48 protein-coding genes and 1 pseudogene (1 of these 49 running past the window's edge) are annotated in these 57671 nt (G+C 70.4%); 21 read left to right on the top strand and 28 right to left on the bottom strand.

Going from position 1 to position 57671, the window contains the following annotated elements; translation table 11 throughout:
* Nucleotides 1-29: 29 nt before the first annotated feature.
* On the bottom strand, nt 30-947 hold the full coding sequence (locus AB0B29_RS22845; RefSeq protein ID WP_362242659.1) for a heme o synthase: 918 nt from the start codon (nt 945-947) through the stop codon (nt 30-32).
* Between the two features lie 383 nt (nt 948-1330).
* Between AB0B29_RS22845 and tkt the strand changes: the two genes are divergently transcribed.
* From tkt to pgl, 5 genes are read left to right on the top strand one after another with little or no spacing between them, the layout of a single operon-like run.
* The gene (gene tkt / locus AB0B29_RS22840; RefSeq protein ID WP_362242656.1) at nt 1331-3418 is read left to right on the top strand and encodes a transketolase; all 2088 of its coding nucleotides are present in this window, start codon (nt 1331-1333) and stop codon (nt 3416-3418) included.
* 34 nt (nt 3419-3452) lie between these two features.
* Nucleotides 3453-4571 carry a transaldolase gene (tal, locus tag AB0B29_RS22835; protein WP_351642352.1) on the top strand — a complete coding sequence of 373 codons (1119 nt, stop codon included), beginning with the start codon at nt 3453-3455 and terminating at the stop codon, nt 4569-4571.
* A gap of 4 nt (nt 4572-4575) precedes the next feature.
* Nucleotides 4576-6099: a glucose-6-phosphate dehydrogenase gene (gene zwf / locus AB0B29_RS22830; protein WP_362242653.1), complete on the top strand. Its 1524-nt coding sequence runs from the start codon at nt 4576-4578 to the stop codon at nt 6097-6099.
* Nucleotides 6096-7229 carry a glucose-6-phosphate dehydrogenase assembly protein OpcA gene (opcA, locus tag AB0B29_RS22825; RefSeq protein ID WP_362242650.1) on the top strand — a complete coding sequence of 378 codons (1134 nt, stop codon included), beginning with the start codon at nt 6096-6098 and terminating at the stop codon, nt 7227-7229. The genes zwf and opcA overlap by 4 nt, the downstream gene beginning before the upstream one ends.
* Complete coding sequence (gene pgl / locus AB0B29_RS22820; protein ID WP_362242648.1) at nt 7226-8011, top strand: 6-phosphogluconolactonase; 786 nt, start codon at nt 7226-7228, stop codon at nt 8009-8011. Before opcA ends, pgl begins: the two co-directional genes overlap by 4 nt.
* A gap of 168 nt (nt 8012-8179) precedes the next feature.
* Here the strand turns inward: pgl and AB0B29_RS22815 are convergent, their stop codons facing one another.
* The 5 genes from AB0B29_RS22815 to AB0B29_RS22795 form a co-directional block, all read right to left on the bottom strand.
* The gene (locus tag AB0B29_RS22815; RefSeq protein ID WP_362242645.1) at nt 8180-9019 is read right to left on the bottom strand and encodes a carbohydrate ABC transporter permease; all 840 of its coding nucleotides are present in this window, start codon (nt 9017-9019) and stop codon (nt 8180-8182) included.
* The gene (locus AB0B29_RS22810) at nt 9016-10377 is read right to left on the bottom strand and encodes a carbohydrate ABC transporter permease (protein WP_362242642.1); all 1362 of its coding nucleotides are present in this window, start codon (nt 10375-10377) and stop codon (nt 9016-9018) included. Before AB0B29_RS22810 ends, AB0B29_RS22815 begins: the two co-directional genes overlap by 4 nt.
* A gap of 6 nt (nt 10378-10383) precedes the next feature.
* The gene (locus AB0B29_RS22805; RefSeq protein ID WP_362242639.1) at nt 10384-11709 is read right to left on the bottom strand and encodes an ABC transporter substrate-binding protein; all 1326 of its coding nucleotides are present in this window, start codon (nt 11707-11709) and stop codon (nt 10384-10386) included.
* A 53-nt stretch (nt 11710-11762) separates the two neighbouring features.
* Nucleotides 11763-13418, bottom strand: coding sequence for a glycoside hydrolase family 13 protein (locus tag AB0B29_RS22800; RefSeq protein ID WP_362242636.1), 1656 nt, complete (start codon nt 13416-13418; stop codon nt 11763-11765).
* A 163-nt stretch (nt 13419-13581) separates the two neighbouring features.
* Nucleotides 13582-14853 (bottom strand): ABC transporter substrate-binding protein, encoded by a 1272-nt coding sequence (locus tag AB0B29_RS22795; RefSeq protein WP_362242634.1) that lies wholly within the window; start codon nt 14851-14853, stop codon nt 13582-13584.
* Nucleotides 14854-14974: 121 nt separating this feature from the next.
* On the opposite strand from AB0B29_RS22795, the gene AB0B29_RS22790 reads away from it, so the two are divergent.
* Genes AB0B29_RS22790 through AB0B29_RS22780 form a run of 3 tightly spaced genes read left to right on the top strand, consistent with a single transcriptional unit; the run spans nt 14975 to nt 18567 of the window.
* Nucleotides 14975-15490, top strand: a complete 516-nt coding sequence (locus AB0B29_RS22790; RefSeq protein WP_184845017.1) for a PadR family transcriptional regulator — start codon at nt 14975-14977, stop codon at nt 15488-15490.
* A complete protein-coding gene (locus tag AB0B29_RS22785) occupies nt 15487-16245 on the top strand; it encodes an ABC transporter ATP-binding protein (protein WP_362242630.1) in 759 nt (252 codons plus the stop codon). Before AB0B29_RS22790 ends, AB0B29_RS22785 begins: the two co-directional genes overlap by 4 nt.
* Nucleotides 16246-16284: 39 nt before the next feature.
* Nucleotides 16285-18567, top strand: a complete 2283-nt coding sequence (locus AB0B29_RS22780) for an ABC transporter permease (protein WP_362242627.1) — start codon at nt 16285-16287, stop codon at nt 18565-18567.
* Between the two features lie 28 nt (nt 18568-18595).
* Here AB0B29_RS22780 and AB0B29_RS22775 read toward each other — a convergent pair whose 3' ends face one another.
* The 13 genes from AB0B29_RS22775 to uvrC all read right to left on the bottom strand — a co-directional run bounded on the left by AB0B29_RS22775 (nt 18596) and on the right by uvrC (nt 35424).
* Nucleotides 18596-19282 (bottom strand): hypothetical protein, encoded by a 687-nt coding sequence (locus tag AB0B29_RS22775; protein ID WP_436845872.1) that lies wholly within the window; start codon nt 19280-19282, stop codon nt 18596-18598.
* A 325-nt stretch (nt 19283-19607) separates the two neighbouring features.
* Nucleotides 19608-21260: a glucose-6-phosphate isomerase gene (pgi, locus tag AB0B29_RS22770; protein WP_362242624.1), complete on the bottom strand. Its 1653-nt coding sequence runs from the start codon at nt 21258-21260 to the stop codon at nt 19608-19610.
* Nucleotides 21261-21329: 69 nt separating this feature from the next.
* Nucleotides 21330-22601: an MFS transporter gene (locus tag AB0B29_RS22765; RefSeq protein WP_362242621.1), complete on the bottom strand. Its 1272-nt coding sequence runs from the start codon at nt 22599-22601 to the stop codon at nt 21330-21332.
* Nucleotides 22602-22724: 123 nt separating this feature from the next.
* A complete protein-coding gene (locus AB0B29_RS22760; protein WP_003957010.1) occupies nt 22725-23060 on the bottom strand; it encodes an RNA polymerase-binding protein RbpA in 336 nt (111 codons plus the stop codon).
* 208 nt (nt 23061-23268) lie between these two features.
* Nucleotides 23269-23505: a preprotein translocase subunit SecG gene (gene secG / locus AB0B29_RS22755; protein WP_094052663.1), complete on the bottom strand. Its 237-nt coding sequence runs from the start codon at nt 23503-23505 to the stop codon at nt 23269-23271.
* Nucleotides 23506-23756: 251 nt separating this feature from the next.
* Nucleotides 23757-24533 carry a triose-phosphate isomerase gene (gene tpiA, locus AB0B29_RS22750; RefSeq protein WP_362242619.1) on the bottom strand — a complete coding sequence of 259 codons (777 nt, stop codon included), beginning with the start codon at nt 24531-24533 and terminating at the stop codon, nt 23757-23759.
* 5 nt (nt 24534-24538) lie between these two features.
* On the bottom strand, nt 24539-25750 hold the full coding sequence (locus AB0B29_RS22745; protein ID WP_362242616.1) for a phosphoglycerate kinase: 1212 nt from the start codon (nt 25748-25750) through the stop codon (nt 24539-24541).
* Between the two features lie 143 nt (nt 25751-25893).
* Nucleotides 25894-26901, bottom strand: a complete 1008-nt coding sequence (gene gap, locus AB0B29_RS22740) for a type I glyceraldehyde-3-phosphate dehydrogenase (RefSeq protein WP_362242613.1) — start codon at nt 26899-26901, stop codon at nt 25894-25896.
* 227 nt (nt 26902-27128) lie between these two features.
* Nucleotides 27129-30083 carry a M14 family metallopeptidase gene (locus AB0B29_RS22735; protein ID WP_362242611.1) on the bottom strand — a complete coding sequence of 985 codons (2955 nt, stop codon included), beginning with the start codon at nt 30081-30083 and terminating at the stop codon, nt 27129-27131.
* Nucleotides 30084-30234: 151 nt separating this feature from the next.
* Nucleotides 30235-31224: a DNA-binding protein WhiA gene (gene whiA / locus AB0B29_RS22730; RefSeq protein ID WP_033310739.1), complete on the bottom strand. Its 990-nt coding sequence runs from the start codon at nt 31222-31224 to the stop codon at nt 30235-30237.
* Complete coding sequence (locus AB0B29_RS22725; RefSeq protein ID WP_362242608.1) at nt 31215-32309, bottom strand: gluconeogenesis factor YvcK family protein; 1095 nt, start codon at nt 32307-32309, stop codon at nt 31215-31217. The genes whiA and AB0B29_RS22725 overlap by 10 nt, the downstream gene beginning before the upstream one ends.
* Complete coding sequence (gene rapZ, locus AB0B29_RS22720; protein ID WP_053671198.1) at nt 32306-33265, bottom strand: RNase adapter RapZ; 960 nt, start codon at nt 33263-33265, stop codon at nt 32306-32308. Before rapZ ends, AB0B29_RS22725 begins: the two co-directional genes overlap by 4 nt.
* Nucleotides 33262-35424 (bottom strand): excinuclease ABC subunit UvrC, encoded by a 2163-nt coding sequence (gene uvrC, locus AB0B29_RS22715; RefSeq protein WP_362242604.1) that lies wholly within the window; start codon nt 35422-35424, stop codon nt 33262-33264. The genes rapZ and uvrC overlap by 4 nt, the downstream gene beginning before the upstream one ends.
* Before the next feature lie 260 nt (nt 35425-35684).
* Here uvrC and AB0B29_RS22710 point away from each other — a divergent pair, with 260 nt between their 5' ends.
* From AB0B29_RS22710 to AB0B29_RS22695, 4 genes are all read left to right on the top strand, one after another.
* Nucleotides 35685-35837, top strand: a complete 153-nt coding sequence (locus tag AB0B29_RS22710; protein WP_362242601.1) for a hypothetical protein — start codon at nt 35685-35687, stop codon at nt 35835-35837.
* 251 nt (nt 35838-36088) lie between these two features.
* Nucleotides 36089-37036: a hypothetical protein gene (locus AB0B29_RS22705; protein ID WP_362242598.1), complete on the top strand. Its 948-nt coding sequence runs from the start codon at nt 36089-36091 to the stop codon at nt 37034-37036.
* Between the two features lie 203 nt (nt 37037-37239).
* The gene (locus tag AB0B29_RS22700) at nt 37240-38283 is read left to right on the top strand and encodes a LacI family DNA-binding transcriptional regulator (RefSeq protein WP_362242596.1); all 1044 of its coding nucleotides are present in this window, start codon (nt 37240-37242) and stop codon (nt 38281-38283) included.
* Entirely contained in the window at nt 38280-39185 is a 906-nt protein-coding gene (locus AB0B29_RS22695; RefSeq protein ID WP_362242593.1) for a carbohydrate kinase family protein, read from the top strand. Before AB0B29_RS22700 ends, AB0B29_RS22695 begins: the two co-directional genes overlap by 4 nt.
* Nucleotides 39186-39457: 272 nt before the next feature.
* Here AB0B29_RS22695 and AB0B29_RS22690 read toward each other — a convergent pair whose 3' ends face one another.
* On the bottom strand, nt 39458-39829 hold the full coding sequence (locus AB0B29_RS22690) for a hypothetical protein (protein WP_362242590.1): 372 nt from the start codon (nt 39827-39829) through the stop codon (nt 39458-39460).
* Between the two features lie 362 nt (nt 39830-40191).
* Complete coding sequence (uvrA, locus tag AB0B29_RS22685; RefSeq protein WP_362242586.1) at nt 40192-43221, bottom strand: excinuclease ABC subunit UvrA; 3030 nt, start codon at nt 43219-43221, stop codon at nt 40192-40194.
* 222 nt (nt 43222-43443) lie between these two features.
* On the opposite strand from uvrA, the gene AB0B29_RS22680 reads away from it, so the two are divergent.
* Both AB0B29_RS22680 and AB0B29_RS22675 read left to right on the top strand, forming a co-directional pair.
* On the top strand, nt 43444-44136 hold the full coding sequence (locus tag AB0B29_RS22680; protein ID WP_362242583.1) for a maleylpyruvate isomerase family mycothiol-dependent enzyme: 693 nt from the start codon (nt 43444-43446) through the stop codon (nt 44134-44136).
* Between the two features lie 10 nt (nt 44137-44146).
* Complete coding sequence (locus tag AB0B29_RS22675) at nt 44147-44800, top strand: MBL fold metallo-hydrolase (protein WP_362242580.1); 654 nt, start codon at nt 44147-44149, stop codon at nt 44798-44800.
* 62 nt (nt 44801-44862) lie between these two features.
* Here AB0B29_RS22675 and AB0B29_RS22670 read toward each other — a convergent pair whose 3' ends face one another.
* The 3 genes from AB0B29_RS22670 to AB0B29_RS22660 all read right to left on the bottom strand — a co-directional run bounded on the left by AB0B29_RS22670 (nt 44863) and on the right by AB0B29_RS22660 (nt 47894).
* Nucleotides 44863-46494: an MFS transporter gene (locus AB0B29_RS22670; protein ID WP_362242577.1), complete on the bottom strand. Its 1632-nt coding sequence runs from the start codon at nt 46492-46494 to the stop codon at nt 44863-44865.
* Nucleotides 46495-46588: 94 nt separating this feature from the next.
* Nucleotides 46589-47611, bottom strand: a complete 1023-nt coding sequence (locus tag AB0B29_RS22665; RefSeq protein ID WP_362242575.1) for an NAD(P)/FAD-dependent oxidoreductase — start codon at nt 47609-47611, stop codon at nt 46589-46591.
* Between the two features lie 67 nt (nt 47612-47678).
* Nucleotides 47679-47894, bottom strand: coding sequence for a hypothetical protein (locus AB0B29_RS22660; RefSeq protein ID WP_362242572.1), 216 nt, complete (start codon nt 47892-47894; stop codon nt 47679-47681).
* Nucleotides 47895-48030: 136 nt separating this feature from the next.
* On the opposite strand from AB0B29_RS22660, the gene AB0B29_RS22655 reads away from it, so the two are divergent.
* From AB0B29_RS22655 to AB0B29_RS22635, 5 genes and pseudogenes are all read left to right on the top strand, one after another.
* Nucleotides 48031-48654 (top strand): TetR/AcrR family transcriptional regulator, encoded by a 624-nt coding sequence (locus AB0B29_RS22655; protein WP_362242569.1) that lies wholly within the window; start codon nt 48031-48033, stop codon nt 48652-48654.
* A gap of 123 nt (nt 48655-48777) precedes the next feature.
* A pseudogene (locus AB0B29_RS22650) lies at nt 48778-48963 on the top strand (MBL fold metallo-hydrolase); the annotation flags it as partial.
* 426 nt (nt 48964-49389) lie between these two features.
* Entirely contained in the window at nt 49390-50262 is an 873-nt protein-coding gene (locus AB0B29_RS22645; protein WP_362242566.1) for an ABC transporter substrate-binding protein, read from the top strand.
* Nucleotides 50259-51155, top strand: coding sequence for an amino acid ABC transporter permease (locus AB0B29_RS22640; protein WP_362242564.1), 897 nt, complete (start codon nt 50259-50261; stop codon nt 51153-51155). The genes AB0B29_RS22645 and AB0B29_RS22640 overlap by 4 nt, the downstream gene beginning before the upstream one ends.
* Complete coding sequence (locus tag AB0B29_RS22635) at nt 51152-51904, top strand: amino acid ABC transporter ATP-binding protein (RefSeq protein ID WP_362242561.1); 753 nt, start codon at nt 51152-51154, stop codon at nt 51902-51904. The genes AB0B29_RS22640 and AB0B29_RS22635 overlap by 4 nt, the downstream gene beginning before the upstream one ends.
* Nucleotides 51905-51959: 55 nt before the next feature.
* On the opposite strand, the gene aroQ is transcribed toward AB0B29_RS22635, so the two are convergent.
* Nucleotides 51960-52433 carry a type II 3-dehydroquinate dehydratase gene (gene aroQ, locus AB0B29_RS22630; RefSeq protein ID WP_362242559.1) on the bottom strand — a complete coding sequence of 158 codons (474 nt, stop codon included), beginning with the start codon at nt 52431-52433 and terminating at the stop codon, nt 51960-51962.
* A gap of 179 nt (nt 52434-52612) precedes the next feature.
* Here aroQ and AB0B29_RS22625 point away from each other — a divergent pair, with 179 nt between their 5' ends.
* Together AB0B29_RS22625 and AB0B29_RS22620 are read left to right on the top strand one after the other, a co-directional pair.
* Nucleotides 52613-53659, top strand: coding sequence for a S66 family peptidase (locus AB0B29_RS22625; RefSeq protein ID WP_362243080.1), 1047 nt, complete (start codon nt 52613-52615; stop codon nt 53657-53659).
* A gap of 94 nt (nt 53660-53753) precedes the next feature.
* Nucleotides 53754-55028, top strand: a complete 1275-nt coding sequence (locus AB0B29_RS22620) for an MFS transporter (RefSeq protein WP_362242556.1) — start codon at nt 53754-53756, stop codon at nt 55026-55028.
* Nucleotides 55029-55079: 51 nt separating this feature from the next.
* On the opposite strand, the gene AB0B29_RS22615 is transcribed toward AB0B29_RS22620, so the two are convergent.
* The 3 genes from AB0B29_RS22615 to AB0B29_RS22605 form a co-directional block, all read right to left on the bottom strand.
* On the bottom strand, nt 55080-56180 hold the full coding sequence (locus AB0B29_RS22615; protein ID WP_362242553.1) for a calcium:proton antiporter: 1101 nt from the start codon (nt 56178-56180) through the stop codon (nt 55080-55082).
* A 93-nt stretch (nt 56181-56273) separates the two neighbouring features.
* A complete protein-coding gene (locus tag AB0B29_RS22610; protein WP_362242551.1) occupies nt 56274-56576 on the bottom strand; it encodes a hypothetical protein in 303 nt (100 codons plus the stop codon).
* A gap of 129 nt (nt 56577-56705) precedes the next feature.
* Nucleotides 56706-57671, bottom strand: the 3' portion of a protein-coding gene (locus AB0B29_RS22605) for a TerC family protein (RefSeq protein ID WP_362242549.1). It continues 36 nt past the right edge of the window; 966 of the gene's 1002 nt are visible here — the last part of the coding sequence; its start codon lies beyond the right edge, outside the window — the gene reads right to left on this strand; its stop codon occupies nt 56706-56708.

The raw sequence follows: 57671 nt of genomic DNA, 5'->3' as shown, positions 1-57671 counted from the left end.
GGCAGGGCTCTGTGACGTACGTCCGGGTGTCAGCGCAGGAACGGGTCGACCGCGACCGCCACGAAGAGCAGCGACACGTAGGTGATCGACCAGTGGAACAGGCGCATCTCCTTCAGCTTCGCGCCCGTCACTTCCGCCTTCGCGCGGTTCTGCAGGCCGTGCGCCTCCCAGAGCCAGAAACCGCCCGCCAGCAGGGCCACCGAGGTGTAGAACCAGCCGGTGTAACCGAGCGGGGTGAGCAGCAGCGAGACGCCGACCATGACCCAGCTGTAGATCACGATCTGCTTGGCGACCACCTTGTTGGAGGCGACCACCGGCAGCATGGGCACGCCCACGCGCGCGTAGTCCTCCTTGACCTTCATGGACAGCGGCCAGTAGTGCGGCGGCGTCCAGAAGAACATGACCATGAAGAGGATGACCGGCGCCCACGACATCGAGTTCGTGACCGAGGACCAGCCGATCAGCACCGGAAGGCAGCCGGCGATGCCGCCCCACACGATGTTCTGCGAGGTACGGCGCTTGAGGATCATCGTGTAGACGACGACGTAGAAGAGGAGCGCGCCGAGGGCGAGCCAGGCGCTGAGCCAGTTCACCGTGAGGCCGAACAGCAGCGTCGAGGCGACGGCCAGCGTGATGCCGAAGGCCAGGCACTCGCGCGGGCTGACCATGCCGGTGACCAGCGGACGCTGCGAGGTGCGGTCCATCAGCGCGTCGATGTCGCGGTCGATATACATGTTGAGCGCGTTGGCGCCGCCCGCGGACATGTAGCCGCCGAGGCACGTCAGCAGCACCAGTGTCAGGTCGGGCACGCCCTGCTGCGCCAGGAACATCACCGGCACCGTCGTGATCAGCAGCAGCTCGATGATCCGCGGCTTGGTGAGAGCCACGAATGCCATGACACGGGCCCCGAGCGGCCGGTGGGCCGGGCTCCGGTCGGTCCCGGTCATCCCCGCTGGACGGGATTCAACGGCCGTCACGCACACCCCTACAGAGACATCCCAGCAAGCCTCACCGCTGTGAAGTCCCGGTAAAGGCTCGCGCGTACCACGCCACTTTAGACGTTGCCCAGACTCGGACATTCGCGGGGGTCGGCTCGTGTTGGCGGGCACCTTCGGAAGGGCGCTTCGAAGCTCGATTGAGCACCCGGATGAGCGGCTCCGTATTCACCTGTCGAATGCGGTACGGCCCAGTCAGGAAGCGGATCGGGATCCGTCCCGGCACTCTGGAGTGACTCGAAAAAACGCACGTCCCGCGGGGGTAGGCTCGACTGCGGCCGGTGGGCGCCCCGATACACCGGCATCCGACATGTGGAGAGGAGCCCTGACCCAGGGTGAGCACCAAGCCGACCACCACAGACCTCGAGTGGACCGAGTTGGACCAGCGGTCCGTCGACACCGCGCGTGTCCTGGCCGCCGATGCCGTACAGAAGGTCGGTAACGGCCATCCGGGTACGGCGATGAGCCTGGCGCCTGCCGCCTACACCCTCTTCCAGAAGGTGATGCGGCACGACCCGGCGGACGCCGACTGGGTCGGACGGGACCGCTTCGTGCTGTCCGCCGGCCACTCGTCCCTGACCCTCTACACCCAGCTGTACCTGGCCGGCTTCGGCCTGGAGCTGGACGACCTGAAGTCCTTCCGGACCTGGGGCTCGAAGACCCCGGGCCACCCCGAGTACGGGCACACGACCGGTGTGGAGACGACGACCGGTCCGCTCGGCCAGGGCGTCGCCAACGCGGTGGGCATGGCGATGGCCGCCCGCTACGAGCGCGGTCTGTTCGACCCGGAGGCCGCCGAGGGCGAGTCGCCGTTCGACCACTTCGTCTACTGCATCGCCGGTGACGGCTGCCTCCAGGAGGGCATCTCCGCCGAGGCCTCCTCCCTCGCGGGCCACCAGAAGCTCGGCAACCTGATCCTGCTGTGGGACGACAACCACATCTCGATCGAGGGCGACACCGAGACGGCCGTGTCCGAGGACACGGTGAAGCGGTACGAGGCCTACGGCTGGCACGTGCAGCGAGTGGCGCCGAAGCCGGACGGCGACCTGGACCCGAACGCGCTCTACGACGCGATCGAGGCGGCCAAGGCGGTCACCGACCGGCCGTCGTTCATCGCGATGCGCTCGATCATCGCCTGGCCCGCCCCGAACGCGCAGAACACCGAAGCCGCGCACGGCTCGGCGCTCGGCGACGACGAGGTCGCGGCGACCAAGCGCGTCCTGGGCTTCGACCCGGAGCAGACCTTCGAGGTCTCCGACGAGGTCATCACGCACACCCGCAAGGCGCTGGAGCGTGGGCAGGCGGCCCGCGCGGTGTGGGAGAAGGCGTACCAGCAGTGGCGGGACAACAACCCCGACCGTGCCGCGGAGTACGACCGCGTCGCCAAGGGTGAGCTGCCCAAGGGCTGGGAGGAGAAGATCCCGGTCTTCGAGGTCGGCAAGGGCGTGGCCACGCGTGCCGCCTCCGGCAAGGTGCTCCAGGCCCTCGGCGCGGTCATCCCCGAGCTGTGGGGCGGCTCGGCGGACCTGGCGGGCTCCAACAACACCACGATCGACAAGACCAGCTCCTTCCTCCCGGCGGGCAACCCGCTGCCGGAGGCGGACCCGTACGGCCGCACGATCCACTTCGGTATCCGCGAGCACGCGATGGCCGCCGAGATGAACGGCATCGCGCTGCACGGCAACACCCGGATCTACGGCGGCACGTTCCTGGTGTTCTCCGACTACATGCGCAACGCGGTGCGGCTGTCGGCGCTGATGCACCTGCCGGTGACGTACGTGTGGACGCACGACTCCATCGGCCTGGGCGAGGACGGCCCGACGCACCAGCCGGTCGAGCACCTGGCCGCGCTGCGGGCGATCCCGGGTCTGAACCTCGTGCGCCCGGCCGACGCCAACGAGACCGCCATCGCCTGGCGCGAGATCCTGAAGCGCTGGACGAAGGAGTTCGGCAAGGGGCAGCCGCACGGCCTGGCGCTGACGCGTCAGGGCGTTCCGACGTACGAGCCCAACGAGGACGCGGCCAAGGGCGGTTACGTCCTGTTCGAGGCCGACGGCGGCGAGCCCGAGGTCATCCTGATCGCCACCGGCTCGGAGGTGCACGTCGCCGTCGAGGCGCGTGAGCAGCTCCAGAGCGCCGGCGTGCCCACGCGCGTCGTGTCCATGCCGTCGGTGGAGTGGTTCGAGCAGCAGGACCAGGGGTACCGGGACAGCGTCCTGCCGCCGTCCGTCCGGGCCCGTGTCGCGGTGGAGGCCGGCATCGGTCTCACCTGGCACAAGTACGTGGGGGACGCCGGCCGCATCGTTTCCCTGGAGCACTTCGGTGCTTCGGCCGACGGCAAGGTCCTTTTCCGCGAGTTCGGCTTCACTCCCGAGAACGTGGCCGCCGCCGCGCGGGAATCGATCGCCGCAGCTCAGCGCTGACGCTTATACACGACACGTAGGAGATGGAATTTCCATGACAGACGCACTGAAGCGCCTCTCCGAGGAAGGCGTGGCGATCTGGCTGGACGACCTGTCGCGCAAGCGGATCACGTCCGGCAACCTCGCCGAGCTGATCGACCAGCAGCACGTCGTGGGCGTCACCACCAACCCCTCGATCTTCCAAAAGGCGATCTCGCAGGGCGATGGCTACGACACGCAGCTGACCGACCTCGCCGCCCGCAAGGTCACGGTCGAAGAGGCCATCCGCATGATCACGACGGCGGACGTCCGTGACGCCGCCGACATCCTGCGCCCGGTCTTCGACGCCACCGGCGGCCAGGACGGCCGGGTCTCGATCGAGGTCGACCCGCGCCTGGCGCACAACACCCGGGCGACGGTCGCCGAGGCCAAGCAGCTCGCCTGGCTGGTGGACCGGCCCAACACCCTCATCAAGATCCCGGCGACCGAGGCGGGCATCCCGGCCATCGCCGAGACCATCGGCCTGGGCATCAGCGTCAACGTCACGCTGATCTTCTCCCTGGAGCGCTACCGCCTGGTCATGGACGCGTTCCTGGAGGGCCTGGAGAAGGCCAAGGAACGCGGCCTGGACCTGTCGCAGATCCACTCCGTGGCCTCGTTCTTCGTGTCCCGCGTGGACACCGAGATCGACAAGCGGATCGACGCGCTGGGCACCGACGAGGCCAAGGCCGCGCGCGGCAAGGCCGGCGTGGCCAACGCCCGGCTGGCCTACCAGGCGTACGAGGAGGTCTTCTCCTCGGACCGCTGGAGCGCGCTGGAGAAGGCGGGCGCCAACAAGCAGCGTCCGCTGTGGGCGTCCACCGGCGTGAAGGACAAGGCCTACAAGCCGACCCTCTACGTCGACGAGCTGGTCGCGCCCAACACGGTGAACACCATGCCGGAGGCGACCCTGTTCGCCACCGAGGAGCAGGGTGAGATCCGCGGCAACGCCGTCGCCGGCACGTACGAGCAGGCCCGCGCCGACCTCGACGCGGTCGAGAAGCTCGGGATCAAGTACGACGACGTGGTGCGGCTGCTCGAGGAGGAGGGCGTCGAGAAGTTCGAGGCGTCCTGGACCGACCTGCTGAAGTCGACCGAGGCCGAGCTCAAGCGCCTCGCCCCCTCGGAGGGCTGAACAGGTGTCGAGCAGCAACCCGCTGCGTGACCCCGCGGACCGACGGCTCCCGCGCATCGCGGGGCCGTCGGGCCTGGTCATCTTCGGCGTCACGGGCGACCTGTCCCGCAAGAAGCTCATGCCCGCCGTGTACGACCTCGCCAACCGCGGTCTGCTGCCGCCGGGCTTTTCACTGGTGGGCTTCGCCCGCCGCGAGTGGGCGCACGAGGACTTCGCTCAGGAGGTCCACGACGCGGTCAAGGAACACGCCCGCACACCCTTCCGCGAGGAGGTCTGGCAGCAGCTCATCCAGGGCATGCGCTTCGTGCAGGGCACGTTCGACGACGACGACGCGTTCGAGCGGCTGCGCTCCACGATCGAGGAACTCGACAAGGCACAGGGCACGGGCGGCAACTTCGCCTTCTACCTCTCGGTGCCCCCGTCGGCCTTCCCCGTGGTCATCCAGCAGCTGAAGAAGCACCAGCTGGCCGACCAGACGGGCGGTTCCTGGCGGCGCGCGGTCATCGAGAAGCCGTTCGGTCACAACCTCGCCTCGGCCGAGGAGCTCAACAAGGTCGTCCACGAGGTCTTCGCCCCGGACCAGGTCTTCCGCATCGACCACTACCTGGGCAAAGAGACCGTCCAGAACATCCTGGCGCTGCGTTTCGCCAACACGATGTTCGAGCCGATCTGGAACCGGTCCTTCGTGGACCACGTGCAGATCACCATGGCGGAGGACATCGGCATCGGCGGCCGGGCCGGCTACTACGACGGCATCGGCGCCGCCCGTGACGTCATCCAGAACCACCTGCTGCAGCTGATGGCGCTGACCGCGATGGAGGAGCCGGCCTCCTTCGACGCGGACGCGCTGGCCGCGGAGAAGACCAAGGTGCTCGGCGCCGTGCGGCTGCCGCAGGACCTGGGCCGCGACACCGTGCGCGCCCAGTACGCGGCCGGCTGGCAGGGCGGCGCGAAGGTGATCGGCTATCTCGACGAGGACGGCATCGACGCCTCCTCGAAGACCGACACCTACGCCGCGGTCAAGCTGGAGATCGACAACCGCCGCTGGGCGGGCGTCCCGTTCTACCTGCGCACCGGCAAGCGCCTGGGCCGCCGGGTGACGGAGATCGCCGTCGTCTTCCAGCGGGCCCCGCACTCCCCCTTCGACTCCACGGCCACCGAGGAGCTCGGCTCCAACGCGATCGTCATCCGCGTCCAGCCGGACGAGGGCGTCACGGTCCGCTTCGGCTCCAAGGTGCCGGGCACGTCGATGGAGATCCGGGACGTGTCGATGGACTTCGCCTACGGCGAGTCCTTCACCGAGTCCAGCCCGGAGGCGTACGAGCGTCTGATCCTGGACGTGCTGCTCGGTGACTCGAACCTCTTCCCGCGCACCGAGGAGGTCGAGCTGTCCTGGAAGATCCTCGACCCGATCGAGGAGTACTGGGACAAGAACGGCAAGCCCGCCCAGTACCCGGCCGGTACCTGGGGGCCCGTCGAGGCGGACGAAATGCTCGAGCGACACGGACGGAGCTGGCGCCGGCCATGAAGACAGACCTCACGGACACCACGGCCAGCAAGGTCAACAAGGCGCTCGTGCAGGGCCGCCGGGCGATCGGTACTCCGGCGGTCGGCATGGTCCTCACGCTGGTCATCGTGACGGACGAGGAGAACGCCTACGACGCGCTGAAGGCCGCGAGCGACGCCGCGCACGAGCATCCCTCGCGCACGCTCGTCGTCATCAAGCGTGTCTCCCGCTCGCCCCGCGACCGCACGCAGTCCCGCCTGGACGCCGAAGTGCGGGTCGGCGCGGACGCGGGCACCGGCGAGACGGTCGTGCTCCGGCTGTACGGCGAGGTCGCGGACCACGCCCAGTCGGTGGTGCTGCCGCTGCTGCTGCCGGACGCCCCGGTAGTGGTGTGGTGGCCGGTGAACGCGCCGCTGGACCCGGCGAAGGACCCCCTGGGTGCCCTCGCACAGCGCCGCGTCACCGACACGTACGCCTCGGAGCAGCCGGTACGGGATCTGGCGACCCGGTCGGGGACCTACACCCCCGGTGACACGGACCTGTCCTGGACCCGCATCACGCCCTGGCGTTCCATGCTGGCGGCGGCCCTCGACCAGGTGGCCTGCGAGGTGCGGGCCGTCGAGGTGGAGGGCGAGGAGTTCAACCCGAGCTGTGAGCTGCTGGCGATGTGGCTCGCGGACCGGCTGGACGTCCCCGTGAAGCGCTCGCTGTCCAGCGGGCCGGGTCTGACGGCGGTCCGGATGGACACCAACTGCGGCCCGATCAAGCTGGACCGGGCCGACGGCTCGCTGGCGACGCTGTCCATCGAGGGCCAGCCGGACCGGGCCGTCGCGCTCAAGCGCAGGGAGACCGCCGAGCTGATGGCGGAGGAACTGCGTCGGCTGGACCCGGACGACACGTACGCGTCGGCGCTGCGGTACGGGGTGGACCGGCTGAAGTCGTCCTGGTCGGCTCCGGCGCCGCGGGTCTCCGGTGACGCGGTCGCCAAAGGAGAGCGCGGAGAGCCCAAAAGTGACGGGCGCGCACGACTCGCCCTCCCCGCTCCCGCTGAAGCGGCTGCGAAAGCACCCGCTTCACAAGCGACGTCGGAGGAACCGGTGAGGCAGGAACCGCCCGCGCTGGAACCGGTACGGAAGGCGACGACGAAGTGAGTACGGCACCGCAGCTGGTCGTCCACCGCGACAAGGATCTGATGGCGCAGGCCGCGGCGGCACGGCTGATCACCAGGATCGTGGACGCGCAGGCCTCCCGGGGCTCGGCATCCGTGGTCCTGACGGGCGGCCGCAACGGCAACGGCCTGCTGGCCGCGCTGGCCGCGGCGCCCGCCCGGGACGCGATCGACTGGAGCCGGCTCGACCTGTGGTGGGGCGACGAGAGGTTCCTGCCCGAGAGCGACCCCGAGCGCAACGCCACCCAGGCGAGGGAGGCTCTGCTCGACTCGGTGCCTCTGGATCCGAAGCGGGTGCACGCGATGCCCGCGTCGGACGGGCCGCACGGCACCGACGTGGACGCGGCGGCTGCCGCCTACGCGCAGGAGCTGGCAGCGGCGGCGGGCCCGGAGAACCACGGGCCCGTGCCCACGTTCGACGTGCTGATGCTGGGCGTCGGGCCGGACACGCATGTGGCGTCGCTGTTCCCGGAGTTGCCCGCGGTGCGGGAGACGGAGCGTACGGTCGTCGGCGTCCACGGCGCGCCCAAGCCGCCGCCGACCCGCGTGACGCTGACGCTGCCGGCGATCCGGGCGGCGCGGGAGGTGTGGCTCCTGGCCGCGGGTGAGGACAAGGCCCAGGCTGCGGCGATCGCCCTCTCGGGAGCCGGGGAGATCCAGGCACCGGCGGCAGGGGCGTACGGCCGCAGCCGGACGCTGTGGCTGCTGGACGGCGCGGCGGCTTCGCAGTTGCCGCGGTCGTTGTACCCGCCGGCTTCGGCTTAGACACACCAGGGGGCTCCGCCCCCTGGACTCCCCTTCCTTCGCCCACCCGCCACCCGAAGCGGTCGGCCAGACGGCTGAACTCGCGAGTTGCCCCCGGTCAAGGGCAGTTTCGGGTGGCGGGTGGGCATAGGTCGGGGGTCCAGGGGGCGGAGCCCCCTCGTACTGCGGTCACTTCACCGAACCGGCCATCACGCCCTGCACGAAGTGCCGTTGGAAGGCGAAGAACACGACGACCGGGACGACCAGGGACACGAACGCCCCGGGTGCCAGCACATCGATGTTGCTTCCGAACTGGCGTATCTGTGACTGGAGTTCCACGGTCAGCGGCTGTGACGTGCTGTCCGCGAAGAGCAACGCCACCAGCATGTCGTTCCACACCCACAGGAACTGGAAGATGGCCAGGGAGGCGATCGCCGGCCGCCCGACGGGCAGGACCAGCCGCGTGAAGATACGCCACTCGCTGCCCCCGTCCATGCGGGCCGCCTCCAGCATCTCCTTCGGCATCTCGGCGAAGTAGTTGCGCAGCAGGAACACCGCGAACGGCAGGCCGTAGGCCACGTGGAAGAGGACGACGCCGGGGATCGTGCCGAACAGGCCCAGCTGACCGAAGAGTTTCGCGACCGGCAGCAGTCCGATCTGCACGGGGACCACCAGCAGCGCGACCACGACCAGGAAGACCGTCTCCCGCCCGGGGAAGTCCAGCCACGCGAAGGCGTATCCCGCGAGTGCCGCGATCACCACGACGAGCACCGTCGTCGGCACGGATATCAGCACCGTGTTCCAGAACGCCTGCGTGATCCCGGCGTTCCCCAGCAGCGACGAGTAGTTGTCGAAGGACAGCTGTCCGGGGCTGGAGAACACCGTCCACCAGCCGCCCTTGGCCGTGTCCTCGGCGGACCGCAGCGAGGACAGGAACAGTCCGGCCAGCGGCGTCATCCACACCAGGCCGACCACGACGAGGAAGGCCTGGACGAGCCCGTTGCCCAGCCCGCGCCGCACCGCGTTCATCGTTGACTCCTTCGGAAACGGCGGACGTTGAACACCATGGCCGGGACGACCAGCAGCAGGAGCAGGACGCCGAGGGCGCTGCCGAGCCCCTGGTTGTTGCCGCCGCCGAACGACACCAGCCACATCTGCGTCGCGAGCACGGTCGCGTCCTCCTGCACGGGACCGGGCGCGATGATGTAGACGAGGTCGAAGACCTTCATCACGTTGATGACGAGGGTGATGAAGACGACCGACAGGACGGGTGCCAGCAGCGGCACGGTGATCCGCCGGAAGATCTGCCACTCGTTCGCGCCGTCCATCCGCGCCGCCTCCAGGGCGTCCCGCGGCAGGGTCGACAGGCCCGCCCCGATCAGCACCATGGCGAAGCCGGTCCAGATCCACAGGTAGGCGCCGATGATCGCGGGGGTGACCAGCGCCGGCCCGAGCCAGGAGACGCCGTCGTAGGGCTGGGCGAAGTTCGACGACGGCAGCTTCACCTGGTAGGAGCCCGACGCCAGGCCCTCGAAGCGGAAGGAACCGTCGGCGGCCGTGGTGGTCGCGGCGATCGTCTCGCCGTCGCGGACCGCCTCGACCTTCATCTGAGGCAGCCCGCTCTCCCGCCGGTCGACCTTGCCCTGCTCCCCTCCCCCGCCGGGCGTGAAGTCGAGGTAGACGACTCCGCGCAGTTCGTCGGCGGCGGCTTTCCGTCCGGCCGCCGCGTAGGCGGGCTCGGCTCCGCCCGGCAGGTCGTCGGGCTGCACGCCGACCAGGCCCAGTGCCACCGCGTCTCCGGGCGCCACGCTCGTGCTCGTGCGGTACGAGCCGTCCTTGTCCTTCGTCAGGCCCTTGGCGTCGCGTGCCCGGGCCGTCGGATAGGAGGACTCGCCCTTGAAGGCGTCGTGGACGGAGACGACCGCGGCGTTGAGCACGCCCTTGTCGGGGTCCTCGTCGTAGGCGAGCCGGAAGATGATGCCGGCGGCGAGGAAGGAGACGGCCATCGGCATGAAGAGGAGCAGCTTGAAGGCCGTGGCCCAGCGGACCTTCTCCACCAGCACGGCCAGGATCAGTCCGAGGCCGGTGAGCAGGGCCGGGGCGATGACGACCCAGATGGCCGTGTTGCGGACGGCCTTGAGGGTGGCCGGGTCACGGAACATCTCGGCGTAGTTGTCGCCGCCGACGAAGCTCGTCCCCGAGGCGTCGAAGAAGCTGCGGCCGATGCTGAACAGCACGGGGTAGACGACGAGCGCGCCGAGCAGCAGCAGCGCGGGCAGCACGAACAGCAGGGCGATGATCTTCCCGCGTCTGCGCAGTAGCCGGGTGCGGTCGGCGACCGGGCCGGGCGGTGGGGAGCTCGTGTCTTTCACGAGGGTCGCTGTCATGGCGTATCAGTCCTGGTACGCCTTGGCCGCCGCGGCCTCCAGCTTCGCCGCGGTGCCCTTCGGGTCGGACGGGTCGCGCAGGAAGTCCTGCAGCAGCTTCCACTCGCCGGTGCCCTTGGTGCCGCCGAAGGCCGCGGGGGCCTGGTCGGACATGTCGAAGCGGACCGAGTCCCCGGCCTGGACGAGGGACTTGGCGGTGGCGCGGGTGACGTCGTCGCCGTAGGAGGCGAGGTCGACCTTCTTGTTCGGGGAGAGGAAGCCGCCCGCCTCCGCCCACACGGCCGAGGCTTCGGGCGTCGACAGGTACTCCAGGAGGGCCTGGGCGGCCTTCTGGTTCTTGCCGTCCTTGAGGACGACGGCGGCGTCACCGCCGCTGACGACCGGTGCCACGCCGCCGCCGACCGCCGGGAACGGGAAGAAGTTCGCGTCCTCGCCGACCTTCTTGCCGAACTGGTCCTTGGCGACACCGGCGACGAAGTCGCCCTCGTAGACCATGCCGGCCTCGGGCTCGGGGCCGAACACCTTCTCCACCGAGCCGGGGAAGTCGGTGTTCAGGGCGCCCTTCTGGCCGCCGGCGATGAGCTGCTTGTCCTTGAAGAGCTTGCCGAGGGTGGTGAGGGCGTCGACGACGGAAGCGTCGGTCCACTTCAGCTTGTGCGCGGCGAGGGCGTCGTACTTCTCGGGGCCGGCCTGGGAGAGGTAGACGTTCTCGAACCAGTCGGTGAGGGTCCAGCCGTCCTGTCCGGCGACGGAGAACGCGGCGAGCCCGGAGTCGGAGACGGTCTGTCCGGCCTTGAGCATCTCGTCGTAGCTCTTCGGGGGCTTCACGCCGGCCTGTTCGAGGGCGTCGGGGCTGTACCAGACGGTGGACTTGTGGGCGGCCTTGAAGTAGAGGCCGTAGAGGGTGCCGTCGACGCTGCCGTACTTCTTCCACACGGGGGCGTACCCGGCGTCGACGGCCTGCTCGGTCTTCTTCGACAGCGGCTTGAGCCAGCCCTTCTGCGCGAACTGCTTGAGCACGCCGACCTGCGGGACCATCACGACGTCGGGGGCGTTGCCACCCTCGATCTTGCTGCCGACGACGGTGGAGACGTTGTCGCCGGTGGACGTGAACTGCGTCTTGGCGCCGGTCTTCTCGGTGAAGGCGTCGAGCACCTTCTGGAAGTTCTTCTGCTCGGTGCCGGACCAGACGCCGGCCACGGTGACCGACTGGCCGCTGAGCGCCTTGTCGCCGCCACCGGCCGAGACGGGTCCGCCGCCGCAGGCGGTCGCGCCGAGCGCGAGCACGAGTGCGGTGCAGCCGGTGAGCAGGGGGGTACGTCGTCGCATCATCGTTGATGTCCCTTCGGGGAGTTGACTTGTGAAGCGTTCGCTTGCGGGGGCGTTCAGGAACGGATCCACCAGGCGGCCGTCGAGCCGGAGAGCACTCCGGGCGGGCAGGGGCCGCTGGCGAGCAGGGGGGTGCCGGGGACCGGCGCGGGGGTGGGGGCCGTGCCGAAGTTGACGGCGCACACGAGGTCGCCGCGCTCGAAGGCCAGGACGCCGGGCGGGGCGTCCAGCCAGCGCAGCGTGCCCTCTCCCAACTGGGGCAGCTGGGCGCGCAGTTGGAGGCCGTCGCGGTACAGGTGCCAGAAGGAGCGGGTGTCGGCGAGGGCGCGGTCGGTGGCGTACTCGGCGAAGTACTCCGGCTGCGGCAGCCAGGGCTTGGCGCTCTCCACGCCGGGCGTGAAGCCGAACGGTGAGGCCTGGCCCGACCAGGGCAGGGGCACGCGGCAGCCGTCGCGGATGCGGGCGCGACTGCCGGTGCGGCGGAAGATCGGGTCGGTGAGCACGTCGTCGGGCAGGTCGACGACCTCCGGCAGCCCGAGCTCCTCGCCCTGGTAGATGTAGGCGGCGCCGGGCAGGGCCAGCATGAGCAGCGCGGCGGCGCGGGCACGGGCGGCGCCGAGGCCGCTGCCCTCGGTGGCGGGTTCGCCGTAGCGGGTGACGGTGCGGACCTGGTCGTGGTTGTTGAGGACCCAGGTGACGGTCGAACCGGTCCCGGCGATGTCCTGCATGGCCTCCGAGATGACCTTCCGGAAGGCGTCGGCGTCCCAGGAGGCGCTGAGCAGGTCGAAGAAGAAGGCCTGGTGCAGCTCGTCGGAGCGGACGTACTGGGCGTGCTCGCGGGCGGTGGGGACGGACACCTCGCCGACGAGGAGGCGTTCGCGGTCGTCGCGCTCGGTGTACTCCTCGCATATGGAGCGCCAGCGGCGCCACACGTCGTGCACCTCGGGCTGGTTCCAGGCGAGCGGGTTGACCGAGTCGCGGGTGCGGGCGTCGGCCTCCGGGTCGTCGGAGTCGGGCAGCTCGGGGTGCTTGTAGAGGCCGGCGGCGACGTCGATGCGGAAGCCGTCGACTCCCCGGTCGAGCCAGAAACGCAGCACCCGGTCGAACTCGGCGGCGACCTCGGGGTCACGCCAGTTCCAGTCGGGCTGTTCGGGCGTGAACATGTGCAGGTACCACTGGCCGGGCGTGCCGTCCGGCTCGGTCACCCGGCTCCACGCCGGGCCGCCGAACATGGCGTGCCAGTTGTTGGGCGGCTCGGCGCCGTCCGGACCGCGGCCGTCGGCGAAGTGGAAGCGGGCCCGGGCCGGGCTGCCGGCGGGGGCGGCGAGCGCCTCGCGGAACCAGGGGTGCTCGCTGGAGCAGTGGTTCGGGACGATGTCGAGCAGCACCCTGATGCCGAGCCGCCGAGCGGCCCCGACCAGCCGGTCGAACTCCTCGAGGTCGCCGAAGAGCGGGTCGACGTCGCAGTAGTCGGCCACGTCGTAGCCGTGGTCGTGCTGCGGCGAGGGATAGAAGGGGCTCAGCCAGATCCCGTCGACGCCGAGCTTCTTGAGGTACGGCAGTCCGGCCCGGACGCCGGCGAGGTCGCCGATGCCGTCGCCGGTGCTGTCGAGGAAGCTGCGGACGTACACCTGATAGATCACTGCGTCACGCCACCAGTGGTGCCTGTTCAACCCATCGACCTGTCTCTGAGGAGGGCAGCGGTTATGCATGCATGTTAAGTAGGCGTGTCGAGAGGGTGTCAATGAACAGACAGGAGGTATCGAGCCGGTGTGGTGTGCAAATAGGGACATACCCGGGCGAGGCTCAGCGAGTTGAGATGCCCGCGTTACCTAACAGGTAAGTAGGGAGGATCTACAAGGGTCGCGGACAGCGCTAGCCGCGCGAGATGACGGCGAGCTCTCGCGCCAGCCGTCGCACCGCCGCGGCGGGCGTCTGGTGCCCCGCCATCGCGTCGTGCACGACCGCCTGCACCACCAGGCTCACCTGGCCGTAGCGCGGACTCTTGGGGCGCGGCTCGGCCGCGAGGACGCTCGTCCGCAGGGTCGGCAGATAAGGGAATCGACGGATGAGCTCGGGATCCCGGTAGAGATCCGCGCGCACCGGCGGCAGCGCGCCGCGCGTGAGGACCTGCCGCTGGACGCGTTCACTGGTGAGGTACGCGATCAGACGGGCCGCCGAGTCGGCGTGGCGCGCATGCGCGCTGACGGCCAGATTGGAGCCGCCGAGGACGCTGGTCCCCGGCCCGCCGGGTCCGGGCAGGGGCACGGCACCCACCTTGCCGGCGACCTTCGAACCGGGGGCGGAGGCACCGACGTAGGCGTACGGCCAGTTCCGCAGGAAGAGCAGCCGGCCGTCCTGGAAGGCCTGCTTGGACTCCTCCTCCTTGTACGTCAGCGCTTCCTTCGGGATCCAGCCCTCGCGCACCCCGCGTGCCAGGAACCCGATGCCTTCGCGGGCCGCCGCAGAGTCGACGGTGACGCGCTCGCCCTCGTCGCCGAGGATCGAGCCGCCCGCCGAGTAGACGGCCTCGGCCGCGTTCACGGTGAGGCCCTCGTAGGGCAGGAACTGTCCGGCGTAGCCGTCGAGGCCGTGCTCGGGTGCGATGGTCTTCGCGTAGCGCTCCAGCTCCGCCCAGGTGCGCGGCGGTGCGACCCCCTCCTTCGCGAGGACGTCCTTGCGGTACAGCAGCAGACCGGCGTTGGTGACGTACGGGACCGCGTAGAGCTGCCCGTCGTAGGTCGCCGTGTCCACGACCGGCTGGAGGAAGGTCTTCAGGGGGAAGCGGTCCCGGGGCAGCGGCCTGATCCAGCCCGCCGCGGCGAACTCCGGGGTCCAGTTGACGTCGATGTTGAGCACGTCGAACCGGCTGCGGTCGCCGTCGCGCAGGTCGGTGATCATCTGGGCCTGGGTCTCGTCGGCCGAGTCCGGCAGTTCGACGAGGGTCACCCTCTCGCCGGGGTGGGTGCGGTTCCAGCCCTCCAGCAGAGGGCCTAGATAGCCGGTGAGGTCCCCCGCGGTGGCCAGCGTGAGCGGCCCGCGACCGCCCCCGGAGGGCTCGCCCGCCTGCGCTCCCGCGGCGACGTAGCCGGTCAGGACCACGACGAGAACGAGGAGGCCCCTACCCGCGGCATGGATCCACCGCATAGGTTCCTCCCTGTACACCGGCGCTGGGCACCCTCGCCCGGAACAGAGGCCATGTATACCTGTTAGGTATGGGCGATACTAGGGCCTGGAGCACATTGGACCGGACAGGAGGACTGCACGCGTGCGCCTGCCCCTCCTGGCACTCCTCGCCCGCGGACCCGCCCACGGCTACGAGCTCAAGCAGGACCTTGAGCAACTACTGGGCTCCGCGTACCCTCAGCCGAATGTCGGCCAGATCTATGTGACCCTCGGCCGCCTCGAGAAGTCGGGGTTGATCGAGGGCGAGGACGTGACGCAGTCCAGCCGGCCCAATAAAAAGGTCTACCACCTCACCGACGCCGGGCGGGAGGCGCTGCGCGCCTGGTTCGAGGAGCCCGAGGACGAGCCGCGGGTACGGGACGAGTTCTTCATGAAACTGGCGCTCGCTCCGCAGACCGGCCTCGCCGAGCAGATCACCCTGATCAACCAGCAGCGGCGCCAATACCTGAACACCATGCGGCAGCTGTCGAAGCTGGCCGCCGCCGAAAACCGCGACAACCGCATCGCCCATCTGCTGATCGAGGGTGCGATGCTGCACCTGCAGGCCGATCTGGACTGGCTGGAGCGGTGCCAGGAAGAGCTGGAGGAGCTGGAGTGAGCGACGAGCGGCCCGCTCCTGTGCTGCGCGCCGAGAGACTGGTGAAGACCCACCACGGCGAAGGCGCCCCGGCCCACGCCGTGCGCGGGGTCGACCTGTGCGTACGGCAGGGCGAGTTCGTGGCGATCACCGGCCCGTCCGGCGCGGGCAAGTCGACGCTGCTGCACCTGCTCGGCGGACTCCAGCGGCCGGACGCGGGCCGTATCTGGCTCGACGGCGAGTCCACCGACACCTACGGCGAAGCCCGCTGGGCGGTGGAGCGCAGGAAGCGCATCGGCATCGTCTTCCAGTTCTTCAACCTCGTCTCGAACCTGTCCGTCGCCGACAACGTGGAGCTGCCCGCCCTGCTCGCCGGGACCCCGCCGAAACAGGCGCGCACCGAGCGTGAGGCGCTGCTGGCCGAACTGGGCCTGACGGGCAAGGAGCGCAGCATGCCGGGCGAGCTGTCCGGCGGAGAGCAGCAGCGCGTCGCCCTGGCCCGGGCCCTGGTCAACCACCCCCCGCTGCTGCTGGCCGACGAGCCCGCGGGCAGCCTCGACAGCAAGGGCACCCGCGAGGTGATGCGGCTGCTGTCCCGCTTCCACCAGCGCGGTCAGACGATCGTGCTGGTCACCCATGACGCCCGGCTGGCGAGCGCGGCGGACCGGGTCATCAGCTTCTTCGACGGCAGGATCGCCGACGACGCGGCGCTCGACGGCGGCACCACCCCGCCGCGCCGCTCCGGCATATCCGGTGTGCTGGAGCTGAAGGACTGACATGCGGGTGCACGACGATCCCCGGAAGGGCTGACCCGGATGCGAGCCACCCTGCGCTGGGCCCACTCCGATCTGCGCACGCACCGCGGCGAGGCGCTGTTCCTCGTCCTCGCCACCGCCGGCATCGTCGCCTCCCTGCTGCTGGCCACGGCCCTGTTCGGCTACGCGACCAACCCGTGGCAGCGCGTCTTCGCGCAGTCGCACGGCGCACACGTGTGGCTGCACACCGATACGGCGGCCGACACCGGGAAGCTGGCCGATCTGGACGGTGTGGAATCCGTCGTCGGGCCCTATCCCAGCGCCGCCACCACCGTCTCCGCGCGCGGCAGCCGCGCGGCCGTCGAGCTGCGGGGCATGCCGGAAGGATCCTCCGACGGCCGCCCGCCGCTGGTCTCCGGGCACTGGCCGGCCCCGTCGCATCCGAACGGTGTGGTCCTGGAGAGCCGCCTTGCCCGTGCCCTGCTGGCCGGCCCCGGTGACACCCTCGACGTGCCCGGCACCGCCCGCGAGCTGACCGTCGTGGGTATCGCCGACAGCGCCGAGCCGCGCTACCGGCCCGGTGAGCAGCCGGGCCTGGTGTGGGCGCTGCCGTCGGCCGTGCGGGATCCCGGCGGCCAGGTGATCGGGCTGCGGCTGACGGACCCCGGCGACACGTCGTACATCGTCCAGCGCGCGGTGACGGTGCTGGGCTCCGGCACCATCGGCGAGGTCTCCACCTGGCAGCAGGCCCGGGCCGAGGCGCAGGGCGACAACCGGCTGCTCGGTCAGGTGCTGGGCCTGTTCGGGCTGGGTGCGCTGGTCGCGGCCGGACTCGCCGTGCACGGGGCGATCGGCACCCGCATCCGCGGGCACCTGCGCGACCTGTCCGTCCTGAAGGCCATCGGCTTCACCCCCGGCCAGGTGGTCCGCGTCTTCCTGCTCCAGCACCTCGCCTACGCCCTGCTGGGCGCCCTGGCCGCCGCCGCCCTGGCCGAGTCCCTGGGCAGCAGGATCCCGGGGCGGCTCGGGGACGCGGTCGGCGTATGGCAGGGGCTGCCCGGCCACACCGTGGCACTGCTCGTGGTGCCGGGGGGCGCGGTGCTGTTCATCGGCGCCACCACCGGGCTGGCCGCCTGGCGGGCCGGGCGCGTGCCGCCGGTACCGGTGCCGAGATCCGCCACGCCCTCGGGAGGGCGGTTGTCCGGCGTGGCGCGCAGGGCCCTCGGCGTGCGGATTCCGCCCGCGCTGGTGCTCGGATGGCACCGGGCGTTCACCCGCCGCCCCCGGTCCCTGGCCACCGTCGCCCGGCTCACCCTGCCCCTGCTGCTGATCGTCGTGGCGATGAGCGCCTGGACCACCCTCGACCGTTTCCACAGCGAGCCTGAACAGATCGGCCTGCCCACCACGCTCAGCGTCCGCGCCGACGCCGGTATGGGCGAACAGCAGGCCCGCTCCCTCCTGGAGAGCGACCCGGAGGTGGCCGCCGCCTACCCGGGCGTCGAAACGGCCGCCCTGGGTCCGAGCCAGACCGCGACCATCGCGCTGCGCGGCCTCGGCACCCGACAGGACCCCTACCCCTACACCCTCGCCGAGGGCCGTCCGGCCCGCGCCGCCGACGAGGCCGTGGCCGGGCAAGGACTGCTCGACCTGCTGGACGTGCAGGTCGGCGCCTGGGTGCGGATGACCGTCGGTGACCGGCCGCAGATCCTCCACATCGTGGGCCGCAGCATCGAGCCGGAGAACGCCGGCCGGGTCATCTCCACGTCCCTCGACACCCTCCGCGAGAACGACCCGGGGCTCCGCCCGACCCTCTACGAGCTTCGCCTGGAGCCCGGCGCCGACCCGCAGGAGGTCGCCGACCGGCTCTCCGCCGCGGGGCGCGGCCATCTGGACGTGCACCGGGTGGCCAACCCGGCGGACGGACTGTCCCCGCTGCGCGCGGTCGTCGCCTGGCTGATCGCCGTCCTCGCCCTCATCGGGCTCATCGAACTGCTGACCGCGATCGGCGGCACCGTCCGGGAGAGCGAACGGGACCTGCTGGCGCTGAAAGCCATCGGACTGTCCCCACGGCAGATCACGGCGATCACCGTCACGGCCACCGGCCTCACGGCCCTGGCGGCCGTCCTCGCCGCCATCGCCCTCGGCCTGCCCCTCTCCCGGTGGCTGATCGACGCCCAGGGCAGGTCCAGCGGCATCGGCTCCGGGATCGCCCAGGGGCCCTCCCCGATCCTCATGGTGCTGCTCGGCGCGGCGGCGGTGATCTGCGCCGCAGCGCTGGCCGCCCTGCCCGCGGCCCGGGCGGCCCGACGGCGCCTCGCGGACACGCTGAGCGCGGTCGCCTGACGCCGCCCGACGCCGGTACGGCCCGGGGTCAGCCGCCGTAGGGCTGCTGCGGGTGGTAGGGGGGCCGGGGGTGCGGGGCCTGCGGGTGCGGGGCGTACGGGTGCTGTCCGGTCGGCGCGTGGGGATGCCCGTACGGGTTCCCCTGCGGCGGCAGGTGGGGGGAGCCCGCCGGGGCCATCGGCGGGACCGGCCCGGGCACCGGCGGGTGTGTCGCCGGATGGGCGTTCAGCCGGATTCCGTACCGCCGCTTCAGCCGCCGCATCTCCAGCAGCGCGATGGCGGTGACCGTCACCGGCGCACCCAGGATGAAGACGATGCCCAGGGTGAGACCGAGGCCGTGCAGATCACCGGTCACGAGGTCCGGCACGGCAACCAGCCAGCTGGTCACCATGGCGAGCAGCGGCGGCAGGCAGCGGTGCACGGCGGCCGTGCCGAAGAAGTTGCCCGAGACCCGCACGGCTCCGGAGGCCGTGAAGACGAGCAGCCACAGCATCGTCATACCGAACCCGATGATCCCGGCCATGCTCGCGGAGGCGTTCACCGTCCGCACCAGCAACAGCACGGCGGCCACGCAGCCCACGAACAGCACGAGCAGCGCGAGGGAGCTGAGGAGCGGCCTGCGCACCTGCCGCACCGTGCCGCCGCGCCGCCAGACCCACAGCATCACCCCGACCGTCAGCGGGGTGAGGAAGAGCAGGACGACGGAGGCCGTCATCGCAGTTCTCCAGCAGCTCGGTGAAGTCGAAACCGCCCTCGATGAAGGTGTAGACCCCGAGGGACGCGACGGCCCCGGCGATGACACGGAATCTCTTGAGCCGCTCCACCGACGGATCGAGCGGTTCGGGAATCCAGGCGGGGTGGAACACCGCCCGCGCCACGTCCTGAGGCTTGAGCAGGGACCCGGCCGTCAGCGTGCCGCCGGTCCAACTTCCGCGTGTGCGTGCCACTTCGCGCTCCCCCGAGCACTCGCCGTGATGATCGTCGGGGAGTCTACGGGAAGCGGACGGCGCGGCGCCGCCCGCTTTCCCGTGCGGCTGTGGTCACTGCCTGCCGCGCAGTTCCCGGTATGTGGCGACCAGCGCCTGCGTGGAGGCGTCCAGGCCCTCGACCTCCGCGCCCCCGGTCAGCGCGGGCTCGACGCGCTTGGCGAGGACCTTGCCCAGCTCCACGCCCCACTGGTCGAAGGAGTCGATGTTCCAGACGGCGCCCTGCACGAACACCTTGTGCTCGTAGAGGGCGACCAACTGGCCGAGCACGGACGGCGTCAGCTCGGGCGCGAGGATCGTGGTCGTGGGGTGATTGCCCAGGAACGTCTTGTGCGGCACCAGTTCCTCCGGCACCCCCTCGGCCCTCACCTCCTCGGGGGTCTTGCCGAAGGCGAGCGCCTGTGTCTGGGCGAAGAAGTTGGCCATCAGCAGGTCGTGCTGCGCCTTCAGCTGCTCGCTCAGTTCGGCGACGGGCCTCGCGAAACCGATGAAGTCCGCCGGGATCAACTTCGTGCCCTGGTGGATGAGCTGGTAGTAGGCGTGCTGCCCGTTGGTGCCCGGCGTGCCCCACACGACCGGCCCCGTCTGCCACTCGACCTCGCGCCCGTCCCGGCCGACGTACTTGCCGTTGGACTCCATGTCGAGCTGCTGGAGGTAGGCGGTGAACCTGGACAGGTAGTGGCTGTAGGGCAGCACCGCGTGCGACTGGGCGTCGTGGAAGTTGCCGTACCAGATGCCCAGCAGGCCCAGCAGCAGCGGCACGTTGGACTCGGCGGGCGCGGTCCGGAAGTGCTCGTCGACGATGCGGAACCCGTCGAGCATCTCGCGGAAGCGGTCCGGGCCGATGGCGATCATCAGAGCCAGGCCGATCGCCGAGTCGTAGGAGTAGCGGCCGCCGACCCAGTCCCAGAACTCGAACATGTTGGCCGTGTCGATGCCGAACTCGGCGACCTTCTCGGCGTTCGTCGACAGCGCCACGAAGTGCTTGGCGACGGCGGCGTCGTCACCGAGCGCGTCCAGCAGCCAGGAGCGCGCGGACGTGGCGTTGGTGACCGTCTCGATGGTGGTGAACGTCTTGGAGGCGATGACGAACAGCGTCTGTGCCGGGTCCAGGTCCCGTACCGCCTCGTGCAGGTCGGCGCCGTCCACGTTGGAGACGAAACGCACCGTCAGCGAGCGGTCCGTGAAGGCGCGCAGCACCTCGTACGCCATGGCGGGGCCGAGGTCGGAGCCGCCGATGCCGACGTTGACGATGTTCCGGATCCGCCGGCCGGTGTGGCCGGTCCACTCGCCCGACCGCACCCGGTTCGCGAAGTCCGCCATCTTGTCGAGCACCGCGTGCACATCGGGCACCACGTTCTCGCCGTCCACCTCGATCACCGCGTCCCGCGGAGCGCGCAGCGCGGTGTGCAGCACGGCCCGGTCCTCGGTGGTGTTGATCTTCTCGCCGCGGAACATGGCGTCACGCAGCCCGAAGACGTCGGTGGCGGCGGCCAGTTCGCGCAGCAGTCGCAGGGTGTCGTCGGTGACGAGATGCTTGGAGTAGTCGACGTACAGGTCGCCGACCCGGAGGGTGTACCCGGTGCCGCGGCCGGAGTCGGCGGCGAACAGCTCGCGCAAGCCCACGTCGCCGAGCTCCTCGCGGTGCTTGGCCAGTGCCGTCCACTCGGGCGTCTGGTTGAGTCTGGTACGGCCGTCTGCGTTCATCTCGGACTTCAGCCTTCTTTCCTGTCCTGCCTGCGTACCTTGCCCCGCTGCCGGTCCCAACCTAGTTGATCAGCGCGTGACGTCGGCTGTCGTGGCGCCGTCCTCCGGCTCGACCACAGATACGTGCGCCGTGCGCACGGGTATCAGCGCGATGACGGCGAGGACGAAGAAGGCGGCCGTGAGCAGGGGCGGGGTGCCGGGCCCCCAGGCGGCGGCGACGGCCCCGCCCAGCAGTGCACCGAGAGGCACTCCGGCGAAGGCCAGGGTCCGGAAGGCCGAACTGACCCTGCCCAGCAGCCCGGCGGGGCTGCGTTCCTGCATGAGCGTCGTCGTGTTGACGTTCCACACCATGCCGAGGAGCCCCAACAAGGCCAGCGCGCCCACGAGCACGGCGAGGCTGCGCACGGTGCCCATGACGACGAGCAGCGCGGTCTGCACCGAGCCGGCGAGCAGCACCGCCCCCAGCCGGCCGAGCCGCGCCACCAGCCGGCCGTTCACCACTCCCCCGGCCAGGCTGCCCAGGGTGAAGGCGGTGCCCGCCGCCGCGTATCCCGCGGGGCCCGCGCGGAGCCAGTCGGTGACGAGGACGACCAGCATGGCGAGCTGGGTGCCCATGCCGATGTTGCACAGGGCCGTGGCGGTACACAGGGCGCGCAGGGCGCGGTCGCGCCACAGGGTGCGCAGCCCCTCGGCGATCTCCCGGCGCAGTGTGCTGCCCGCGGGTCTCGGCTCGCGGTCGGCCCCGGCGGCCGGCAGGGAGGCGATCAGCGCGGCGGCCACGAGGAAGGTCACGGCGTCGGCCGCGAACGGCACCGCGGTGCCGGCTGCCAGCAGCAGGGGCACGACGGGGCCGCCCAGCAGTCCGCCGGCGATGCGCTGACCGGTCATCAGCCGGGCGTTGGCGCTGCCGAGCGCTTCGCGGTCGACCAGGGCGGGCAACAGCGCCGTGGCAGCGTTGTCGAAGAGGGTCTGCAGCGTGGTGAGCGCGACGGCCAGCGCGATGAGCAGGCCGATCGAGGCGTGGCCGAACGTGACCGCCAGAGCGAAGGCGGCCACCAGCAGTCCGCGCAGGGTCTCCACCGTCCACATGGCCCGACGCTGGTCCACTCGGTCGGCGACGGCCCCGCCGAGCAGGCCGAAGACGATCCAGGGCAGATAGCCGCACGCCGTGACGGACGCGATGAGCATCGGATCGTCGGTCAGGGTGACGGCCAGCAGGGGCAGTGCAGCCGTGCGCAGCGCGTCGCCGAAGCTGGAGAGCACGGCGGCACCCCACAGCCGCCCGAAGCCGCCGCGCCACGCGGGCGCGCGCACTCCCCCACCCACCTCGACCGTCGCCACCGCTCCCCCTCATGGTTCGTCCGATGCACAAACCGTAGAGGGCACCACTGACAATCGGCCGACGGTGACGGCGAGAAGGCAGTTCCGGCCGGGCACCCGTCGGTGCCCGGCCGGTTGCGTCTTCTAGATCTCGCCCCGCAGTTTGGCGAGCGCCTCGGCGAGGATCGCCTCGCCGTCCGCGTCGCTGCGCCGCTCCCGTACGTACGCCAGGTGGGTCTTGTAGGGCTCGGTGCGCGGCGGGTCCGGCGGGTTGTCCCGGTCCTGGCCCGCCGGGAAGCCGCAGCGAGGACAGTCCCAGGTGTCGGGCACCTGCGCGTCGCTGGCGAAGCTCGGCTGGGTCTCGTGTCCGTTGGAGCACCAGAAGGAGATGCGCAGCCGCGGCGCGGACTCGCCGCGCTCGGCCTCGCCCATCGGCCCCGCCCCGACCCGGCTTCCCCGGATCGCGTTGCCACTTGCCACGGTCGTAACTCCCTGCGTGATGGTGCCGCGAAGCGAGTCGGCGTTCCGCTTCGCCGCGAGCGCCTCAGTCTACGTAAGGCCCAACGCGCGTCCAGTGATTGGAGTTACAACCCTCACACCTGGACGCAAGCCCCATGATAGGCCGCGCTCAGCTGCGCGTACCGAACATGGGGCTCTACGTACCAGTTCCGAGCGGATCGCGGCTCGGTCAGTTGTTCACCTTCATCAGGATGCCGAGCACGACGATGCACGCGAACCACAGCAGACCGATCACGACGGTGATCCGGTCGAGGTTGCGCTCGGCGACCGAGGAGCCGCCGACGGAGGACTGCATGCCGCCACCGAACATGTCGGAGAGGCCGCCGCCCTTCCCCTTGTGCATCAGCACCAGCAGCATCAGCAGCAGGCTGAAGACGATCAGGGCGATCGAGAACCCCAAAACCACGGCTGGACCAACTTCCTCGGATTCGGATGGACGACGCGGGGCCCAGCACAGCGCTGGACCCCGCAAGGGTACGACGGATCGCCGCTACCGCATACTCGCGATTGGCCGGGTCGCCTCCGGAGTGCTCCATGCCGGTGTCGAGGGGCCGACCGTGCTCAACCCTTCGGGCCTCCGCGCTCCCCCAAGCTCTCAGCTTCGCTCGAGCAGGGGGGACCCCCATGCCCCCTCGACACCGGCCGCGCTCCTACGGCTCACTGGTCGCGGAAGCGCACGATCTTGACGAACTCGTCGGCGTCCAGCGAGGCGCCGCCGACCAGGGCGCCGTCGATGTCGGCCTGGGCCATGATCTCCGCGACGTTGCCGGCCTTGACCGAGCCGCCGTACTGGATGCGGACCTTGTCGGCCAGGTCCTGGGAGTACAGCTCGGCGATCTTGCCGCGGATCGCCGCGCAGACCTCCTGGGCGTCCTCGGCGCCGCAGACCTTGCCGGTGCCGATGGCCCAGACGGGCTCGTAGGCGATCACGACGGTCGCGGCCTGCTCGGCGGGGAGGTCCTTCAGACCGCCCTCGACCTGGGCGAGGGTGTGGGAGACGTGGTTGCCCGCCTCGCGGACCTCCAGCTCCTCGCCGACGCACAGGATCGGGGTCAGGCCGTGCTTGTAGGCGGCCTTGACCTTGGCGTTCACCAGCTCGTCGGTCTCGGCGTGGTACTGGCGGCGCTCGCTGTGGCCGATGGCGACGTACGTGCACTTCAGCTTGGCCAGCATGGGGCCGGAGATCTCGCCGGTGTAGGCACCGCCGTCGTGCGCCGAGATGTCCTGGGCACCGTACTTGATCTTGAGCTTGTCGCCGTCGACCAGAGTCTGCACGGAGCGCAGGTCGGTGAAGGGCGGCAGGACGGCGACCTCGACGGCCTCGTAGTCCTTGTCGGCCAGGGCGAAGGCGAGCTTCTGGACGTGCGCGATGGCCTCGAGGTGGTTGAGGTTCATCTTCCAGTTGCCCGCCATCAGCGGCGTGCGCGTGCTCATGTAGGTCAGTCCTCCAGTGCGGCGAGGCCGGGGAGCGTCTTGCCCTCGAGGTATTCGAGGGAGGCGCCACCACCGGTCGAGATGTGGCCGAATGCGTTCTCGTCGAAGCCCAGGATGCGCACGGCGGCGGCGGAGTCGCCACCACCGACCACTGTGAAGGCCTTCGAGTCGAGTAGTGCCTGGGCGACGGCCTTGGTGCCCTCGGCGAAATCAGGGTGCTCGAAGACGCCCATGGGGCCGTTCCAGAAGACGGTGGCGGCGTCGGTGATCTTCGAGGCGTACAACGTGCGGGATTCGGGGCCGATGTCCAGGCCCATCTGGCCGGCCGGCATGGCGTCCGCGGCGACCGTGCTGGGCCGGCCCGGGGCCTTGGTCTTGAGGTCCGGGAATTCCGGCGCGACCACGACGTCCACCGGCAGGACCAGCTCGACACCGCTCTTCTCGGCGCGTTCGATGTACTCCCGGACGACCGGGAGCTGGTCCTCCTGGACCAGGGACGAGCCGATCTCGTGGCCCCTGGCCTTGAGGAAGGTGAAGACCATGCCGCCGCCGATGAGCAGGCGGTCGGCCTTGCCGAGCAGCTGGTCGATGACGGCGAGCTTGTCGGACACCTTGGCTCCGCCGAGGACGACGGCGTAGGGCCGCTTGACGTCGTCGGTGAGCTTCTTCAGGACGCCGACCTCGGTGGCGATGAGGTAGCCGGCGTAGTGCGGCAGCCGGGCCGGGAGGTCGAAGACGGAGGCGTGCTTGCGGTGCACCGCGCCGAAGCCGTCGCCGACGTAGAGGTCCGCGAGGGCGGCGAGCTGGTCGGCGAAGGTGCCGCGCTCGGCGTCGTCCTTGCTCGTCTCACCGGCGTTGAAGCGCAGGTTCTCCACGACCGCGACCTGGCCGTCGGCGAGGCCGGCGACGGTGGCTCGGGCGGACTCGCCGACCGTGTCGGTCGCGAAGGCCACGTCCGCGCCGAGGAGCTCACCGATGCGCGCGGCGGCCGGGGCGAGGGAGAAGGCCGGGTCCGGGGCGCCCTTGGGGCGGCCCAGGTGGGAGGCCACGACGACTCGGGCGCCCGCGTCGGCGAGTGCCTTGACCGTGGGCAGCACGGCGCGGATGCGGCCGTCGTCGGTGATGCGTGTGCCGTCCAGCGGCACGTTCAGGTCGGCGCGGACGAAGACCCGCTTGCCCGCCACTCCCTCGGAGAGGAGTTCGTCGATCGTCTTCATGAAGGGGACTCCTGAAAGAGCTCGTGATCGCTCGGAAGCGCTCGTGATCGAACAGCTCTGATCTGTACGTGAGTCAGGGCTCGGACGGCGCGTCCTCGCGCCGCCCGAGCCCTGCTCTCACATGGACGTGCCTGCTGGGTTGATCAGAGCTGGTTGCCGACGAAGACCGTAAGGTCCACGAGGCGGTTGGAGTAGCCCCACTCGTTGTCGTACCAGCCGATGACCTTCACGCTCTTGCCCTCCTGGACCATGGTCAGGGAGGAGTCGAAGGTGCAGGACGCCGGGGCGTTCACGATGTCGGAGGAGACGATCGGGTCCTCGGTGTACTCGAGGATGCCCTTGAGCTCGCCCTCCGCGGCCTTCTGGAAGGCCGCGTTGACCTCTTCCTTGGTGACCTCGCGCCCGAGCTCCAGGACCAGGTCGGTGACCGAGCCGGTCGGGACCGGGACGCGCATCGCGATGCCGTCCAGCTTGCCCTTGAGCTGCGGCAGGACCAGCGCGGTCGCCTTGGCGGCGCCCGTGGTGGTCGGGATGATGTTCTCGGCGGCGGCACGCGCGCGACGCAGGTCCTTGTGCGGGAAGTCCAGGATGCGCTGGTCGTTGGTGTACGCGTGCACCGTCGTCATCAGACCCTTGACGATGCCGAAGTTCTCGTCGAGGACCTTCGCCATCGGCGCCACACAGTTGGTGGTGCAGGACGCGTTGGAGATGACGTGGTGGTTCGCCGGGTCGTACTTGTCCTGGTTGACGCCCATCACGATGGTGACGTCCTCGTCCTTGGCCGGGGCCGAGATGAGGACCTTCTTCGCGCCACCGGCGAGGTGCTTCTCGGCGTCGGCCTTCTTGGTGAAGATGCCGGTCGACTCGATGACGATGTCGACGCCCAGCTCGCCCCACGGGATGTCGGCGGGGTTGCGCTCGGCCAGGACCTTGATGGTCTTGCCGTCGACCGTGATCGTGTCGGCGGTGTGGGTGACCTCCTGCTTGAGGCGGCCCAGGATCGTGTCGTACTTCAGCAGGTGCGCGGTGGTCGCGGTGTCGCCCAGGTCGTTGACAGCCACGATCTCGATGTCAGCACCCTGCTCCAGCAGCGCGCGGAAGTAGTTACGACCGATGCGGCCGAAGCCGTTGATGCCTACGCGGATCGTCACGAACCGATCTCCTCGTTGGTACGCCGGCCATGAAGTGCCGGCGAGCTCTGTTTGGGATGTCCCCGACCGCCTACGACCCTACCTCCCTGAAGGGCTGGTGGTGACATCCAGATGCCTCATACACGGCAGGGCGGCCCGTACCCGCCAGTAGGGGTACGGACCGCCCACCGCCGCGAGCAAGATCACTCGATTTCGCTATCTCACGGGTTCCCTGTTGACCAGGGAACTCACCCGTCGAGGGAAGCGAGTGCCTTCCTCATCAGCGCCGCCCGGTCGGCCGCGGCGGTGACGTGCTCCAGGCCGAAGCCCAACAGCACGGTGTCGTCCGTGGTGACCGCGCCGTACGTCTGGAACAGGGCGCCGGTGCGGGCCCAGTCCTTGAGGACGGCCGGGCTGCCCGCGGGCGGTCCGGCCACCTTCCAGGCGCCGAGTGAGGTCTCGAAGCCCTCGGTCTCCTTCGCCGTGCCGCCGACGACGAGCGAGGCGTCGTCGGCGAGGACGCCGTGACCGCCGCTGCCCGGGTCGGTGACGTAGCTGATGGAGAGCTCGACCGTCTTGCCGGCGTAGGGGCTCAGGTCGAAGTTCACCCGCTGCCAGCCGTTGGAGGCACCGGTGAGGCTGTTCCACGTGCCGGTGGTGCCGGTCGCGCTGCAGCCGTCGTCCGTCACGGTCAGGTAGTGCTTCAGCCAGGGGTGCTCGCCCACGTAGAAGCCGCCCTGGCACTCCGTCGGCACGGTGGCCCGGGTGGCGCCGCCCGCCTCCGGGAGGGTCGTCCAGTCGTCGGCGCCCGCAGTGCGGGCCTCGATGATGGCGTGGTCGTAGCCGGGCTCGGTGTCCCAGAGGAGCTGGGTGCGCAGGGTCGGCTGCTCGGCCGCGGTGGTACCGGTGAGGTCCACGGTGCGGGTGAGGCGCTTGTAGGCGTCGTCGGTGTGGACGGCGGCTGCCATGGAGGAGCCGGCATAGGGGCCGTACGGGCTGACCGTGCCGGCGAACTGCCCGGCGCCCTTGCTCGCGAACTGCGGGAACGTGTCGGTGCGCAGTTCGTCGGAGGTGACGCCGTAGGTGCCGGCCCTGTCCAGCGGGTTGCCGGGGGCGGCGCCCAGCGGGCTGGTGACGCCGCTCAGGTCGCCTGAGCCGGTGAAGCCGGTGGCTCCTGAGGTGGAGGTGCGGGTGTAGGCGCCCAGGTAGTACTGGCTGAAGTCGTTCGACAGCACGCCGCCGCCGAGGTCGACGTTGCCGCCGGCCTGCTCACCGGCCTCGATCAGCCGGCCGCCCTCGTTGAGGTAGGCCCGCAGCTGGAGCTGGGTGGCGTTGCCCGGGACGCTCGCGCCCGTGTAGTGGACGACGGTGTCGAAGTGGCCCAGCACACCCAGTGCGTCCGGCACGCCCTGCTTGGCCACGTCCCAGACGACCGCCTTGCGGCCGCTCGCCTTGAGCGCGTCCACGTAGGTCTGCGCCTGCGTGGCGGCGACGCCCTCCTCGGCGACGACGAGGGTGTTCGCCCGGGGCCGCTCGGCGACGGTGTAGGTGAAGCGCTCGCTGGAGAGCTTCTTGCCGTTCTTCGCCTCGCCGGTGAACCACACCTCGACCTTGTCGCCCGGCTCGCCGTCCTTGACCTTCGCCCGGTACTCGTCGAAGTAGAGGTTGTCCTCACCGCCGTAGGTCTCGCCGCCCTTCCAGGGCTTGAGCGCCATGTCCCAGGTGCGGCCGCCGTTGACGCGGTACTTGAGCTCCTTGTCGCGCACCGACTTCCGTACGACGACGGAGACCTCCTGGTCGGCGCCGCGGGAGTACGACGTGCTGAACGCGGCCGGGGTGAAGTCGGCGGCGCTCAGGCCGACCGACGAGGACGGCCGGTCGGGGTGGGCGGCGGACTCGGCGACGGAGAGCGCGAACGGGACGTTCTTGGCGAACTCCTGCTGGATCAGCTTCTCGTCGTCCGGGAACGTGAAGACCGACTGGCAGTCGGAGGCCTTCCACTCGTCGTTCGGGTCGAGGTCCGAGGCGGTCTGGCAGGTGGACATCTCGGGGGTGAACATCGCCAGGCCGTTGACGTTGGCAGCGTGGCCGTCCGCTTCACCGTTGGTGGTGTACAGCTCGGACGAGATCTGCGGGTGGTAGCCGGGGATCGCGGAGTTCTCGGGTGTTCCGGCGAGCGCCTTGTACAGGACGTCGTCCGGGGTCTGGGTGGCCACCTGCCAGCCGACTCCGTAGAGGAGGAGTTCGGCGGCGGAGTGGTAGTTGATGCCGTACGTGAAGCCGATCCTCTTCTGGAAGGCGTCCAGGGCCTTCGTCTCCGGCTCGGAGTTCGGTCCGGCGCCCCGGTAGGTCTGGCTGGTGGGGTTGGGGGACGAACCCTCGTCGTCGTAGCCCCACTTGTAGGCGAAGTTGCGGTTGAGGTCGACGCCGTCGCCGGTGGTGATGGCACCGTCGCCGTTGACGTCGCGCAGGTTCTTGCGCCACTGGCGGTTGGCGGGGTCCGCGAAGGTGTAGTCGTAGCCGTCGGGGTTGGCCGACAGCAGGAACCACAGTTCGGTGGAGTCGACGATCTTCTTGACGCGCCGGTCCTTCTTGTAGTTGTCCAAGTAGTGGTGCATCAGACGCCGGGTCATCTCCGGCGTGATCCACTCCCGCGCGTGCTGGTTGGACATGTAGAGGACCGAGGGCTTGGAGCCGTCCTTCGTCTTCTTCGCACCCTTGGTGAGTTTCAGCGCGAGGATGTCCTGGCCCTTGATCGTCTTGCCGATGGAGACGACCTTGGTGAGGTCCGGGTTCTCCTGGGCGGTGCGCAGGAGCTCCTCCCGCAGGCCCCCCTTGCCGCTGTACGGGCGGAACACGCCCTGGGCGGCGTCCTCGACCCGGGCCGCGGCCCGGGTGGAGAGTTTGTGCTCGGTGAGGTCGACGCCCTGTTTCTCCAGCTTCTTCGCCTGCTGGTCCGTCAGGTAGACCTCGACGGTCGCGGTGCCCTTCTCGGGCACCCGCTCGCTCAGTTCGTGACCGTCCTGGCCGGCCGCCAGCAGCAGGGGTACCTGCTTCTGGTCGACGTCGGCACGGAAGACCTTGACTTCCTCCGGGTCGGACGGGGTGGAGCTCCCCGGTTGTGCCTGGGCGATGGGTGCGAAGCTCGCTCCGCCGATCAGGAGCGCGCCGACAGCGAGGATCGATCTCGCTCTTCGTCTCATGAACCCCCCTAGCGTGGGTCCGCCACAGCAGCGAACAGATGCCAGGCTCATGACAGAGCATGATCGAGTCAAGGGTGCCTCAGCGACACGCAAAAACCGGTGCCGGTCACCCAAATGGGCGGCGGCACCGGCTTTTTGACGTGGCGTGGGGTCAGCCCACCAGGTTGTCGGCCAGTTCCTCGCTGAGGTTGGCCTCCGTGCCCGGGATACCGAGGTCGGAGGCGCGCTTGTCGGCCATGGCCAGCAGGCGCCGGATCCGGCCGGCCACGGCGTCCTTGGTCAGCGGCGGGTCGGCGAGCGCGCCCAGCTCCTCGAGGGAGGCCTGCTTGTGCTCCATGCGCAGCCGACCGGCGGCGGCGAGGTGCTCGGGCACGTCGTCGGCGAGGATCTCCAGAGCGCGCTGCACCCGCGCACCGGCGGCGACGGCCGCGCGGGCCGAGCGGCGCAGGTTGGCGTCGTCGAAGTTGGCGAGCCGGTTCGCCGTGGCGCGCACCTCGCGGCGCATCCGGCGCTCCTCCCAGGCCAGCACCGACTCGTGCGCGCCGAGGCGGGTGAGCAGCGCGCCGATCGCGTCACCGTCCCGTACGACGACCCGGTCCACGCCGCGCACCTCGCGGGCCTTGGCGGCGATCGACAGCCGGCGGGCGGCGCCGACCAGGGCGAGCGCGGCCTCGGGGCCCGGGCAGGTCACCTCCAGCGAGGACGAGCGGCCCGGCTCGGTGAGCGAGCCGTGCGCCAGGAACGCGCCACGCCAGGCGGCCTCGGCGTCGCAGGTGGCCCCCGAGACCACCTGCGGGGGCAGGCCGCGGATCGGGCGGCCCCGCCCGTCGACCAGGCCGGTCTGGCGGGCGAGCTGGTCACCGCCCGCCACCACCCGCACCACGTAGCGCGAGCCGCGGCGCAGCCCGCCGGGAGCCATCACGATCAGCTCGGAGCCGTGGCCGAAGATCTCCAGGATGTCCCGCTTGAGACGGCGGGCCGCCATGGCCGTGTCCAGCTCCGCCTCGATCACGATCCGACCGCTCACCAGGTGGAGGCCGCCGGCGAACCGCAGAATGGCGGAGACCTCCGCCTTTCTGCAGCAGGTCCGGGTGACGGGGAGCCGGGAGATCTCGTCCTTCACCGCTGCCGTCATCGCCATGGGCCGATCCTTCCATGCATCCGAAAAATACGGTCGTACGCGGCGGCCAACAGCTCCGGGTCGTGCCTCGGGGTCCCGTCGGGTCTGGCCACCGGCGCCAGCTCGACCGCGGCCCCGAACCGCTTGGCGGCATCGGTCAGGGATTCACGGTCGGGCACGGCGGCCTCGTCGGCCAGCACCACGTCCAGGGCGAGTTTAGGGGCGTGTCGTCCCAAAACCTCCAAATGACGCTGCGGGGAGAAGCCCTCGGTTTCTCCGGGCTGCGGCGCGAGGTTCAGGGAGAGTACCCGGCGAGCCTTCGTCTGCGTGAGCGCGTCCAGCAGCTCCGGCACCAGCAGGTGCGGAATGACCGAGGAGAACCAGGAGCCGGGGCCGAGCACGACCCAGTCGGCGTCCAGGACGGCCTCGACCGCCTCGGGCACGGCCGGCGGGTCGTTCGGCACGAGGTGCACGGACTGCACCTCGCCGGGGGTGAGGGCGACGGTCGCCTGGCCACGGACCGTGTCGACCTCCTCCGGGCGCTCCGGGTCGTGGCCCTTGACCAGGGCCTGGAGCTCCAGCGGAACGGCGGACATCGGCAGCACCCGGCCCTGGGCGCCCAGCAGCCGTCCGACCAGGTCGAGGGCCTGGACATGGTCGCCGAGCTGCTCCCACAAGGCGACGATCAGCAGATTTCCGACCGCGTGCTCGTGCAGGTCGCCCTGGGACTGGAAGCGGTGCTGGATGACCCGGGCCCAGGTCTGGCCCCAGTCGTCGTCGCCGCACAACGCGGCCAGCGCCTTGCGCAGGTCCCCGGGCGGCAGCACACCCAGCTCGTCGCGCAGCCGGCCGCTGGAGCCGCCGTCGTCGGCCACGGTGACGACGGCGGTGAGGTCGCCGGTGATCCGGCGCAGCGCGGCGAGCGATGCGGACAGCCCCATGCCGCCGCCGAGGGCGACGACCTTGGGCTGGGCGCCCCGGCGGCGCGGTCTGCCGCCCCGGGCCTCGACGGGCCGACTGCCCTTTGCGCCGCTGGTGCCCTTGTCGCCGTTGCCTTCGGGCACCACCCGGCGCAGTCGGCTCAGCCGGGGAGTACGTCGTGTCATTCGCGTCCCATGTCCCGGTGGACGACCACCGTCTCCACGCCCTCGGCCGCGAGCCGGGCCGCGAGCTTCTCCGACATGGCGACCGAGCGGTGCTTGCCGCCCGTGCAGCCCACGGCGATGGTCACGTAGCGCTTGCCCTCACGGCGGTAGCCGGTGGCGATGAGCTGGAGGAGCTCGGTGTAGCGGTCGAGGAACTCCTTGGCTCCGGGCTGGTTGAAGACGTACCCGGAGACCTCCTCGTTGAGGCCCGTGAAGGGGCGCAGTTCCGGGACCCAGTGCGGGTTCGGCAGGAAGCGGCAGTCGACGACGAGGTCGGCGTCGACCGGGAGGCCGTACTTGTAGCCGAACGACATGACGGTGGCCCGCAGCTCCGGCTCCTCCTCGCCGGCGAACTGGGCGTCCATCTTGGCGCGCAGCTCGTGCACGTTCAGGCTGGAGGTGTCGATGACCAGGTCGGCGTCGCCGCGCAGCTCGCGCAGCAGCTCGCGTTCGGCGGCGATGCCGTCGACGATGCGGCCGTCGCCCTGGAGGGGGTGCGGGCGGCGCACCGACTCGAAGCGGCGGACCAGGGCCTCGTCGGAGGACTCCAGGAAGACGATCCGCCGTGTGACGTTCTTCGCCTCCAGGTCGGCGAGGGACTCGCGGAGGTTGTCGAAGAAGCGGCGGCCGCGGACGTCGACGACGACGGCGATCCTCGCCACGTTGCCCTGGGAGCGGGCGCCGAGCTCCACCATGGTGGGGATCAGCGCGGGCGGCAGGTTGTCGACGACGAACCAGCCGAGGTCCTCCAGGCACTTCGCGGCCGTGGACCGTCCGGCTCCGGACATGCCGGAGATGATCACCAACTCGGGAATGGCCGCGTCCGGGACCTGGGCCTTGTCGTTGGGCGTTCCCGTACTCACCTGTGCTCCGTCTCCGGCTTGCTCGTGTTGCCCGTCGTGCTCGTTCACATTCATGTCTCCTGCCCCCGTCGTTCGTCCGGGGTGCCCGCTGCCACGGGTTCCCCACTGGAACCCATGGTGCCCGGTTCCTCTTCCATGATCTCTCCGGTCGCCGTGTTGACGGCGGGTGCGGCCGGAGCCGAGCGGGCGAGGGCCACGGCGATCGTCTCGGCCGTCTTGCGGCCTATGCCGGGGACCTCGCAGATCTGGTCGATCGTGGCGGATCGCAGTTTCTTCAACGAACCGAAGTACTTCAGAAGTGCCTGCTTGCGTGTGTCCCCGAGACCGGGGACGTCGTCCAGGGGGCTGGAGCGGAAGCGCTTGGACCGCTTGGCGCGCTGGTAGGTGATCGCGAACCTGTGGGCCTCGTCACGGACACGCTGGAGCAGATACAGGCCCTCGCTGGTGCGGGGCAGGACCACCGGGTCGTCGTCGCCGGGCAGCCAGACCTCCTCCAGGCGCTTGGCGAGGCCGCACACGGCGATGTCGTCGATGCCGAGCTCGTCCAGGGCCCGCCGGGCTGCCGCGACCTGCGGGGCGCCGCCGTCGACGACCACGAGCTGGGGCGGGTAGGCGAACTTCTTGGGGCGGCCGTCGTCCTCCGTGGGACCGGTCCCGACGATCTCGCCGTTGCGGTCGATCATGGCCGCGGCGTTGTCGCCGTCGGTCACGGAAGCCGCGGCGGTCTCGCCGTGCGACACGGCAGCCTCGGTGGTCCCGCCGTCCGTCACGGGAACCGCGGTGTTCTCACCGTCGGCCCACTCCCCCGTCTTCTCCTTCTCGGCGAGGTAACGCCGGAAGCGGCGGGTGATCACCTCGTGCATGGAGCGGACGTCGTCCTGCCCGGCGAAGCCCTTGATCTGGAACCGCCGGTACTCGCTCTTGCGGGCCAGCCCGTCCTCGAAGACGACCATGGACGCCACGACGTCGTCTCCCTGGAGGTGGGAGATGTCGTAGCACTCGATCCTGAGCGGGGCGCTGTCCAGGTCGAGGGCGTCGGCGATCTCCTCCAGGGCACGCGAGCGCGTGGTCAGGTCGGAGGCGCGCTTGGTCTTGTGCAGCACGAGCGCCTGCTGGGCGTTGCGCTGCACGGTCTCCATCAGGGCCTTCTTGTCGCCGCGCTGCGGGATGCGCAGGGACACGCCGGAGCCGCGCCGGCCGGTGAGCCACTCCTGGACCGGCTCGACGGGATCGGGCAGGGCGGGGACGAGGACCTCCTTGGGGACCGCGTCGCCCGTCTCCTCGCCGTACAGCTGCTGCAGGGCGTGCTCGACGAGGGCGCCGGTGGTGATCTCCTCCACCTTGTCGGTGACCCAGCCGCGCTGGCCGCGCACGCGTCCGCCGCGCACGTGGAAGATCTGGACGGCCGCCTCCAGCTCGTCCTCGGCGACGGCGATCAGGTCGGCGTCGGTCGCGTCGGCGAGCACGACCGCGTTCTTCTCCATGGCCTTCTTCAGGGCCCCGATGTCGTCGCGCAGCCGGGCGGCCCGCTCGTACTCCATCTCGTCGGCCGCTTCCGCCATCTGCTTCTCCAGCCGGCGGATGTAGGTGTTCGTACGGCCGGTCATGAAGTCGCAGAACTCGTCGGCCAGTTCCCGGTGCTCCTCGGCGGAGACCCGGTCCACGCAGGGGGCCGAGCACTTGCCGATGTAGCCGAGGAGGCAGGGGCGGCCGGTGCGGGCGGCGTTCTTGAACACGCCCGCCGAACAGGTGCGCACGGGGAAGACGCGCAGCAGCAGGTCGACGGTGTCACGGATCGCCCACGCGTGGGCGTACGGCCCGAAGTAGCGCACGCCCTTCTTCTTGTGACCGCGCATCACCTGCACGCGCGGGTACTCCTCGTTCATCGTCACCGCGAGGTAGGGGTAGCTCTTGTCGTCGCGGTACTTGACGTTGAACCGGGGGTCGTACTCCTTGATCCACGAGTACTCCAGCTGGAGCGCCTCGACCTCCGTCGACACCACCGTCCACTCCACGGACGCCGCCGTGGTGACCATGGAGCGGGTGCGCGGGTGCAGGCCCGCCAGGTCCTGGAAGTAGTTCGCCAGTCGCTGGCGCAGGCTTTTCGCCTTTCCGACGTAGATCACCCGGCGGTGCTCGTCACGGAACCTGTAGACCCCCGGCGAGTCGGGGATCTCACCCGGTTTGGGGCGGTAGCTGGAGGGGTCGGCCATGTCTCACACCCTACTGGCGAGCACCGACAGCCGGACGCGGCGGAGGAACATGATCAGGGGCCCGGCGCAGGCAGTTTCCAACGGCATGGGCCGCTCGGGGGTTACGGCCCACCGGGAGCGGGAATGTGGCTCACCCACGGCACAGACGACGCCCGGCGGGCGATGTCCGTGCCGGTGCAGGCACAGGTTGTCGGTGCGGACCGGCCGTTTCCGGTGGAAGCGGGCGGGCCACGGGTCGGAGGGCTGCGCAGATGAAGCGGATGCGGATCGAGAAAACCCGGCGGACGGCCCGTGCCCGCCGGTACGCGGACGAGCCGTTCGCGCTGCCCGACGCCCTGGACCCGCGCGATCCCGACATCGTGCGGGCCAAGCGCCTGGCCCTCAGGGAGCAGGGCGGAAGCGACCGCTCCTGACAGCACACGTCCACCGCGAACGCCCGGGGCGCACGCCCCGGGCGTTCGCATGTCCGGACCGAGCCGGCCGGCAGGACGTGGGTCACTGTCCGGCATCAGGTGTTGTCGGGGCCGGGTCAACACGCTTCAATGCGGGGGAACTCGGGCCCTGAACGACGGCGTACGGATGTGAAGACCTGCCCGGCGCCGGTGGGAGGGCCCCGCGCGAGCGGTCTGACCAGCCGTTGCCGACTCAGAGAAGAGGCCCCTGCATGCCGCACGCCCCACAGCACGCGGACGTCGCCACCGCGGAACTCGACTCGGCCCTGCGGGGAGGCCCCTTCCACGTCGCCCTGCGGGCCGCGATCGCCGCCCGCGGCCTGCCCCTGCAGCGCGTGCAGCACCATTTGTCCCGCCACGGTGTGAAGGTCGGCGTCACGAGCCTGAGTTACTGGCAGCAGGGGGCCCGGCGTCCGCAGCGCCCCGAGTCGCTGCGGGCCGTGCGCGCGCTGGAGGAGATCCTGGAGCTTCCCGAGGAGTCGCTGATCCGGCTGCTCGCCGAGTCCGGGGAGAGCCCGTCGGGGCTGCGGTCCGCCGCCCGCTCCTACCGCTCCCTCGTCGAGGCGTCCGGCGTCCTGGACCAGTTGCTCGCGGAGCTGGACTGCCCGCCGGACGGGGGCCTGCACTCCCTCGGCCACCACGAGCGGCTGCGGATCGGGGCGCGGCGCGAGCTGGCCGAGCGCGAGTCGCACCACATCGTGCGCGCCCACCGGGACGGCATCGACCGCTTCGTGGCCGTCCACCACGGCGACCGGGGGGCCACACCCGAGCGTATGCGGGTGCACGCCCTGGAGAACTGCCGCATCGGACGGGTCCGTTGGCATCGTGAGACCGGAGTCCTCGCGGCCGAGCTGCTCTTCGACACCCGGCTGCGGGCCGGCGACACCTTCCTGTTCCGCTATGGCGTCGAGGACGGCACGGCGGGCCCGTCACGCGAGTACGTGCGCGGTTTCGACTGCCCGGGTGGCCAGTACGCCCTCCAGGTGCGCTTCGACGCGGCGGCCCTGCCGGTGCGGTGCCACCGCTTCGCCCAGCACTCGGCGGCGGCGCCGCGCAACGGATGCCACGACCTGGCGCTGAGCGGCCGGCACCGGTCGGTGCATCTGGTCGAGCCCCGGGTACGGGCAGGGTTCCTGGGGATCGGCTGGGACTGGGAGTAGCCGCACGGGCCGCGCGATGTGCCGTGGCAGCGGGAGCCCGGCGGCTGCCAGGAGAGTGCGGGGGCGGCAGCTGCCCAGGGCCGCCGGGGTCGGCGGCTGCCCGAGGACGCAGAGTGCCGTGCTGACGTAAGCGATTGCGCAAACGTTTACGTCCGGCGCCGAATGCGATACGTTCCCCGCCGGAAGCGGAGGAGGGGACGTTCATGGCGACCATGGCCGACGTCGCGCGGAGCGCCGGTGTCTCCGTGGCCACGGTCTCGCATGTCCTGAACGGCACCCGGCCGGTGCTGCCGCACACCCGCCAGGCGGTGCTGGACGCCGTGGAGGAGCTCGGCTACACCACGAACACGCTGGCCCGTTCCCTGGTGACGGCCCGCACCCGGTCCATCGGGCTCGCGGTGTCGGCGATCAGCAACCCGTACTTCACGGAGATCCTCCAAGGCGTCGAGACCGCCGCCCTGGAGGCCGGATACAGCCTGCTGATCGCCGATCCGCACGACGACCCGGAGCACGAACGCAAGGTCGTCCGGCTGCTGCACGAGCGCCGGGTCGACGGCTTGATCGTCGCGCCCTCCGCCGATCCGCACGGGCTGCTCGACTACCTCGGACGGCATGACGTGCCGGCGGTGTTGCTGGACCGGCTGGTGAACGCGACCGGCAAGGACGGCGGTCCGTTCTTCGATCAGGTGTGCGCCGACAACGCCGAACCGATGTCCCGGCTGGTCACCCATCTCGCCGGGCTCGGTCACCGTCGGATCGGACTGGTGGCGGGGCGGCCGGGGCTCAGCACCACGAGCGAGCGGATCACCGGTTACCGCAGCGGCCTGGCGTTCGCGGGGCTCGCGTACGACGAGCGGCTGCTGGTGCACGGCGACTCGGAGTCCGCGGGGGCCGAGCAGGCGACCCAGGCCCTGCTGTCGCTGGGTGTACCGCCCACCGCGCTGGTCACCGGCAACAACGCCATGACCATCGGAGTGCTGCGTGCCCTGGGCGCGCGCGGGCTGTCCGTCCCGGACGACATCGCCCTGTGCTGCTTCGACGACTTCGCCTGGGCGGATCTGTTCTCGCCCCGGCTCACCGCGATCGCCCAGCCCGGCAGGGACATCGGCGCCCGGGCCGTCCGCGTGCTCCTGGAGCGTCTCGCCGAGCCGGGCCGGCCCGTCCGGACCGTCCGTCTGCCCTGCACCTTCGTCCACCGCACATCGTGCGGCTGCACCAGCCCGTCCGAGGAAGGAACCCCGTCGTGATCGTCGTCGCCGGTGAGGCACTGATCGACCTGGTACCGCAGGGCACGGGTGCCCTGGCGGCGCTGCGGCCCGCGCTCGGCGGCGGCCCGTACAACACGGCCGTGGCGCTGGGCCGCCTCGGCTCCCCCGCCGCCTTCTGCTCCCGGGTGTCGTCCGACGCCTTCGGAGAGGCGCTGCTGGACCGGCTGAGCGCGACGGGGGTCGACGTGTCAGCGGTGCAGCGGGGCACCGAGCCCACGACGCTCGCCGTCGCCACGGTCGGCGCGGACGGCTCCGCCGCGTACTCCTTCTACGTCGACGGCACCGCGGACCGGCTCTTCGAGACGCCCTCCACGCTGCCGTCCGGCACCCGGGCGGTGTCCTTCGGCACCTGCTCGCTGGTGCTGGAGCCGGGCGCGAGCGCGTACGAGGAGATGATGCGCCGGGCGGCGGCGCAGGGCGTGTTCACCGCGCTGGACCCCAACATCAGGGCCGGGCTGATCCCGGACGCCGACGCCTACCGGGCGCGGTTCAAGAGCTGGCTGCCTTCGGTGTCGCTGCTCAAGCTGTCCGCGGAGGACGCGGAGTGGCTCGGGGGTACGCCCGGCGAATGGCTGGCGTCCGGCCCGGCGGCGGTCGTGATCACCCGGGGCGGCGACGGGCTGACCGCCTTCACCGCCGACGGGGAGTACACGGTGCCGGGCGAACGCATCGAGGTCGTGGACACCATCGGAGCGGGCGACACGGTCAACGCGGCCCTGCTGCACGGGCTCGCCGTGCGCGACGCCCTCAGTACACAGGGACTGGCCGGACTGGGCCCCGACGGCTGGACGCAACTGCTGGGCTTCGCGGCCCGCGCTGCGGCGATCACCTGCTCACGGGCCGGGGCGGAACCGCCGTACGCGCACGAGCTGGAGGGCTGACACGGATTGGACTTCGCCCCCGGGCTGCTCGGCGAGGTGGTCAAGATCCAGCTCGACATGCAGTTCGTGGAGCCGAAGAAGAACGCCTGACCGCACAGCGCCCCCGGGCCCGACAGGACCTGGCGGATTCGGGGGCGTTGCAACACCTGACTTTGTCGATCAGGCCGCGAGCAGTTCACGCAGGAGCTCGGCTCGGGTTGCCCGGTCGAGTGTCCTGCGGGGGCGGTCGGGGCAGGCACCGTGGGCGGTGCCCGCCTCCCGCGCGACCGTGCCTAGAACTTGAGCTCCGGTGTGCGGTAAACCTTGCCGTTGCTCATCTGCCAGCCCGTGGCGTGGTCACGGAAGCCCTTCGGGCACTGGTACGACTTCGAGAAGGTGTCGTAGCCGGCGATCGTGCCGTCCTTGAGGACCTTCGCGTCCTGGCCGTCGGGGCCGGCGCACGTGACACCGAACTGGCCCTTGGCGGACTTGGAGGTCGTGTTCGAGAACTTGACCGTGACCTTGGTGCCACTGTGGCTGATGCACCGCTTGGTCAGCTTGCCGCTGCAGTACCACTTGGTGGCGGCGTCCGCGGACGGGGAGGCCAGCCCTACGAGCGAGACCGTGGTCAGCGCCGCGAGGGCGAGATGGGCGACTTTCTTCATGCGCGCTACTCCTGGAGAGCTGGTCGAATGCATGCGCCAACTCGGAAGCGCAGAGTGTGCCATCCCCCGATCGGCTGGGTCAGCCCATCAGGGCGGCCGACGTCCGTCAAGATCGTTCTGTCCCGTAAAGCCCCAGTTGGAGCGCTCCCCCGATGGATCTCCCCGAATGCTCCACAGGGGCGCCGGGTGCCTCTTGTCGACCTGATGGCGATAGACCGTCGAGTGGCCGATGAGTATGGCGGCGACGAATGCGCGACAGTTGCCGGTTTCGACCTGCCGAAGCTGTGAACGGCAGGCCGAAGACGACTCCTCCCGACCGATCGGGAGCCGTCGCCTTCGGCCTGCCGTTGCCTGCGGGGAACTCAGCCCTTGCTGGACCGGGTCGTCTTCTTCGCGGCCGCCTTGGTGGTCTTGGCCGCCGTCTTCTTGGCGACGGCCGTGCCGGTGACCGTCTTGGTGGCGGTCTTGCGGGCCGTGGCGGTCTTGGCCGCGACCGTCTTGCGGGCCGTCGTCTTGCGCGGCGCCTTCACCGAGGACGCGTCGCTGACGCGGTCCGCGCCGAGGACCTCCCGCAGGAACTTGCCGGTGTGGCTGGCCGGGACCCCGGCCACCTGCTCGGGCGTGCCCTCGGCGACGACCAGACCACCGCCGGCGCCTCCTTCGGGGCCCATGTCGACGATCCAGTCGGCGGTCTTGATCACGTCGAGGTTGTGCTCGATGACGATGACCGTGTTGCCCTTGTCGACCAGCCCGGACAGGACCGTCAACAGCTTGCTGATGTCCTCGAAGTGCAGACCGGTGGTCGGCTCGTCCAGGACGTAGACCGTGCGGCCGGTGGAGCGCTTCTGCAGCTCGCTGGCGAGCTTCACGCGCTGCGCCTCACCGCCGGACAGGGTGGTCGCGGCCTGGCCGAGGCGGACGTAGCCGAGGCCGACGTCCTTCAGCGTGTTGAGGTGCCGGGCGATCGCCGGGACCGCCTCGAAGAAGGAGGTGGCCTCCTCGATCGGCATGTTCAGCACCTCGGCGATGGACTTGCCCTTGTAGTGGACCTCCAGGGTCTCCCTGTTGTACCGGGCGCCGTGGCAGACCTCGCACGGGACGTAGACGTCCGGCAGGAAGTTCATCTCGATCTTGATGGTGCCGTCGCCCGCGCAGTTCTCGCAGCGGCCGCCCTTGACGTTGAAGGAGAAGCGGCCGGGCAGGTAGCCGCGGACCTTCGCCTCGGTGGTCTCGGCGAACAGCTTGCGGATGTGGTCGAAGACGCCGGTGTACGTGGCGGGGTTGGAGCGCGGGGTGCGGCCGATGGGCGACTGGTCCACGTGTACGACCTTGTCGACGAGGTCGTCGCCGTCCACGCGCGTGTGCCGCCCCGGCACGCTTCGGGCGCCGTTCAGCTCGCGGGCCAGGTGCGTGTAGAGGATGTCGTTGACCAGCGTCGACTTGCCGGAGCCGGAGACGCCGGTGACGGCCGTGAACACGCCCAGGGGGAATGAGACGTCGATGTCCTGGAGGTTGTTCTCCCGGGCTCCGTGCACCGTGAGCTGCCGGGACGGGTCCAGGGGGCGGCGGATGTCGGGCAGCGGGATGGCTTTCCTGCCGGACAGGTACTGACCGGTCTGCGACTCGCTGTTGGCGAGCAGCTCCTTCAGGGAGCCGCTGTGCACGACCTTGCCGCCGTGCTCACCGGCACCGGGTCCGATGTCGACGATCCAGTCGGCCGTCTTGATGGTGTCCTCGTCGTGCTCGACGACGATGAGGGTGTTGCCCATGTCACGCAGCCGGACCAGGGTCTCGATCAACCGGTGGTTGTCGCGCTGGTGCAGGCCGATGGACGGCTCGTCGAGGACGTACAGGACGCCGACGAGGCCGGAGCCGATCTGGGTCGCCAGGCGGATGCGCTGGGCCTCGCCGCCGGAGAGGGTGCCGGCCGCGCGGTTCAGCGAGAGGTAGTCCAGGCCGACGTCGACCAGGAACCGCAGCCGCTCGTTGACCTCCTTGAGCACGCGCTCGGCGATCTTCTTGTCGCGGGCGGTGAGCTTCAGCTCGCCCAGGAAGTCCGCGCAGTCGCTGATCGACATCGCGGAGACCTCGGCGATGGACTTGTCCATGATCGTGACCGCGAGGACGATCGGCTTCAGACGCGTGCCCTCACAGGTCGGGCAGGGCACCTCGCGCATGTAGCCCTCGAAGCGCTCGCGGCTGGAGTCGCTCTCGGCCTCGCTGTGCCGGCGCTTGACGAAGGGGACGGCGCCCTCGAAGGCCGTGGTGTACCGGCGCTCGCGGCCGTAGCGGTTGCGGTAGCGGACCTCGACCTGGGTCTTGTGGCCGTGCAGGAGGGCCTTCTTGGCGCGCTGGGGCAGGCCCGCGAAGGGGATGTCCGTGCGGAAGCCCAGCGCGTCGGCGAGGGCGCCGATCAGGCGGCCGAAGTAGTCCTTGGTGTGGCCGTGCGACCAGGGGTGGATGGCGCCTTCGTCGAGGCTCTTGTCCGGGTCGGGGACGATCAGCTCCGGGTCGACCTCCATGCGCGTGCCGATGCCGGTGCAGTCGGGGCAGGCGCCGAACGGCGAGTTGAAGGAGAAGGAGCGGGGCTCCAGCTCCTCGAAGGACAGGTCGTCGTACGGGCAGTACAGGTGCTCCGAGAACATGCGCTCGCGCTCGGGGTCGTCCTCGGGGAGGTCGACGAAGTCGAGTACCACCATGCCGCCCGACAGGCCGAGGGCGGTCTCCACGGAGTCGGTGAGGCGGCGCTTGGCGCCGTCCTTGACCGTGAGGCGGTCGACGACCACCTCGATGGTGTGCTTCTCCTGCTTCTTCAGGGTGGGCGGGCTCGACAGCTGGATCGTCTCGCCGTCCACCCGCGCGCGGGAGTAGCCCTTGGTCTGGAGGTCGGCGAAGAGGTCGACGAACTCGCCCTTGCGCTCGCGCACCAGCGGCGAGAGCACCTGGAAGCGGCTGCCCTCGGGCAGCTCGAGGACCCGGTCGACGATGGCCTGGGGCGACTGGCGCGAGATCGGGCGGGCGCACTCGGGGCAGTGCGGCTTGCCGATGCGCGCGAAGAGCAGACGCAGGTAGTCGTAGACCTCGGTGATGGTGCCGACCGTGGAGCGCGGGTTGCGCGAGGTCGACTTCTGGTCGATGGAGACCGCCGGGGACAGGCCCTCGATGAAGTCGACGTCCGGCTTGTCCATCTGGCCGAGGAACTGCCGGGCGTACGAGGAGAGGGACTCCACGTAGCGGCGCTGCCCCTCCGCGAAGATGGTGTCGAAGGCCAGCGAGGACTTGCCCGACCCCGACAGGCCCGTGAAGACGATGAGCGAGTCGCGCGGGAGGTCGAGCGAGACGTTCTTGAGGTTGTGCTCGCGCGCTCCACGAACGATGAGACGGTCGGCCACGCCGGTCCGCACCTTTCTTGAGAGAAGTGACAGGGGCGGGGCCCCCGTCTTTCCCAGACTAGGGGGAGCCACTGACAACGCCGGTCGGGTTCACGGGTTGTCAACAAACCCCGGCTCTCCAGCATGCCCGACGCCACGTCCGACCATATAGCACGTGCTTTCGATTTACGGCACTGCTTCACCACCTTCACCCGAAGGAGTGGCGCAGCTAAGGTCAGCACCATGATTGATCACGCTCATGACCTGGCGTCTGTACGTGACGCAACGGAACGGCTGCTGACCGCAGTCGGCAAGTTGGACAACGCGTCCGTGACGGAGCCGTCACGGCTGCCCGGCTGGAGCCGCGGCCATGTCCTGGCCCACCTCGCCCGGAACGCGGACGCCCTGGTGAACGTGCTCGAGGGGCGCCCCATGTACGTCTCCGGCGAGGCCCGGGACGTAGACATCGAGCGGGACGCCCCGCGCGCCCTCGAGGTCCAGCTCACCGACCTGCGCGAGAGCGCCACCCGCTTCCAGGAGGCCGGGGACGCTCCGGCGGACTGGTCGCGCACCGTGGAACTGCGCAACGGGGTCACGGACTCCGCATCCCGGGTGCCGTTCCGGCGGTGGGTGGAAGTGGAGTTGCACCACGTGGATCTGGGCATCGGATACGAGCTGGAGGATCTTCCGCAGGAGTTCACCGAGCGGGAGATCGACTTCCTGGCCGCCCGGTTCGCCGGGCACCCCGACGTCCCCGCCACGCGCGTCACGGACGGCACGCGCGCGTGGAGCACCGGACGCAAGCCCGTCGGGCAGGGGCCCGAGGTGACCGTCACGGGTCCCCCGGCCGACCTGCTGGGCTGGCTCGCGGGCCGCCGCGACGGATCCGCGCTGGCCTCGGCCGGCGGCCCGCTTCCGGCGCTGCCGCCGCTATAGGCTGGCGGACATGACGTACAGCGGAGAGGTGACGGTCGGCGGACCGGCCGATGTGCACGAGCTCAAGGACCTGATGATCACCAAGATCGCGGTGGGTCCGATGAACAACAACGCCTATCTGCTGCGCTGCAGGGCCACGGACGAGCAGTTGCTGATCGACGCCGCGAACGAGGCGGACACGCTGCTCGGCATGATCGGTGGCGACGGCATCGCGTCCGTCGTCACCACCCACCGGCACGGCGACCACTGGCAGGCGCTCGCCGAGGTCGTGGCGGCCACCGGCGCCCGCACCTACGCGGGCCGGGAGGACGCCGACGGCATCCCCGTACCGACCGGCGTGCCGGTCGACGACGGCGACACCGTCCGGGTGGGGCGCGTGGAACTCACCGCGCGCCACCTGGTCGGTCACACGCCCGGTTCGATCGCCCTCGTCTACGACGATCCGCACGGCCATCCCCATGTGTTCACCGGGGACTGCCTGTTCCCGGGCGGTCCTGGAAGGACAACCCGTCCGGAAGAGTTCAACTCCCTGATGGACGGCCTGGAGACCAAGCTGTTCGACGTCCTGCCCGACGAGACGTGGATCTACCCCGGCCACGGCAACGACACCACCATCGGCACGGAGCGACCCCACCTCGCTGAGTGGCGCGCACGAGGCTGGTAACCGTCCGACGCCGACCGCTCCATCCAACCCTTCGGCGATCCGGTGGACGCCCCGTCGGCGGTCTAGCGGGTGGCCCCGGTGTGCTCCCGCGCCGTCGCCGCCTCGCTCGCCGTCTTCCCGGCCCCCGGCTCGGCGGTCTTCCCCGCGACCCCGCGCCGGCCCGGCAGGACCGCGAGGACGATCAGTGTTCCGGCGGCCATGATGATCCCGCCGATGAGGCTGGTCTGGGCGACTCCGTGGGCGAAGGCCTGGTGGACGGCGTCCATGGCGGCCTGGGCCTGCTGGGGCCCGGCGGAGGGATCCTGCGCGACCCGCTCCGCGACGGCCAGGCCGGCGCCGACCGAGTCCTTGGCGGTCTCCATCGCCTCCGCCGGGAGCCGGTTGCCCACCAGGTCGGTCAGCTCGTCGCGGTAGGCCGTGCCCAGAAGCGAGCCCAGTACCGCGATGCCCAGCGCCCCGCCCAGCTCCAACGCGGTGTCGTTGACACCGCCGCCGACGCCCAGCTCGGACTCGGGGAAAGAGCCCATGATCGTGTCGGTCGCCGGGGAGATGGCCAGTCCGAGCGCGAGGCCCAGCATCATCAGCGGCGCAAGGAAGTCCCCGTACGTCGACCCCTTCTCGATCTGGGTGAGCAGGAACATGCCCGCCGTGCCGACGGCCAGGCCGGTCACGGCCATCACCCTCACCCCCAGCTTCGGGGCGAGCACCCCGGTCACCGCGGACCCGAGGAACACCGCACCGCCCAGCGGCAGCAGCCGTACACCCGTGTCCAGGGCGCCGTAGCCGAGGACGAACTGCAGGAACTGCGTCGAGTAGTAGATCACGGCGAACATGCCGAAGAAGAAGAACATCACCGCGAGCATCGAGCCGGTGAAGGGCCGCAGCGCGAACTTCCGGACGTCCAGCATCGGGTGCGGGTGCCGCAGCTCCCAGGCGACGAAGGCGGCCAGACCGGCACCGGCGACCACGGCGGCGGTGACGGGGCCGGCGCCCCAGCCGGAGTGCGGGCCCTCGATGGCGGCGTAGATCAGGGAGCCGACGGTGACGATCGACAGCAGACCACCGATGTAGTCGATCCGGCCCATGCCCTCCGCCTTGGACGGCGGTACCAGGGCGAGCGCGCCGAACACGGCGAGGACGGCGATCGGCACGTTGATCAGGAAGGTCGAGCCCCAGGCGTGGTCCTCAAGCAGCCAGCCGGAGACCAGCGGGCCGACGGCTACCGCCACGCCGGAGGTCGCGGCCCAGGCGGTGATGGCCTTGGCCCGCTCGCTCCGGGGGAAGGTCGCGACCACCAGGGACAGCGTGGCCGGCATCACGACCGCGGCACCGACACCCATGATCGCGCGGGCCACGATGACCAGTGAGGTCTCGTCGACCATGCTCCCCATCACCGAACCGCCGGCGAAGAGCAGCAGACCCAGCACCAGCGCGCCGCGCCGGCTGTACTTGTCGCCGATCGCGCCCAGTACCAGCATCAGCGCCGCGTACGGAACGGTGTAGCTGTCGACGACCCACTGCAGGTCACTGCTGCTCAGGCCCAGGTCGGTGGTCATGTCGGGGGCGGCGACGATCAGCGACGTGTTCGCCATCACCGTGATCAGCAGGCTCAGGCACAGCACGAGCAGCGCCCACCAGCGCCGCGCGTACGGCCCGGTCATCTTCTCCACGGGGGTATGTGCAAGGAAGGACATCAGTAGCTCCTGAGAGGGACGGGGCGGACGAGCGAAATCACGTCATTGCCCGTGAGGCGAGCGGGTGACGGGCTGAGATCTCAGGGCTTCGAGATCATCCTGTGGCCACGTGTGGGCTTCCCTCGGCGATCCCCTGGAGGGCCGCGTCGGTGTCCGCGATGGCCAGCATCCTGTTGATGGAGTCGCCGGCCAGTGCGCCGGCCGCTGCGGAGGCCCCGACCTGGGCGACCGGATCGGTGGCGTTGCCCGCCACCCACACACCCGGCACCTCGGTGGCGCCGGCCGTGCCGGAGGCGAAACCGCGGCCCATGTTGTTCGGCAGGTCCTGCACCGGCAGGCCCAGACCTTCCAGGCCCTTTGTGCGGGCCTGCATCTGCGGGCCGACCGCGAGGACGCGGCGGGCCACGACCTGGCCGTCGGCCAGGCGCACCCCGGCGAGGGCACCGTTCTCGTCGTTGACGACCTCGGTGACCGGGGTGTCGATGACGCGGATGCCGCGGGCGGTGAAGCGGGCGCGGCTGTCCTCGTCCAGGTCGGTGCCGTGGGTGAAGTAGGTCAGGTCCTCGGTCAGCTGACGGAACAACAGCGCGTGGCCGATGGAGGCCGGGCCGGTGGCGAGGATGCCGATGGGCTCATCGCGCACCTCCCAGCCGTGGCAGTACGGGCAGTGCACCACACTGTGCCCCCAGTGCTCGGCGAGGCCGGGCACCTGTGGCAGCACATCCGTGAGGCCGGTGGCCACCAGGATGCGGCGAGCGGTGATGCTGCGGCCGTCGCCCAGGGTGACGGTGAACCGCAGATCCCCGTCAGCCGACGGGGCGGCGGACTCGGCCGAGACCACCTCGCCGAACACGACGCGTCCGCCGTACTGGCGCACCTGCTCCCGACCCCGTCGAAGGATCTCGGACGGCGGGGTGCCGTCCAGGACGATGAAGCCGTGCACGGCCTCCGCGGGCGCGTTGCGCGGGGAGCCGCTGTCGATCACGACGACCGAGCGGCGGGAGCGGGCGAGGATCAGTGCACCGTTCAGCCCCGCGGCGCCCCCGCCGATCACCACCGCGTCGACGGTCCCCTCGGCCAGTGCGTCGCTCGCGTACGGAGGAGTCGCCACAGCCATGGCCTCCTGCCTTTCCTCATGATTCATGGTTCGGTCAACCCTTCGAGTTCTGGGTGGTGGGAGGGGGTCAGTTGTTCAGAAAGCCGAGGATGTGGTCGGCGACCGTCTTGGGCTGTTCGAAGGTGCAGGAAGTGCCCCGCGCCGAGGACCGCCCGACGTTCGTGATGCACAGATCCAGTCCGGCGATGAAACTCGCCGTCGCCAGGAGCGCGAGGATCAGACCGGGCCTTGCCGGCCTGGAAGGCGTCGCAACGTCGGGCGGCGCGCAGGAGCGCGAAGGCATGGGTTGCTCTCCATCGCGCCAGGTGTACACACACCCTGTCCGGTGAGCTCAGGATGGTTGTGTACTGAACAGTCAGAAACCTAGACGGTTCTGTACTGGGTTGTCAATAACGGTGGGTCGGCTTTACCTTCGGTGTATGGCGAGACCACGAAGCTTCGACCGCGACCACGTCCTGCATGCCGCCGAGCGGCAGTTCCGCACCTCGGGGTACAACGGCACGAGCGTCGACGACATCAGCGCCGCCACCGGCCTGGGTCGCGGCAGCCTCTATGCCGCGTTCGACGGCAAGCACGGCGTGCTGCTGCAGGCGATGGCCGGCTACTTCGCCCGGCTGGGGCAGTTTGCGCCGAAGGCGCTCGCCGGACCGGACGAGGGTGCCCTGGAACGACTGCACGCGTACTTGCTCCGCGCCGTCCACGGGGTGCCACTCGCGGCCGACGTACCCCCCGCCCCTGACCGGGCGGCGGCAGCCTGCTTCGCCGCGAAGATGGCCCTGGAGATCGGCGCCTCCGACTCCGAGGTGAAACGCCTGGCCAACGACTGCTTCTCCGTGCTCGCGACGGCGGTGGCCGAGTGCGTGCGTGCGGCGCAGCGCAACGGCGACATCGACCCCGACGCGGATCCCGACGACCTTGCGTACCTTCTGCTGACCATCATCCGCGGGACCGATGTCGTAGGCGCCTACGGCCACAGTTCCGACCGCCTGACCTCGATCGCGGAGAGCGCGTTCGCCTTGCTGCCTCGCCCGCGCCACCACTGAGAAGGGCACGGCCGGCCTCATTGCACAGGCATCTGATGCGGTCGGCCCACTTCGACGCCGCGGAGGCACGGCCCGTAGGTTTACGCGCCGCCGTGACCTCGTGTGCTGTCGCGTGGTGTGGTGTTCACCGGCGGTGTGGGCAACACTCATCAAAATCCCGAGGCGTTCGCCAGCCTCATCCACGACGTCGAGACCAAGATCTTCGACGCCCTCCCGGGCGAGACGTGGGTGCACCCGGGACACGACAACGGCACGTCGCTGGGGGCGGAGCGTCCGCATCTGCCGGAGTGGCACGCGCGCGGGTGGTGAGTGGCTGCGCGCGGCGCCTCCGCAGTGAGTGAGGCCCCCGGTGTTCAGAGTCGGGCGCCTTCGCCAGGCGTTCCGAGTCAGGTCCTCGCGGTGAGTGGGGCGCCTCGGCGTTCCGGATCGGGCGCCTTCGCGATGAGTGTGCGCCGCGCACGCGCCCCGTGTGAATCGTTCGCACGCGCCGGTGTCGCACGTGCGCTCCCCCCATTCGTAGTTGCGCAGTCAACTGGTCTCAGCCCCGCGCAGGATGACGGCTCCTGGGCGGATGGGCCGCCGGCCTGTCGATCCCCGCCCTCGGCCGGCGGCCCGGCGCATGCCGGCACGACGCGAGCGGGGCCCGTTCACACCACCGCAACACCCGTTCCCACTATCCGGACATGTGTTGCCGTGACCTCGACAAACGAGACCCTCGGCTGCCAATCTCCCGCCATGCAATCCGCCCCGCGTGCTCTGCGCCGCGCAGCCGTCGCCGTCGTCCTACTCACCGCCGCCGCCGTGGGCTGCGCTCCGCAGCCGGAGGAAGCGGGCAAGCCGTCGTCCGCCGGCAACGCGTGCGAGAAGGGCGCGTTGGCCACCCGGACCTCGGGCAAACTGACGATCGCCACCGACGAGCCCGCCTACGAGCCCTGGTTCAAGGACGACAAGCCCGCCAACGGCAAGGGGTACGAGTCAGCGGTCGCCTACGCCGTCGCCGAACGGCTCGGCTACGGCAAGGACAAGGTCGCCTGGCAGACCGTCCCCTTCAACAAGGCCTTCGCGCCCGGCGAGAAGACCTTCGACTTCGACATCAACCAGGTGTCCATCAGCCAGGAGCGCAAGAAGGCCGTGGACTTCTCCTCCGGCTACTACGACGTACGCCAGGCCGTCGTCGCGCTGAAGGGCTCCAAGGCCGCGAAGGCGAAGAGCATCGCGGACCTGAGGGGCGTGAAGCTGGGCGCGCAGGTCGGCACCACCAGCCTCGACTACATCGACGACGTGGTGAAGCCCGAGCGGGCCGCGGCCGTCTACGGCAAGAACGACCAGGCCAAGTCCGCCCTGAAGAACGGCCAGGTCGACGCCATCGTCGTCGACCTGCCGACCGCCTTCTACATCACCGGCGCCGAGATCACCGACGCGACGATCGTCGGCCAGTTCGAGAACCAGGGCGGCACCCCGGAGCAGTTCGGTCTCGTACTCGACAAGGGCAGCGCGCTCACCTCCTGTGTGTCACGGGCGGTGGACGCCCTGCGCGAGGACGGCACGCTCGCGAAGATCGAGCAGCAGTGGCTGGCGGACGCCGTCGACGCGCCGGTGCTCAAGTGACCGTCCACAAGGAGGAGCTGGGCTCCGGCGAGGAAGGTGCGGCAGAGAACTACGTCCCGTCGCAGCGGCGCCTGGACCGGGAGCGCCACAAGCGCGCTCGCGCCCGGCGGGCGGCGGCGATCGGCGCGCTCTCGACCGTCGTCACCGCGGTCGTCCTCTACCTGGTCGTCGTGGGCGCACCGGGCTGGCCACGCACCAAGGAGACCTTCTTCGACCCCGGGTACGCGCGCGAGGCGTTCCCGAAGGTCCTCGAAGGGCTGTGGCTGAACGTCCGGCTGCTGCTGGTCTGCGGGGCCGCGGTGCTCGTCCTCGGCATGCTGATCGCCGTCGCTCGCACGCTGCGTGGGCCGGTGTTCTTCCCGCTGCGCTTCCTGGCCGCCGCGTACACGGACTTCTTCCGGGGGCTTCCGCTCATCATCAACCTGATGATCGTGGTCCTGGGCGTCCCCGCGCTGCGGCTCCAGGGGGTGACCGTCGATCCGGTGCTCCTCGGCGGCACGGCGCTCACCCTGACGTACTCGGCGTACGTCGCCGAGGTGTTCCGCGCCGGCATCGAGTCCGTGCACCCCTCCCAGCGCGCCGCAGCCCGCTCGCTGGGGCTGAGCAACCGCCAGGCGCTGCGCTACGTGGTACTGCCCCAGGCGGTGCGCCGTCAGGTGCCGCCGCTGCTGAACGACCTGGTGTCGCTGCAGAAGGACACCGGGCTCGTCTCGATCGGCGGCGCGGTGGATGCCGTACGGGCCGCCGACATCATCGTGGGCCGCAGCCTCAACTACACGCCGTACATCGTCGCCGGGCTGGTCTTCGTGGCGCTGACCATCCCCATGACCCGCTTCACGGACTGGGTGACGGCACGGATGGACCGCCGGCAGGCCCAGGGAGGAACCGCATGAGCGAGACGCCCGTGCTGCGCATGGAGTCCGTCCGCAAGACCTTCGGCGACTCGGTCGTCCTGCGGAACGTCGACCTGGAGGTCGCCCCGCACACGGTGACCGCGTTGATCGGCGCCTCCGGCTCCGGCAAGTCCACCCTGCTGCGGTGCGCGAACCTGCTGGAGGAGATCGACGACGGGGCGATCTGGCTCGACGACGAGGAGATCACCGACCCGCGCGCCGACCAGGACGCCGTGCGTCGCCGGATCGGCGTGGTCTTCCAGTCGTACAACCTGTTCCCGCACATGACGGTCCTGGACAACATCACGCTCGCTCCGCGCCGCGTGCACGGTGTGCCCCGGGCCGAGGCCGAGGCACGCGCGCGTGAGCTGCTGGAGCGGCTGGGGCTGGGCGGAAAGGCCGGCGAGTACCCGGACCGGCTGAGCGGCGGCCAGCAGCAGCGCGTCGCGATCGTCCGCGCCCTGGCCGTGCGCCCGCGGTTGCTGCTGCTCGACGAGATCACCGCCGCCCTCGACCCCGAGCTGGTGGGTGAGGTGCTCACCGTGGTGCGCGGGCTGAAGGACGAGGGTATGACGATGGTGCTGGCCACGCACGAGATGGGCTTCGCCCGGGAGGTCGCCGACCAGGTGTGCTTCCTGGAGGGCGGCGTGGTGCTGGAGCGCGGCACCGCCGAGCAGGTCTTCGGGGATCCGCGGCAGGAGCGCACCCGGCGCTTCCTGCGGCGGATCGTGGAGGCGGGAAGACTGTAGGAGGTCCGGTGGTAAGGGGCGCTCGCCCTGGTCGGCGAGCCTCACCGGAGGCGGCTCACGCGTCCGCCCTGCCCGCCCCGGCCAGCGTCGCGACGCGCTCCACGCCGAACACGTACCCCTGCACGCCGCAGCCCGCGATGACCCCGTCGGCCCGCAGCGATACGTAGGATTGGTGCCGGAACGACTCGCGCTGGTGGATGTTGGAGATGTGGACCTCCAGCACCGGCAGGCCGTCGCAGGTGTTGAGAGCGTCCAGGATGGCGACCGAGGTGTGCGAGTAGGCGCCCGGGTTGATCACGATCCCGCAGTGGTTCAGTCGCGCCTCGTGAATCCAGTCGACCAGCTCCCCCTCGTGGTTGGACTGACGGAAGTCGACCGTGCCGCCGTGCGCGGCCGCCGCCTTGGCACACAGGGCCTCGACGTCGGCGAGGGTGTCGGAGCCGTAGATCTCCGGCTGGCGCTGGCCGAGCAGGTTCAGATTCGGGCCGTTGAGGATCATGATCGGGGCTTGGGCCAGGGTGCGGGGCACGGTTCCTCCGGTCCGTTCGGGGTCGTGCGGCCCTCGGCGGACCGCTGCTCACAGCCGGTCTATCACGGTGTGCCTGCCGCTCTCGCCTCAGTGCATGACCCCGTCCATCACCTTGCGCACGCCGGTTAAACCCGGTGCGCCTTCAGGCTGCCGGGTCGTAGCCTCCCGGCATGACGAGCCTGACCAGCCCGAGCTATCCGCCCAAGCCGTCCCCCGGCGACCGAATCGCAGTGCTCTCGCCCTCCTCCGGCCTGCCGGGGCTCTTCCCGCTCCCCTACGAACTGGGGCTCGAGCGGCTGCGCAAGGAGTTCGGGCTGGAGCCGGTGGAGTATCCGTCGACCCGGACCATGGGCTCCACGCCGCAGGAGCGCGCCGACGACCTTCACGCCGCCTTCGCCGACCCGGGGATCAGGGCGGTCATCGCATCGATCGGCGGGGACGACCAGATCACCGTGCTGCCGTACCTGGACCGGGAGTTGATCCGCGCGAACCCCAAGCCGTTCTTCGGGATGAGCGACAACACGAACCTGCTCGCGTTCCTGCGCACCTGCGGCATCGTCGGCTTCCACGGCGGGAGCGTGATGTGCGAGCTGGGCCGTCCCGGGGCCATGCACCCCCAGACCGCCGAGTCCCTGCGAGCCGCGCTGTTCACCCCGGGACCCTACGAGTTGAGGCCCGCCGAGCGGTGGCGTGACGTCGACCGGGACTGGGCGGACCCGGCGACCTTCGACGCGGAGCCGGAGACCCGGCCCGGTACCGGCTGGACCTGGGTGAATCCCGACCGGGTGGTCGAGGGCCGCAGTTGGGGCGGCTGCCTGGAAATCCTCGCCTGGCTGCTGATGGCCGACCGGGAGGTCGCGCACGACCTGTCCGAGTACGACGGCGGCGTGCTCCTCCTGGAGACCTCGGAGGAGATGCCGAGCGCCACGGAGGTCTTCCGCACCCTGCGCGGCATGGGCGAGCGCGGGCTCCTCGGGCGCTTCTCCGCCCTGCTGATGGGCCGGCCCAAGACCTGGTCCTTGGAGCGGCCCAACGCGCCCGAGGAGGCGGCGCGTTACGCGGCCGACCAGCGTGAGGCCGTCCTTCGCGCCATGCGGACCTACGCCCCCGACACCACCATCGTCTTCGATGTCGACTTCGGGCACACCGATCCGCAACTGGTGATCCCGTACGGCGGCACCGTGCGCGTGGACGGACCCGCCCGGCGCGTCACGGTCACGTACTGAGAACCCCCAGGCCCTCCGCACGCCCCCGTAACCGGTGGTCACGGTGGGTAGTTGACGCGGCATGCACGACGTACGCACCGTAAGGGCACCCTCCATGCCGCGCCTCGCCGCCGCCTCGCTCGCCGGCACGGCCATCGAGTTCTACGACTTCTTCGTCTACGGCACCGCGGCTGCCCTGATCCTCGGGCCGCTCTTCTTCCCGACCTTCTCTCCGATGGCCGGGACGCTGGCCGCCTTCGCCACCTTCGGGGTCGGCTTCGTGGCCCGGCCCCTCGGATCGATCCTGTTCGGGCACATCGGGGACCGGCGCGGACGGCGGCCGGTCCTCGTCGCCTCCCTGCTGCTGACCGGGGCCTCCACGGTCGCCGTCGGCTGCGTGCCGACGTACGGATCGATCGGCGTGATCGCTCCCCTGCTGCTCCTGGTCCTGCGCTTCCTCCAGGGGCTCGGGCTCGGCGGGGAGTGGGGCGGAGCGGTGCTGCTGGCCGTGGAGCACGCACCGGCCCGACGGCGGGTGCTGTGGTCGAGCTTCCCGCAGGTCGGGCCCGCCCTGGGATTCCTGCTCGCCAACGGTGTGGTGCTGGGGCTGTCCTCGACGCTGACCGAGGCGCAGTTCGCCGCCTGGGGGTGGCGGGTGCCGTTCTGGGCAGCGGGGGTGCTGGCCGTCGCGGGGCTGTGGCTGCGGTCGTCTCTGGCCGAGAGCCCGAGCTTCCTCGAGATCGACGACCACGCGCGCGTGCCGCTCCTCGAGGTCGTCCGCAACCACTGGCGGCTCCTCCTGCTGACCGGCGGCGGCCTCGCCATCGGCTACGCGATCTTCTACGCCGTGACGACCTGGTCCCTCGCCTACGGCACGGAGCGGCTCGGGGTGAGCCGCAGCGTCATGCTGACCTGCATCATGGGCGCGGTGCTCGTGAAGGCTGCTCTCACGCCGCTGATGGCGCTGCTCGGTGACCGCTACGGCAGGCGCCCGCTGTGCCTGGCCGGGTGTGCGGCCGCAGCCCTGTGGATGTTCCCGATGGTCGCGCTGCTCGCCACCGGGGCGCCGCTGCCGATGTTCCTCGGGTTCCTCGGGGCGATGCTCGCGTTCATCACGATGTTCGCCGTGATCGCCGCCTATCTGCCGGAGCTGTACGAGCCGCGGGTGCGCTGCACCGGCGCCGCCGTCGGCTACAACCTCGGCGGGGTCGTCGGAGGAGCCCTCACGCCGATCGTGGCGACGGCCCTCGCCGAGCAGGGCGGGCGCGTGCCGTGGGGCGTGGCCGCGTATCTGACGGCGATCGCGCTGTTCAGCCTGGCGTGCTTCACCTTGCTGCCGGAGACGCGCCCGGTGCCGGTGGGCACGGCCGCTGAGGCCGCCGCCGGGTGAGCCCCGGTGGTGCCGGCGCCGTGCGTGGCGGACACCCGTGCTCACGCGCGCCTACGGGTTGATCGCCAGCTCCAGGTACGCCGCGAACAGCACCAGATGGACTCCGCCCTGGAGCGGCGTGGCCCGGCCCGGCACCACGGTCAGCGAGGCCACCACCACGGTCAGGGCGAGCAGCACCATATGGGTGGCGCCGAGGCCGAGAACGAGCGGGCCGGAGAGCCACAAAGACGCGAGCGCCACGGCGGGGATGGTGAGGCCGATGCTGGCCATGGCCGAGCCGAGGGCGAGGTTCAGGCTGGTCTGCACGCGGTCGCGGCGGGCGGAACGCAGCGCGGCGATGGTCTCCGGGAGCAGCACCAGCAGGGCGATGATCACGCCGACGACGGCATGGTGGAGCCCGGCGGCCTCCACTCCCGACTCGATGGTGGGCGAGACACCCTTGGCCAGGCCGACCACGCCCACCAGGGCCAGGCCGAGCAGGGCCAGGCTGATCCGGGCGGTGAGGGCGGTCGGCGCCTCGGCGTGCTCCTCGGCGGTGATGACCTCGCCGTGCCGGGTGATCGGCAGGAAGTAGTCCCGGTGCCGCACGGTCTGCGTGGTGACGAACAGGCCGTACAGGACGAGCGAGGACAGCGCCGCGAAGGTCAGCTGGACGGTGGAGAACTCCGGTCCCGGCTTGCTCGTGGTGAACGTCGGCAGGACCAGGCTGAGCGTGGCGAGGGTCGCGACCGTGGCGAGTGCGGCGCCGGTGCCCTCCGGGTTGAAGACGGCCGTGCCGTGCCGCAGTGAGGCGACGAGCAGGCACAGGCCGACGATGCCGTTACAAGTGATCATCACAGCCGCGAAGACCGTGTCCCGGGCCAGGGTCGAGCTCTTGTCCCCGCCGTCGGCCATGAGGGTGACGATGAGGGCGACCTCGATGATCGTGACGGCGACGGCGAGCACGAGGGAGCCGAACGGTTCACCGACCCGATGAGCCACCACTTCGGCGTGGTGCACAGCGGCCAGGACTGCTCCCGCGAGGACCAGGGTCACCAGGGCGACGACCGCGACCGGCAGATCCCGCCCCCAGGTCAGGACCAGCAGCACGACCGCCAGCACAGGCACCAGGGTCGTCCACCGTCCCGCGAGCCGACTGAGCCGAGCGATCATGACGTGATCGTCGCAGACGGGCAGCGGCTCCGCACTGCGGTCGTACCGAGCCCCGGGAAACACGTACCGAGCCGCCGTGAACGCCCTGAGGAGCTACTTGAGGTCTCGCGCGTCCACGAGGTCGCAGTTGGTGAACACCCGCTCGCCCGTGCTGAGCGCGTCCAGCCGCTCCGCCATCGCGCTGGTCTCCGGGTCGTCATTGTTGAGCATGGCCTCCTCGTACGACTCGAACTCGATCAGCGCCAGATAGCGGTTGGGCTTGTCCCGGTCCTTCAGCAGCATGCTGTGGGTGGGACCGTTCGTGCGGTCGGCGTTGCGTCGGCCCGCCGCCTCGAGTACCTGCTGCATCTCTTCCAGACGCTCGGTCTCGAACGCGATGATCTGCACGAACTTCATGGCGCCTCCAGCCGGCCACGGCGCCCCCGGGCCGGGGAACGCGCTCAGGAAACAAGCAAGCACCGGGACCGGTGGTCGGCAATTCGCGAAGACCGGTCCCGGTGATGGTTGTTCCTACGCCCGACGCGGTCAGACGTCGATGCTGTCCTTCGGAGCGCTTCCGCTGTCACCCTGCGCCGCCTCGGCCGCCGCCTGCTTCTTGGACGCTCGCAGGCTGGTGATCGTGGTGACGATCAGGACGGAGCAGATCACGCCGAGCGAGACCGGAATGCTGATCTCGGGGACATGCACCCCGGACTCGTGCAGGGCGTGCAGCACCAGCTTCACGCCGATGAAGCCCAGGATGATCGACAGGCCGTAGCTGAGGTGGACCAGCCTCTTCAGCAGGCCACCGATGAGGAAGTACAGCTGGCGCAGACCCATCAGGGCGAACGCGTTGGCCGTGAAGACGATGTACGGGTCCTGCGTCAGGCCGAAGATCGCGGGGATGGAGTCGAGGGCGAAGAGCACATCGGTCGTGCCGATCGCCAGCATCACGACCAGCATCGGGGTCATGACCCGCTTGCCGTTCTCCTCGATCCACAGCTTGGTGCCGTGGTACCGGTCCGCCACGCCGAAGCGGCGCTCGGCGGCCTTGAGCAGCTTGTTCTCCTCGAACTCCTCGTCCTCCTCGTCGGCACGGGCCTCCTGGATGAGCTTCCAGGCGGTCCAGATGAGGAAGGCGCCGAAGATGTAGAAGACCCAGGAGAAGCTGGCGAGGATCGCCGCACCGGCCGCGATGAAGATCGCTCGCAGGACCAGGGCGATGAGCACACCGATCAGCAGCACACGCTGCTGGTACTGCGACGGCACCGCGAACTTCGCCATGATCAGGACGAAGACGAAGAGGTTGTCGACACTGAGCGACTTCTCGGTGATGAAGCCGGCGAAGAACTCACCGGCGGGCTGACCGCCCGCGAACAGGAGCAGGCCGAACCCGAAGAGCGCGGCCAGCACGATCCAGACGATCGTCCAGATTCCGGCTTCCTTGATCGACACGTCGTGCGGCTTGCGGCCGATGAAGAAGTCGACCGCGATGAGGGCGGCGAGGCCCAC

This window comes from Streptomyces tibetensis, from assembly GCF_040647715.1.
GTDB classification, from domain to species: Bacteria; Actinomycetota; Actinomycetes; order Streptomycetales; family Streptomycetaceae; genus Streptomyces; species Streptomyces tibetensis_A.
This window is presented reverse-complemented; position numbering and strand designations above follow the sequence as displayed.

Excerpts from the sequence above, each read along its gene's own strand:
- AB0B29_RS22735 (WP_362242611.1), bottom strand. The coding sequence starts at position 30,083 with ATGAGACGAAGAGCGAGATCGATCCTCGCTGTCGGCGCGCTCCTGATC.
- AB0B29_RS22845 (WP_362242659.1), bottom strand. The coding sequence starts at position 947 with ATGACCGGGACCGACCGGAGCCCGGCCCACCGGCCGCTCGGGGCCCGT.
- AB0B29_RS22800 (WP_362242636.1), bottom strand. The coding sequence starts at position 13,418 with ATGCATAACCGCTGCCCTCCTCAGAGACAGGTCGATGGGTTGAACAGG.
- AB0B29_RS22705 (WP_362242598.1), top strand. The coding sequence starts at position 36,089 with ATGCCGCACGCCCCACAGCACGCGGACGTCGCCACCGCGGAACTCGAC.
- AB0B29_RS22665 (WP_362242575.1), bottom strand. The coding sequence starts at position 47,611 with ATGGCTGTGGCGACTCCTCCGTACGCGAGCGACGCACTGGCCGAGGGG.
- AB0B29_RS22700 (WP_362242596.1), top strand. The coding sequence starts at position 37,240 with ATGGCGACCATGGCCGACGTCGCGCGGAGCGCCGGTGTCTCCGTGGCC.
- opcA (WP_362242650.1), top strand. The coding sequence starts at position 6,096 with ATGAAGACAGACCTCACGGACACCACGGCCAGCAAGGTCAACAAGGCG.
- AB0B29_RS22615 (WP_362242553.1), bottom strand. The coding sequence starts at position 56,180 with ATGATCGCTCGGCTCAGTCGGCTCGCGGGACGGTGGACGACCCTGGTG.
- AB0B29_RS22795 (WP_362242634.1), bottom strand. The coding sequence starts at position 14,853 with ATGCGGTGGATCCATGCCGCGGGTAGGGGCCTCCTCGTTCTCGTCGTG.
- AB0B29_RS22725 (WP_362242608.1), bottom strand. The coding sequence starts at position 32,309 with ATGACACGACGTACTCCCCGGCTGAGCCGACTGCGCCGGGTGGTGCCC.
- AB0B29_RS22710 (WP_362242601.1), top strand. The coding sequence starts at position 35,685 with ATGCGGATCGAGAAAACCCGGCGGACGGCCCGTGCCCGCCGGTACGCG.
- AB0B29_RS22810 (WP_362242642.1), bottom strand. The coding sequence starts at position 10,377 with ATGACAGCGACCCTCGTGAAAGACACGAGCTCCCCACCGCCCGGCCCG.
- AB0B29_RS22745 (WP_362242616.1), bottom strand. The coding sequence starts at position 25,750 with ATGAAGACGATCGACGAACTCCTCTCCGAGGGAGTGGCGGGCAAGCGG.
- AB0B29_RS22655 (WP_362242569.1), top strand. The coding sequence starts at position 48,031 with ATGGCGAGACCACGAAGCTTCGACCGCGACCACGTCCTGCATGCCGCC.
- AB0B29_RS22660 (WP_362242572.1), bottom strand. The coding sequence starts at position 47,894 with ATGCCTTCGCGCTCCTGCGCGCCGCCCGACGTTGCGACGCCTTCCAGG.
- AB0B29_RS22645 (WP_362242566.1), top strand. The coding sequence starts at position 49,390 with ATGCAATCCGCCCCGCGTGCTCTGCGCCGCGCAGCCGTCGCCGTCGTC.
- AB0B29_RS22815 (WP_362242645.1), bottom strand. The coding sequence starts at position 9,019 with ATGAACGCGGTGCGGCGCGGGCTGGGCAACGGGCTCGTCCAGGCCTTC.
- AB0B29_RS22675 (WP_362242580.1), top strand. The coding sequence starts at position 44,147 with ATGACGTACAGCGGAGAGGTGACGGTCGGCGGACCGGCCGATGTGCAC.
- tpiA (WP_362242619.1), bottom strand. The coding sequence starts at position 24,533 with ATGAGCACGCGCACGCCGCTGATGGCGGGCAACTGGAAGATGAACCTC.
- AB0B29_RS22610 (WP_362242551.1), bottom strand. The coding sequence starts at position 56,576 with ATGAAGTTCGTGCAGATCATCGCGTTCGAGACCGAGCGTCTGGAAGAG.
- rapZ (WP_053671198.1), bottom strand. The coding sequence starts at position 33,265 with ATGAATGTGAACGAGCACGACGGGCAACACGAGCAAGCCGGAGACGGA.
- tal (WP_351642352.1), top strand. The coding sequence starts at position 3,453 with ATGACAGACGCACTGAAGCGCCTCTCCGAGGAAGGCGTGGCGATCTGG.
- pgi (WP_362242624.1), bottom strand. The coding sequence starts at position 21,260 with ATGAACGCAGACGGCCGTACCAGACTCAACCAGACGCCCGAGTGGACG.
- AB0B29_RS22690 (WP_362242590.1), bottom strand. The coding sequence starts at position 39,829 with ATGAAGAAAGTCGCCCATCTCGCCCTCGCGGCGCTGACCACGGTCTCG.
- whiA (WP_033310739.1), bottom strand. The coding sequence starts at position 31,224 with ATGGCGATGACGGCAGCGGTGAAGGACGAGATCTCCCGGCTCCCCGTC.
- AB0B29_RS22680 (WP_362242583.1), top strand. The coding sequence starts at position 43,444 with ATGATTGATCACGCTCATGACCTGGCGTCTGTACGTGACGCAACGGAA.
- AB0B29_RS22635 (WP_362242561.1), top strand. The coding sequence starts at position 51,152 with ATGAGCGAGACGCCCGTGCTGCGCATGGAGTCCGTCCGCAAGACCTTC.
- AB0B29_RS22780 (WP_362242627.1), top strand. The coding sequence starts at position 16,285 with ATGCGAGCCACCCTGCGCTGGGCCCACTCCGATCTGCGCACGCACCGC.
- AB0B29_RS22620 (WP_362242556.1), top strand. The coding sequence starts at position 53,754 with ATGCCGCGCCTCGCCGCCGCCTCGCTCGCCGGCACGGCCATCGAGTTC.
- AB0B29_RS22670 (WP_362242577.1), bottom strand. The coding sequence starts at position 46,494 with ATGTCCTTCCTTGCACATACCCCCGTGGAGAAGATGACCGGGCCGTAC.
- AB0B29_RS22805 (WP_362242639.1), bottom strand. The coding sequence starts at position 11,709 with ATGATGCGACGACGTACCCCCCTGCTCACCGGCTGCACCGCACTCGTG.
- uvrC (WP_362242604.1), bottom strand. The coding sequence starts at position 35,424 with ATGGCCGACCCCTCCAGCTACCGCCCCAAACCGGGTGAGATCCCCGAC.
- AB0B29_RS22775 (WP_436845872.1), bottom strand. The coding sequence starts at position 19,282 with ATGACGGCCTCCGTCGTCCTGCTCTTCCTCACCCCGCTGACGGTCGGG.